The sequence below is a fragment of the Micromonospora sp. WMMC250 genome (genome assembly GCF_027460215.1).
Classification (GTDB): Bacteria; Actinomycetota; Actinomycetes; order Mycobacteriales; family Micromonosporaceae; genus Micromonospora; species Micromonospora taraxaci.
This window is the reverse complement of the sequence record NZ_JAPZBJ010000002.1, coordinates 2,578,280-2,635,950: the sequence shown is the minus strand read 5'-3', so window position 1 is coordinate 2,635,950 and position 57,671 is coordinate 2,578,280. Positions and strand designations below refer to the sequence as shown.

At 71.3% G+C, this 57,671-nt stretch carries 50 protein-coding genes (2 of these 50 running past the window's edge); 30 read left to right on the top strand and 20 right to left on the bottom strand.

Annotated features, from left to right (window positions below; genetic code table 11):
• Together O3438_RS11410 and O3438_RS11405 are read right to left on the bottom strand one after the other, a co-directional pair.
• On the bottom strand, window positions 1–234 hold the start of the coding sequence (locus tag O3438_RS11410) for an RNA polymerase sigma factor (RefSeq protein ID WP_269679945.1). It extends 312 nt beyond the left edge of the window; the window shows 234 of its 546 coding nt (coding positions 1–234); its start codon is at window positions 232–234; the stop codon falls past the left edge of the window.
• An 87-nt stretch (window positions 235–321) separates the two neighbouring features.
• On the bottom strand, window positions 322–942 hold the full coding sequence (locus tag O3438_RS11405; RefSeq protein ID WP_269679944.1) for an L-threonylcarbamoyladenylate synthase: 621 nt from the start codon (window positions 940–942) through the stop codon (window positions 322–324).
• A gap of 147 nt (window positions 943–1,089) precedes the next feature.
• On the opposite strand from O3438_RS11405, the gene dnaE reads away from it, so the two are divergent.
• The gene (dnaE, locus tag O3438_RS11400) at window positions 1,090–4,620 is read left to right on the top strand and encodes a DNA polymerase III subunit alpha (RefSeq protein WP_269679943.1); all 3,531 of its coding nucleotides are present in this window, start codon (window positions 1,090–1,092) and stop codon (window positions 4,618–4,620) included.
• A 56-nt stretch (window positions 4,621–4,676) separates the two neighbouring features.
• Here dnaE and abc-f read toward each other — a convergent pair whose 3' ends face one another.
• From abc-f to O3438_RS11370, 6 genes are all read right to left on the bottom strand, one after another.
• Window positions 4,677–6,314 (bottom strand): ribosomal protection-like ABC-F family protein, encoded by a 1,638-nt coding sequence (abc-f, locus tag O3438_RS11395; RefSeq protein WP_269679942.1) that lies wholly within the window; start codon window positions 6,312–6,314, stop codon window positions 4,677–4,679.
• A 259-nt stretch (window positions 6,315–6,573) separates the two neighbouring features.
• Entirely contained in the window at window positions 6,574–6,978 is a 405-nt protein-coding gene (locus O3438_RS11390; protein ID WP_269679941.1) for a type II toxin-antitoxin system VapC family toxin, read from the bottom strand.
• Window positions 6,975–7,175 carry a hypothetical protein gene (locus O3438_RS11385; protein ID WP_269679940.1) on the bottom strand — a complete coding sequence of 67 codons (201 nt, stop codon included), beginning with the start codon at window positions 7,173–7,175 and terminating at the stop codon, window positions 6,975–6,977. The genes O3438_RS11390 and O3438_RS11385 overlap by 4 nt, the downstream gene beginning before the upstream one ends.
• Window positions 7,176–7,269: 94 nt before the next feature.
• Complete coding sequence (locus tag O3438_RS11380; protein ID WP_269679939.1) at window positions 7,270–7,965, bottom strand: response regulator; 696 nt, start codon at window positions 7,963–7,965, stop codon at window positions 7,270–7,272.
• Complete coding sequence (locus O3438_RS11375; RefSeq protein WP_269679938.1) at window positions 7,962–8,864, bottom strand: sensor histidine kinase; 903 nt, start codon at window positions 8,862–8,864, stop codon at window positions 7,962–7,964. The genes O3438_RS11380 and O3438_RS11375 overlap by 4 nt, the downstream gene beginning before the upstream one ends.
• Complete coding sequence (locus O3438_RS11370; protein ID WP_269679937.1) at window positions 8,858–9,541, bottom strand: hypothetical protein; 684 nt, start codon at window positions 9,539–9,541, stop codon at window positions 8,858–8,860. The genes O3438_RS11375 and O3438_RS11370 overlap by 7 nt, the downstream gene beginning before the upstream one ends.
• Window positions 9,542–9,639: 98 nt before the next feature.
• On the opposite strand from O3438_RS11370, the gene O3438_RS11365 reads away from it, so the two are divergent.
• Window positions 9,640–11,022, top strand: coding sequence for a cation:dicarboxylate symporter family transporter (locus O3438_RS11365; protein ID WP_269679936.1), 1,383 nt, complete (start codon window positions 9,640–9,642; stop codon window positions 11,020–11,022).
• Window positions 11,023–11,149: 127 nt separating this feature from the next.
• On the opposite strand, the gene O3438_RS11360 is transcribed toward O3438_RS11365, so the two are convergent.
• The gene (locus tag O3438_RS11360; RefSeq protein ID WP_269679935.1) at window positions 11,150–12,136 is read right to left on the bottom strand and encodes a helix-turn-helix domain-containing protein; all 987 of its coding nucleotides are present in this window, start codon (window positions 12,134–12,136) and stop codon (window positions 11,150–11,152) included.
• An 800-nt stretch (window positions 12,137–12,936) separates the two neighbouring features.
• Between O3438_RS11360 and O3438_RS11355 the strand changes: the two genes are divergently transcribed.
• The 4 genes from O3438_RS11355 (at window position 12,937) to O3438_RS11340 (ending at window position 20,168) form a co-directional block, all read left to right on the top strand.
• Entirely contained in the window at window positions 12,937–15,231 is a 2,295-nt protein-coding gene (locus tag O3438_RS11355) for a serine/threonine protein kinase (RefSeq protein ID WP_269679934.1), read from the top strand.
• A 145-nt stretch (window positions 15,232–15,376) separates the two neighbouring features.
• A complete protein-coding gene (locus O3438_RS11350; RefSeq protein ID WP_269679933.1) occupies window positions 15,377–16,717 on the top strand; it encodes an FAD-dependent oxidoreductase in 1,341 nt (446 codons plus the stop codon).
• A gap of 108 nt (window positions 16,718–16,825) precedes the next feature.
• A complete protein-coding gene (locus tag O3438_RS11345) occupies window positions 16,826–19,003 on the top strand; it encodes an FUSC family protein (RefSeq protein WP_269679932.1) in 2,178 nt (725 codons plus the stop codon).
• 127 nt (window positions 19,004–19,130) lie between these two features.
• Window positions 19,131–20,168 carry an aminotransferase class V-fold PLP-dependent enzyme gene (locus O3438_RS11340; RefSeq protein WP_269679931.1) on the top strand — a complete coding sequence of 346 codons (1,038 nt, stop codon included), beginning with the start codon at window positions 19,131–19,133 and terminating at the stop codon, window positions 20,166–20,168.
• 84 nt (window positions 20,169–20,252) lie between these two features.
• Here the strand turns inward: O3438_RS11340 and O3438_RS11335 are convergent, their stop codons facing one another.
• Both O3438_RS11335 and O3438_RS11330 read right to left on the bottom strand, forming a co-directional pair.
• Window positions 20,253–20,774: a peptidoglycan-binding domain-containing protein gene (locus O3438_RS11335; protein ID WP_269679930.1), complete on the bottom strand. Its 522-nt coding sequence runs from the start codon at window positions 20,772–20,774 to the stop codon at window positions 20,253–20,255.
• Window positions 20,775–21,025: 251 nt separating this feature from the next.
• A complete protein-coding gene (locus O3438_RS11330) occupies window positions 21,026–22,198 on the bottom strand; it encodes an acyl-CoA dehydrogenase family protein (protein WP_269679929.1) in 1,173 nt (390 codons plus the stop codon).
• 98 nt (window positions 22,199–22,296) lie between these two features.
• Between O3438_RS11330 and O3438_RS11325 the strand changes: the two genes are divergently transcribed.
• The 4 genes from O3438_RS11325 to O3438_RS11310 all read left to right on the top strand — a co-directional run bounded on the left by O3438_RS11325 (window position 22,297) and on the right by O3438_RS11310 (window position 26,209).
• Window positions 22,297–22,971, top strand: coding sequence for a TetR/AcrR family transcriptional regulator C-terminal domain-containing protein (locus tag O3438_RS11325; protein ID WP_269679928.1), 675 nt, complete (start codon window positions 22,297–22,299; stop codon window positions 22,969–22,971).
• An 80-nt stretch (window positions 22,972–23,051) separates the two neighbouring features.
• Window positions 23,052–24,506 carry an aldehyde dehydrogenase family protein gene (locus tag O3438_RS11320; RefSeq protein ID WP_269679927.1) on the top strand — a complete coding sequence of 485 codons (1,455 nt, stop codon included), beginning with the start codon at window positions 23,052–23,054 and terminating at the stop codon, window positions 24,504–24,506.
• Window positions 24,503–25,615, top strand: a complete 1,113-nt coding sequence (locus tag O3438_RS11315) for an alcohol dehydrogenase catalytic domain-containing protein (protein ID WP_269679926.1) — start codon at window positions 24,503–24,505, stop codon at window positions 25,613–25,615. Before O3438_RS11320 ends, O3438_RS11315 begins: the two co-directional genes overlap by 4 nt.
• A 54-nt stretch (window positions 25,616–25,669) precedes the next feature.
• A complete protein-coding gene (locus tag O3438_RS11310) occupies window positions 25,670–26,209 on the top strand; it encodes a GNAT family N-acetyltransferase (RefSeq protein ID WP_269679925.1) in 540 nt (179 codons plus the stop codon).
• A gap of 42 nt (window positions 26,210–26,251) precedes the next feature.
• On the opposite strand, the gene O3438_RS11305 is transcribed toward O3438_RS11310, so the two are convergent.
• Window positions 26,252–26,728, bottom strand: coding sequence for a VOC family protein (locus O3438_RS11305; RefSeq protein WP_269679924.1), 477 nt, complete (start codon window positions 26,726–26,728; stop codon window positions 26,252–26,254).
• Between the two features lie 23 nt (window positions 26,729–26,751).
• Window positions 26,752–27,609, bottom strand: a complete 858-nt coding sequence (locus O3438_RS11300; protein ID WP_269679923.1) for an SPFH domain-containing protein — start codon at window positions 27,607–27,609, stop codon at window positions 26,752–26,754.
• A 148-nt stretch (window positions 27,610–27,757) separates the two neighbouring features.
• Here O3438_RS11300 and O3438_RS11295 point away from each other — a divergent pair, with 148 nt between their 5' ends.
• The 3 genes from O3438_RS11295 to O3438_RS11285 all read left to right on the top strand — a co-directional run bounded on the left by O3438_RS11295 (window position 27,758) and on the right by O3438_RS11285 (window position 30,729).
• A complete protein-coding gene (locus tag O3438_RS11295; protein WP_269679922.1) occupies window positions 27,758–28,459 on the top strand; it encodes a transcriptional regulator in 702 nt (233 codons plus the stop codon).
• An 81-nt stretch (window positions 28,460–28,540) separates the two neighbouring features.
• Window positions 28,541–30,109: an MFS transporter gene (locus O3438_RS11290; protein ID WP_269679921.1), complete on the top strand. Its 1,569-nt coding sequence runs from the start codon at window positions 28,541–28,543 to the stop codon at window positions 30,107–30,109.
• A gap of 11 nt (window positions 30,110–30,120) precedes the next feature.
• A complete protein-coding gene (locus O3438_RS11285; protein ID WP_269679920.1) occupies window positions 30,121–30,729 on the top strand; it encodes a TetR/AcrR family transcriptional regulator in 609 nt (202 codons plus the stop codon).
• A gap of 62 nt (window positions 30,730–30,791) precedes the next feature.
• Here O3438_RS11285 and O3438_RS11280 read toward each other — a convergent pair whose 3' ends face one another.
• Together O3438_RS11280 and O3438_RS11275 are read right to left on the bottom strand one after the other, a co-directional pair.
• Window positions 30,792–32,711, bottom strand: coding sequence for a helix-turn-helix domain-containing protein (locus O3438_RS11280; RefSeq protein ID WP_269679919.1), 1,920 nt, complete (start codon window positions 32,709–32,711; stop codon window positions 30,792–30,794).
• Window positions 32,712–32,725: 14 nt separating this feature from the next.
• Window positions 32,726–33,508 carry a 3-hydroxybutyrate dehydrogenase gene (locus tag O3438_RS11275; RefSeq protein ID WP_269679918.1) on the bottom strand — a complete coding sequence of 261 codons (783 nt, stop codon included), beginning with the start codon at window positions 33,506–33,508 and terminating at the stop codon, window positions 32,726–32,728.
• Between the two features lie 615 nt (window positions 33,509–34,123).
• Between O3438_RS11275 and ruvC the strand changes: the two genes are divergently transcribed.
• From ruvC to O3438_RS11235, 8 genes are all read left to right on the top strand, one after another.
• Window positions 34,124–34,651, top strand: coding sequence for a crossover junction endodeoxyribonuclease RuvC (ruvC, locus tag O3438_RS11270; protein ID WP_269679917.1), 528 nt, complete (start codon window positions 34,124–34,126; stop codon window positions 34,649–34,651).
• On the top strand, window positions 34,648–35,250 hold the full coding sequence (gene ruvA / locus O3438_RS11265) for a Holliday junction branch migration protein RuvA (RefSeq protein ID WP_145783848.1): 603 nt from the start codon (window positions 34,648–34,650) through the stop codon (window positions 35,248–35,250). Before ruvC ends, ruvA begins: the two co-directional genes overlap by 4 nt.
• Window positions 35,251–35,398: 148 nt before the next feature.
• Window positions 35,399–36,466, top strand: coding sequence for a Holliday junction branch migration DNA helicase RuvB (gene ruvB, locus O3438_RS11260; protein WP_269679916.1), 1,068 nt, complete (start codon window positions 35,399–35,401; stop codon window positions 36,464–36,466).
• Between the two features lie 123 nt (window positions 36,467–36,589).
• Window positions 36,590–36,946, top strand: coding sequence for a preprotein translocase subunit YajC (gene yajC / locus O3438_RS11255; RefSeq protein WP_269679915.1), 357 nt, complete (start codon window positions 36,590–36,592; stop codon window positions 36,944–36,946).
• 271 nt (window positions 36,947–37,217) lie between these two features.
• On the top strand, window positions 37,218–39,131 hold the full coding sequence (secD, locus tag O3438_RS11250; protein ID WP_269679914.1) for a protein translocase subunit SecD: 1,914 nt from the start codon (window positions 37,218–37,220) through the stop codon (window positions 39,129–39,131).
• 1 nt (window position 39,132) lies between these two features.
• The gene (secF, locus tag O3438_RS11245; protein ID WP_269679913.1) at window positions 39,133–40,326 is read left to right on the top strand and encodes a protein translocase subunit SecF; all 1,194 of its coding nucleotides are present in this window, start codon (window positions 39,133–39,135) and stop codon (window positions 40,324–40,326) included.
• Between the two features lie 91 nt (window positions 40,327–40,417).
• Window positions 40,418–40,984 (top strand): adenine phosphoribosyltransferase, encoded by a 567-nt coding sequence (locus tag O3438_RS11240; RefSeq protein ID WP_269679912.1) that lies wholly within the window; start codon window positions 40,418–40,420, stop codon window positions 40,982–40,984.
• A gap of 199 nt (window positions 40,985–41,183) precedes the next feature.
• On the top strand, window positions 41,184–43,706 hold the full coding sequence (locus O3438_RS11235) for a RelA/SpoT family protein (RefSeq protein WP_269679911.1): 2,523 nt from the start codon (window positions 41,184–41,186) through the stop codon (window positions 43,704–43,706).
• A 60-nt stretch (window positions 43,707–43,766) separates the two neighbouring features.
• Here the strand turns inward: O3438_RS11235 and O3438_RS11230 are convergent, their stop codons facing one another.
• Both O3438_RS11230 and O3438_RS11225 read right to left on the bottom strand, forming a co-directional pair.
• Entirely contained in the window at window positions 43,767–44,606 is an 840-nt protein-coding gene (locus O3438_RS11230) for a peptidylprolyl isomerase (RefSeq protein WP_269679910.1), read from the bottom strand.
• Between the two features lie 59 nt (window positions 44,607–44,665).
• Window positions 44,666–45,544, bottom strand: coding sequence for a peptidylprolyl isomerase (locus O3438_RS11225; RefSeq protein WP_269679909.1), 879 nt, complete (start codon window positions 45,542–45,544; stop codon window positions 44,666–44,668).
• A gap of 271 nt (window positions 45,545–45,815) precedes the next feature.
• Here O3438_RS11225 and O3438_RS11220 point away from each other — a divergent pair, with 271 nt between their 5' ends.
• From O3438_RS11220 to O3438_RS11210, 3 genes are all read left to right on the top strand, one after another.
• Window positions 45,816–46,535 (top strand): MBL fold metallo-hydrolase, encoded by a 720-nt coding sequence (locus O3438_RS11220; RefSeq protein ID WP_269679908.1) that lies wholly within the window; start codon window positions 45,816–45,818, stop codon window positions 46,533–46,535.
• A gap of 71 nt (window positions 46,536–46,606) precedes the next feature.
• A complete protein-coding gene (gene hisS / locus O3438_RS11215) occupies window positions 46,607–47,935 on the top strand; it encodes a histidine--tRNA ligase (RefSeq protein WP_269679907.1) in 1,329 nt (442 codons plus the stop codon).
• 71 nt (window positions 47,936–48,006) lie between these two features.
• Window positions 48,007–48,948: an acyl-ACP desaturase gene (locus tag O3438_RS11210; protein WP_269679906.1), complete on the top strand. Its 942-nt coding sequence runs from the start codon at window positions 48,007–48,009 to the stop codon at window positions 48,946–48,948.
• A 138-nt stretch (window positions 48,949–49,086) separates the two neighbouring features.
• On the opposite strand, the gene O3438_RS11205 is transcribed toward O3438_RS11210, so the two are convergent.
• The gene (locus O3438_RS11205; protein WP_269679905.1) at window positions 49,087–49,593 is read right to left on the bottom strand and encodes a PaaI family thioesterase; all 507 of its coding nucleotides are present in this window, start codon (window positions 49,591–49,593) and stop codon (window positions 49,087–49,089) included.
• A gap of 54 nt (window positions 49,594–49,647) precedes the next feature.
• On the opposite strand from O3438_RS11205, the gene O3438_RS11200 reads away from it, so the two are divergent.
• Together O3438_RS11200 and O3438_RS11195 are read left to right on the top strand one after the other, a co-directional pair.
• Complete coding sequence (locus O3438_RS11200) at window positions 49,648–50,124, top strand: winged helix-turn-helix transcriptional regulator (RefSeq protein ID WP_269679904.1); 477 nt, start codon at window positions 49,648–49,650, stop codon at window positions 50,122–50,124.
• Window positions 50,125–50,405: 281 nt separating this feature from the next.
• Window positions 50,406–51,452 carry a S1 family peptidase gene (locus O3438_RS11195; protein ID WP_269679903.1) on the top strand — a complete coding sequence of 349 codons (1,047 nt, stop codon included), beginning with the start codon at window positions 50,406–50,408 and terminating at the stop codon, window positions 51,450–51,452.
• Between the two features lie 63 nt (window positions 51,453–51,515).
• Here O3438_RS11195 and O3438_RS11190 read toward each other — a convergent pair whose 3' ends face one another.
• Window positions 51,516–52,232: a DUF998 domain-containing protein gene (locus O3438_RS11190; protein ID WP_269679902.1), complete on the bottom strand. Its 717-nt coding sequence runs from the start codon at window positions 52,230–52,232 to the stop codon at window positions 51,516–51,518.
• 155 nt (window positions 52,233–52,387) lie between these two features.
• Here O3438_RS11190 and aspS point away from each other — a divergent pair, with 155 nt between their 5' ends.
• From aspS to O3438_RS11170, 4 genes are all read left to right on the top strand, one after another.
• Window positions 52,388–54,211, top strand: coding sequence for an aspartate--tRNA ligase (gene aspS, locus O3438_RS11185; protein WP_269679901.1), 1,824 nt, complete (start codon window positions 52,388–52,390; stop codon window positions 54,209–54,211).
• 105 nt (window positions 54,212–54,316) lie between these two features.
• A complete protein-coding gene (locus O3438_RS11180; protein ID WP_269679900.1) occupies window positions 54,317–55,129 on the top strand; it encodes a sugar nucleotide-binding protein in 813 nt (270 codons plus the stop codon).
• A gap of 66 nt (window positions 55,130–55,195) precedes the next feature.
• On the top strand, window positions 55,196–55,804 hold the full coding sequence (locus O3438_RS11175; RefSeq protein WP_269679899.1) for a winged helix-turn-helix domain-containing protein: 609 nt from the start codon (window positions 55,196–55,198) through the stop codon (window positions 55,802–55,804).
• 175 nt (window positions 55,805–55,979) lie between these two features.
• Window positions 55,980–57,263 (top strand): MFS transporter, encoded by a 1,284-nt coding sequence (locus O3438_RS11170; protein WP_269679898.1) that lies wholly within the window; start codon window positions 55,980–55,982, stop codon window positions 57,261–57,263.
• Between the two features lie 18 nt (window positions 57,264–57,281).
• On the opposite strand, the gene O3438_RS11165 is transcribed toward O3438_RS11170, so the two are convergent.
• A protein-coding gene (locus O3438_RS11165) for a GNAT family N-acetyltransferase (RefSeq protein ID WP_269679897.1) crosses the window boundary here: on the bottom strand, window positions 57,282–57,671 show its 3' portion. It continues 351 nt past the right edge of the window; only the last 390 of its 741 coding nucleotides appear in the window; the start codon falls outside the window, past its right edge; the stop codon is at window positions 57,282–57,284.

The window sequence follows — 57,671 nt, the reverse complement described above, 5'->3', positions numbered from 1 at the left end:
GAGCCGGTGCAGCCAGGTGCGGAACGAGGAGCGTCCCTCGAACCGGGTGATGCCGTTGGCCAGGGCCAGCAGGGTGTCCTGGCAGGCCTCTTCGGCGTCCTCCCGATGGGGCAGGAACCGGGCGCACAACCGCAGCGCCTCGGGGCGTACCGCGCGCAGCAGGGCGTCCAGCGCCGCCGGGTCGCCGCGCGCGGCGGACCGGGCCAGGGCGTCGATGTCGTCCGCGTCGGGCATGCCGGGTGTCCAATGCTCGCCGGTGCCGATCCCCGAGCGTACGGCGGGCGGTGCCGCGACGCCCCCGTACGGTCCGGCACCCGACGGCTATTCGAAGCGGGACACGTCGCCGGCGCCCCGGCGCAGGATCTCCGGCTCCGGGCCGGACAGGTCGATCACGGTCGTCGGCTCCATGCCGCAGTCGCCGGCGTCGAGCACCGCGTCGACCTGGTGGTCGAGCCGTTCCTTGATCTCCCAGCCCTGGGTCATCGGCTCGTCGTCGCCGGGCAGGACCAGGGTGCTCGACACCAGCGGCTCGCCCAGCTCGGCCAGCAACGCCTGGGTGACGGTGTGTCGGGGTACGCGTACGCCGACGGTGCGCTTCTTCGGGTGCAGCATCCGGCGCGGCACCTCACGGGTGGCCGGCAGGATGAACGTGTAGCTGCCCGGGGTGGACGCCTTCACCAGGCGGAAGACCGAGTTGCTGATCTGGACGAACTGACCGAGCTGCGCGAAGTCCCGGCAGATGAGCGTGAAGTGGTGCCGGTCGTCGAGGTGACGGATCTGGCGGATCCGGTCCAGCCCGTCCTGGTTGCCCAGCTGGATGCCGAGCGCGTAGCAGGAGTCCGTCGGGTAGGCGACCAGCCCGCCACCGCGGATCAGGTCGGCGACCTGGCCGATGATCCGGGGCTGGGGGTTCTCCGGGTGTACGTCGTAGTACCTCGCCATCCTGCGAGCCTAGGCGCATCCGCGACCGGGCAGGAGACGAGGGCCACGACCGTCGGCGCGGACGGTGGAGCCGCCGAGATCACCTCGGTAGGGTAGGTCCCGGTCGGCTCCGACCACCAAGATCCACACCGCCGGGGGGCGCCACGCATGGCCGATTCGTTCGCGCATCTGCACGTGCACACGGAATACTCGATGCTCGACGGAGCGGCCCGACTGAAGGACCTGTTCGCCGAGGCCAACCGGCTCGGCATGTCCGCCGTGGCGATCACCGACCACGGCAACATGCACGGCGCGAACGACTTCTACAACCAGGCGATGGCCGCCGGGATCACGCCGATCCTGGGTGTCGAGGCGTACGTGGCGCCGGAGTCGCGCTATCACAAGGCGCGGGTCAAGTGGGGTCGGCCGGAGCAGAAGAGCGACGACATCTCCGGTAACGGCGCGATCACCCACAAGACGATGTGGGCGAAGAACGCGCAGGGTCTGAAGAACCTGTTCACCCTCAACTCGCGGGCGTCCATGGAGGGGCACTACGTCAAGTGGCCCCGGATGGACATGGAGCTGATCGCCGAGCACGCCGAGGGGATCATGGCCACCACCGGCTGCCCGTCCGGCGCGGTGCAGACCCGGCTGCGCCTGGGCCAGTTCGACGAGGCGCTCAAGGTCGCCGCGAGCTACCAGGACATCTTCGGCAAGGACAACTACTTCCTGGAGATCATGGATCACGGCCTCTCCATCGAGAGCCGGGTCCGTGAGGGGCTCACCGAGATCGCCCGCAAGCTGGACATCCCGCCGGTCGTCACGAACGACTCGCACTACACCCACGAGGCGCAGGCGACCGCGCACGACGTGCTGCTCTGTGTGCAGACCGGCAGCAACATCGACGATCCGAACCGGTTCCGGTTCGAGGGTGGCGGCTACTTCATCAAGAGCGCCGACCAGATGCGCGCCGTGGACTCGTCGGAGCTGTGGCAGGAGGGCTGCCGCAACACTCTGCTGGTCGCCGAGAAGGTCGACCCGAAGGGCATGTTCGAGTTCCACAACCTGATGCCGCGTTTCCCGGTGCCCGAGGGCGAGACCGAGGAGTCCTGGTTCCGCAAGGAGACCTTCGCCGGCCTGGGCCGCCGTTACCCGAACGGCATTCCGGAGGGGCACGTCGTCCAGGCGGAGTACGAGCTGGGCGTCATCAACCAGATGGGCTTCCCGTCGTACTTCCTCGTGGTCGCCGACTTCATCCAGTGGGCCAAGAGCCAGGGCATCTCGGTGGGTCCGGGTCGTGGTTCGGCCGCCGGCTCGCTCGTCGCGTACGCGCTGGGCATCACCGACCTCGACCCGATCCAGCACGGCCTGATCTTCGAGCGGTTCCTGAACCCCGAGCGGGTCTCCATGCCGGATGTCGACATCGACTTCGACGAGCGTCGGCGCGGTGAGGTGATCAAGTACGTCACCGACAAGTGGGGTGAGGACAAGGTCGCCCAGATCGCCACGTTCGGCACGATCAAGGCGAAGGCCGCGATCAAGGACTCGGCCCGGGTCCTCGGCTACCCGTACGCGGTCGGCGACCGGATCACCAAGGCGATGCCGCCGGCGGTGATGGGCAAGGACATCCCGCTCACCGGCATCTTCGACACCAAGCACCCCCGGTACGCCGAGGCCGGCGAGATCCGTGGCCTGTACGACTCCGACCCGGACGTCCGCAAGGTGATCGACACCGCGAAGGGCATCGAGGGGCTGATCCGGCAGACCGGTGTGCACGCCGCCGGCGTCATCATGTCCGCCGAGCCGATCATCGAGCACATCCCGTTGATGCGCCGCGACGCCGACGGGGCGATCATCACGCAGTTCGACTACCCGACCTGCGAGTCGCTCGGGCTGCTGAAGATGGACTTCCTCGGCCTGCGCAACCTGACGATCATCGACGACGCGGTCAAGAACATCGAGCTGAACCACGGCCTCAAGCTCGACCTGCTGGCGCTGCCGTTGGACGACCCGGCCGCGTACGAGCTGCTGGCCCGGGGCGACACCCTGGGCGTGTTCCAGCTCGACGGTGGGCCGATGCGGTCGCTGCTGCGGTTGATGAAGCCGGACAACTTCGAGGACATCTCCGCCGTCCTGGCGCTGTACCGGCCCGGCCCGATGGGCGTCGACTCGCACACCAACTACGCGCTGCGCAAGAACGGCCTCCAGGAGATCACGCCGATCCACCCGGAGCTGGAGGAGCCGCTGCGGGAGATCCTGGCACCCACCCACGGCCTGATCGTCTACCAGGAGCAGGTGCAGCGCGCCGCGCAGATCCTCGCCGGTTACAGCCTCGGTCAGGCGGACCTGCTGCGCCGGGCCATGGGTAAGAAGAAGAAGGAGATCCTCGACAAGGAGTTCATCCCGTTCCGGGACGGCTGCCGCGAGCGCGGCTACTCCGACGAGGCGATCCAGGCGGTGTGGGACGTCCTGGTGCCGTTCGCCGGGTACGCGTTCAACAAGGCGCACTCCGCCGCGTACGGCCTGGTCTCCTACTGGACGGCGTACCTGAAGGCGCACTACCCGGCGGAGTACATGGCCGGGCTGCTGACGTCCGTCGGTGACGACAAGGACAAGATGGCGCTCTACCTGTCCGAGTGTCGCCGGATGCGCATCCAGGTGCTGCCGCCGGACGTGAACACCTCGGCCGGGCCGTTCACCCCGGTCGGCAAGGACATCCGCTTCGGCCTGGCGGCGGTCCGCAACGTCGGCGCGAACGTGGTCGCCTCGATCATGCGGTGCCGCGAGGAAAAGGGCGAGTACGCCGACTTCTACGACTTCCTGTCCAAGGTGGACGCGGTGGTCTGCAACAAGAAGACCATCGAATCGCTGATCAAGGCGGGTGCGTTCGACTCTCTCGACCACCCCCGCAAGGGCCTGCTCGCGGTCCACGCCGACGCCATCGACGCGTACGCCGACGTCAAGCGCAAGGAGGCGGTCGGCCAGTACGACCTGTTCGGCGCGGGCTTCGGTGACGCCGACACCGGCAGCACGACGGTGATGCCGGTGATCGGTGACAGCGAGTGGGACAAGCGCGACAAGTTGGCCTTCGAGCGGGAGATGCTCGGCCTGTACGTCTCCGACCACCCGCTGTTCGGTCTGGAGCACATCCTCGGCGCCGCGGCCGACACCACCATCGCGTCCCTGGCCGAGGACGGCGCGGTGCCCGACGGGGCGGTGGTCACCCTCGCCGGCATCCTCTCCGGGGTGCAGCGCCGGGTCACCAAGCAGGGCCGGGCCTGGGCCTCGGCCACGCTGGAGGACCTGGCGGGTGGGGTGGAGGCGCTGTTCTTCCCCAACACCTACGAGGTGATCGGGCAGTACATCGCCGAGGACGCCATCGTGGTGGTCAAGGGGCGGGTGGACCGCCGCGACGACACCCCCCGGATCATGGCGATGGACATGTCCATGCCGGACGTCAGCACCAGCGCCACCAACAAGCCCGTCACCCTCACCATCCCGGTGCACCGCTGCACGCCGCCACTGATGGAGAAGCTCAAGGAAACCCTGGTGCTGCACCCCGGCGACACCGAGGTGCACGTCAAACTCCTCAACGGCGGGCGCACCACCACCCTGCGGCTGGGCCCGTTCCGGGTGGCGGCGACGACAGCGCTGATGGGTGACCTGAAGAGCGTCCTCGGGCCCGCCAACGTGAGCTGACCGATTCGCGGTCCGGCCGGCGTCGTCGCCGGCCGGGCCACGAACGGTCGCCGGGCTCAGTCCCGGTCGGGGGCGGCGATCTCCCGCAGCTGGCCGTCGGCCAGTCGCAGCCAGCGCTGCACGCCGATCTCGGCGAGGAACCGTTCGTCGTGGCTGACCACCACGAACGCGCCCTGGTACGCGGTCAGCGCGCTCTCCAGTTGACCGACGCTGACCAGGTCCAGGTTGTTCGTCGGCTCGTCGAGCAGCAGCAGTTGCGGCGCCGGCTCGGCACACAGCACACAGGCGAGGGTCGCGCGCAACCGCTCACCGCCGGAGAGCACCCCGACCGGCAGGTTGACCCGGGCGCCCCGGAACAGGAACCGGGCCAGCAGGTTCATCCGCCTGGCGTCCGGCAGGCTCGGCGCGTACGCGGCGAAGTTCTCCGCCACCGTCCGGTCGAGGTCCAGCAGGTCCAGCCGCTGCGACAGGTACGCGATCCGCCCGTCGGCCCGCCGGATCTCGCCACCGGCCGGTTCGAGGTCGCCGTTGACGAGGCGCAGCAGTGTCGACTTGCCCACGCCGTTCGCCCCGGTGAGCGCGATCCGTTCCGGACCTCGGATCACCAGGTCGGCCCCGTCGCCGCCGAACAGGTCCCGGTCGTCGAATCGGGCCCGCATCCCCGTACCGGTGAAGACCGTCCGTCCAGCCGGGACTGTCGTATCCGGCAGGTCCACGACGATCCGGTCCTCCTCGCGGACCGCCCGGCCGGCCTCGTCCAGTCGGGCCTTGGCCTGTCCGAGCCGGCTGGAGTGCGTTTCCTGGGCCTTGCCCGCGGACTCCTGCGCGCTGCGCTTGAGCCCGCCCGCGACGATCCGGGCCAGCCCGGCGTTCTTCAGGTTCTTCGAGGCGTTGCTGGCCCGCCGGTCGGCCCGCTCCCGGGCCTGCTGCATCTCCCGCTTCTCCCGCTTCACCTCCTGCTCGGCGTTGCGTAGGTTGCTCTCGGCCACCTCCCGCGCCGCCTGCACCGCCTCGGTGTACGCGGTGAAGTTGCCCCCGAACCAGCGGATCTCGCCGCGCTCCAGCTCGGCGATCCGGTCCATCCGATCCAGCAGCTCCCGGTCGTGGCTGACCAGCAGCAGGCACCCGGACCAGTCGGTGAGCACGTCGTAGAGCTTGTGCCGGGCTTCCAGGTCGAGGTTGTTGGTCGGCTCGTCGAGCAGCAGCACGTCCGGGCGTCGGAGCAGTTGCGCCGCCAGCCCGAGGGAGACCACCTGACCGCCGCTGAGCGTGTGCAGCGGCCGGTCGAGTTCCAGGTCACCGAGGCCGAGCCGGTCCAGTTCGGCGCGGGTGCGCTCCTCGATGTCCCAGTCGTCGCCGATGGTGGCGAAGTGCTCCTCGCCGGCGTCGCCGGCCTCGATGGCGTGCAGTGCCGCGATCCGCTCGGCGACGCCGAGCACCTGCGCCACGGCCAGGTCGCCGGCCAGGGGGAGGGTCTGCGGGAGGTAGCCGAGCAGGCCGTCGACGGTGACGCTGCCGCCGCTGGGCCGCAGCTCTCCGGCGATCAGCCGCAGCAGGGTGCTCTTGCCGGCGCCGTTGGGCGCGACCAGCCCGGTGCGACCGCCGGGCACGGTGAAGGACAGCTCCGAGAAGACCGGGGTGTCGTCCGGCCAGGAGAAGGACAGGTTCGAGCAGACGATGAACGCATCAGACATGCGAGTGACCTCATGGGGTGGGCTGGGCGCGTTCGAGCACGCCCGACGACAAACGGGACCGGTGGAACGACGTCATGGCCACCGCGGCTGCGCGAAACGCGCCGAACCGATGGCCGCACACATCCGGTCTCACCCGGAGATGTCGTCGTCACCCGCCATGTCTGGTCTCCCTGGTCGTACCGCTGACCCAACGGGCCCAGTCTAACAACGGATCTTCACCCCGCCACAGGGTTCCCGGCCTGCCCCGGCATAGAGGAGGCTAGGAGACGTCGAAGAGGCGCAGCCCGTCGTACTCGGCGAAGTCGGCGAAATCCTTGCCATTGAACGTCGCGAGCGGTAGCCGGTCGACAAGGCAGCACGCTGCGATCCACGAGTCGTTGGTCGGCCGGGGCCGCCCACGGTGCTGAGCTCGCGCCTGAAGATGCCCCCAGGTCACCGCCACGGCCTCGTCGAAGGGCAGCAGGACGATCCCCGACCGCCAGTGCGCGAGATCAGCCAACTTGCGCGGCCCCCAACTGCGCAGTGCCGTCCACTTGGTCAGTTCGCCGAGCGTCACGAAGGTCACGCAGAGGGTCTTACCGGTCAAACGGGCTCGGAGAGGGTCCGACAGCCGCCCGCGAAGGATTGCCGACGCCACGTCGGTGTCGAGAACGACGAGGCTCACGCGGCGCCGGCCCGCCGGGAGGCGTACAGGTCGGCGAGGAATTCGTCCAACTCGTCGTCTGACTCGAACAGATAGGGGCGCGCCAGGTCGTCCACGGAGGCGACAGGTCGAACGCCCTGGCGGCGAGCCAACTCCTCGGCTGGGACATGCTCGGCCGTTGGCCACTCGGGCATGCGCTCCGCATTACTCGACGCCACGGCTCACCTCCTGGTTGTCGTCTGGTCGATTGTCCCACTCTCTCCGTCGACTGAGCGCCTCTCGCGGCGGTGTCGGGTCGACGTTTCGTCCTGCTCACCGGGACCGGTACTCGACCTCGGGGCGGCCGGGGGTGCCGTAGCGGGGGGTTCGGACTGCCCTGTCGATGGTCACCAGGTATTCCAGGTAGCGGCGGGCGGTCACCCGGGAGATGCCGGTCGCCGCGCTCACCTCGGTCGCCGACAGCCCCACCTGGGCGCCGGTCCCGTCGCTGAGGGCGGCGCGTACCCGATTGAGGGTCTGCGCGTCGAGACCCTTGGGCAGGCTGTGCCCGGCGGTGCCGCGCAGGGTGGCGAACATCCGGTCCACGTCGTGCTGGGCGGCCACCTCACCGTCGGCGAGCGCCTGGGCGCGGTAGTCCGCGTACCGCTCCAGCTTGTCGCGGAACGCGGCGAACGTGAACGGTTTGAGCAGGTAGTGCGTCACGCCGAGGGACACCGCGGTCCGCACCACAGCCAGGTCCCGCGCGGAGGTCACCGCGAGCACGTCGACGCTGCTGCCGGCCGCGCGCAGCGCCCGGCAGACGTCCAGGCCGTGCAGGTCGGGCAGGCGAAAATCCAGGAGTACGAGGTCCACGTCGCCGCCGTCGTTGGCCCGCAGCGCCGCCATCGCCGCCCGCGCGGTGTGCGCCACACCGACGACCACGAAACCGGGAACCCGTTCGGTGTACGCGCTGTGCGCCTCTGCCAGCAGCGGCTCGTCCTCGACGATCAGCACCCGGATGTCGCTCATGACCGCCCGTCCGGCAGTCGGACGGTGAACAGGCTGCCGCCGTCGTCCGAGCGGGTCACCTCGGCGCTACCGCCGTGTCGGCGGACCACCTGCCCGACCAGGGCCAGACCAAGGCCCCGCCCGGTGCTCTTGGTGGACCAGCCCCGCCGGAACGCGTCCGCCACCCGTTCCGGGGCCAGCCCGGGCCCGCTGTCGGCGACCCGGATGACCAGCTCGTCGTCGGCAGCGCCGACGAACACCCGTACGCGTCGAGGCGCGGGTGTGCCGGCCACCGCCTCCAGGGCGTTGTCGACCAGGTTGCCGACCACGGTGAGCAGGTCGCCGGTCGGCAGTGGGCTGTCGTCGAGTCGGCAGTCCGGCTCGACGACCAGGTCCACCCCGCGCTCGCCGGCCTGCGCGGACTTGCCCAGCAGCAGCGCGGCCAGCGCCGGTTCGGTCACCGCGCCGACCACCCGGTCGGTCAGTTGCTGGGCGAGGGCCAGGTCCCGGGTGCCGAGCCGGACGGCCTCGTCGGCGCGACCCAACTCCACCAGGGTCAGCACCGTGTGCAGCCGGTTGGCCGACTCGTGGGTCTGCGCCTGCAACGCCTCGGTCAACGCGCGCACCGAGTCCAGCTCACTGGCCAGGGTGCGCAGCTCGGTCTGGTCCCGCAGGGTCAACACGGTGCCGAGCACGGCGCCCTCGAAGCGGGTGGTCAGCTGGTTGGCGACGAGAACCCGGTCACCGGCGAGGATCGGCTCGTCGCGGGCGTCGCGCCCGGAGTCGAGCAACTCGGCCACCGCCGGCGGCAGGTCGATCCCGGCGACCGGCTGGTCGGTCACCGGCGCGTCCGCGTCGAGGCCCAGCAGGCGGCGCCCCTCGTCGTTGACCAGCGCCACCCGCCGGTCGGTGGTCAGCACCACGAGACCCTCGCGACGGAGTGCAGGACCGCGTCGTAGTACTCGTACATGCGGGTCATCTGCGCCGGGCCCAGACCGTGGGTCTGGCGGCGAAGCCGGCGACTGAGCAGCCACGAGCCGGTCGCGGCGAGAGCCAGGGCGGGCGCGGCCACACCGAACAGCACCGGCAACTGGCGCAGCAGCTTACGGTCGATCGCCCGGGTGGTGATGCCCACCGAGACCAGGCCGACGATGCGCCGTTGCTCGTCGTACACCGGGACCACCGCGCGCACCGACTCGCCCAGCGTGCCGACGTTCGTGGTGGTGAACGGGCGGCCCGCCAGTGCGGGCTCGATGTCGCCGACGAACGGTTTGCCGATCTGGTCCCGGGTCGGGTGCGAGAAACGGGTGCGGTCGGGGGCCATCACCACCACGAAGTTGGTGCCCGTCGCCTTGCGGGTGGATTCGGCGTACGGCTGTAGGACGCGCGCCGGGTCGGCGGTCGTGAGGGCCGCGCGGACGTCGGGGGAGCCGGCCACGGTCTGCGCCACCGCCAGCACCTCCTCCTGGGCGGCCTGGCGGGAGTCGCTGCGGGCCAGCCAGACGGCGCCCGCCGCGCCGGCCAGCACGAGCAGCGTCACCACCACCGCCTGGAGGGCGAAGAGCTGCCCCGCGATGCTCCACTGGCGTCGGGCCACCCTTCCACACCTCCTTCGTGCGCCGCCGCTGTCGCGGTCGCGGTGAACAGAATGACCGCAAGGCTGTCAACGGGTGAGAGGCACTTCACATTGTTGACATGGACACCGAATCCACCACCTCGGCGGCACCCCCCGTCCGCCGGGACCGTACCCGTTACCTCTACCTGGCCGTCATCGTGGCCGTGCTCGCCGGCATCGTCGTCGGCCTGGTCGCCCCCGATTTCGGCAAGGAACTCAAGCCGATCGGCACCGGCTTCGTCAACCTGATCAAGATGATGATCAGCCCGGTCATCTTCTGCACCATCGTGCTCGGCGTCGGCTCCGTGCGGCAGGCCGCGAAGGTCGGCACGGTGGGCGGTCTCGCCCTCGGCTACTTCCTGACCATGTCGACGGTCGCGCTCGCCATCGGCCTGGTGGTCGGCAACCTCATCCACCCCGGCTCCGGTCTCGACCTCGGCCAGGACCTCGCGGGCGCGGGCAAGGCCGCCGCCGGCGACGAGGCCGGCGGGACGGCGGACTTCCTGCTCGGGATCATCCCGACCACGCTGCTTTCCGCCCTCACCGAGGGCGAGGTGCTCCAGACGCTGCTGGTGGCCCTGCTGGTCGGCTTCGCCGTGCAGGCCATGGGTCGGCGCGGTGGGCCGGTGCTCGGCGCGATCGCCGTCATCCAGCGGGTCGTGTTCAAGGTGCTCGCCATGATCATGTGGCTGGCGCCGGTCGGCGCGTTCGGGGCGATGGCCGCCGTGGTCGGGGCGACCGGAGTGGACGCCCTCAAGAGCCTCGCCCAGATCATGCTCGGCTTCTACGCGACCTGCCTGATCTTCGTGCTGGTGGTCCTGGGCGCGCTGCTCTGGTTCGTGGCCCGGATCTCGATCTTCTCGCTGCTGCGTTACCTGGGCCGGGAGTTCCTGCTGATCCTGTCGACCTCGTCGTCGGAGTCGGCGTTGCCGCGGCTGATCGCGAAGATGGAGCACTTCGGGGTCAGCAAGCCGGTCGTCGGCATCACCGTGCCGACCGGTTACTCCTTCAACCTGGACGGCACGGCGATCTACCTGACGATGGCGTCGCTGTTCATCGCCGACGCGCTGGGCAAGCCGCTCTCGATCGGCGAGCAGGTCTCGCTGCTCCTGTTCATGATCATTGCCTCGAAGGGTGCCGCCGGGGTCACCGGCGCCGGGCTGGCGACGCTGGCCGGCGGTCTTCAGTCGCACCGGCCGGACCTCGTCGACGGGGTCGGCCTGATCGTCGGCATCGACCGGTTCATGTCCGAGGCGCGGGCGTTGACGAACTTCGCGGGCAACGCCGTGGCGACAGTGCTGGTGGGGACGTGGACCGGGGAGTTCGACCGGGACCGGGCAGCCGAGGTGCTGCGCGGTGACGACCCGTTCGACGAGGCCACGATGCTCGACGACCACGACGACTCGGACGAGGACGAGACGTCGGCACGACGGTCCACCCAGGAGGCCGGCGTTCCGGCCTGACGTCGGCCCGATGGGTCAGGGGTCGCGCCGGCCATGGGCGGGCGCGACCCTGTCCGCGCCGAATGCTCGTCGCCAGGATCCATGCACCGTCAGGGTTGTCGGTGCTCGGATCCTGGGGGCGGTACACCTAGGGGCGGGCGCGTGAGTCGTTGCGGAACGCCTGCGGGGACATCCCGAACGTGGCCGTGAAGACCCTGCTGAAGTGGGCCTGGGAGCGGAAACCCCAGCGGGCGGCGATGCTGTGGATGGGCCGCCCCCTCAGCAGGGGATCGCGGAGGTCGCGGGCGCACCGATCCAGGCGCTGCCTGCGGATGATCTCGGCGACCGTCTGGTCCTCGGTCTCGAACGCTCGGTGCAGGCTGCGGAGCGAGATGTGGTGAGCGGCGGCGACGGTGCTCGGCGACAGGTCCGGGTCGGCGAGGTGCTCGTCGATGAACGCCTTGACCATCATGCGCAGGTTGTGGCCGCGTACCTCGGTCGGCAGGGTGTCGGTGAGGTCCAACTGCTGGGCGACCATCGCGGAGACGAGGTCCCGCACGACGGTGCCCAGGAGCGGGACGTCGCGCTCGTGGTACTGCTCGGGATGGGTCATCACCTGGTGGACGAACTGGTCGAGCAGGACGCCGATGCCCTCGGTGGCGGAGATGCTCGTGCCGAGCAGCTGCGAGATCCGGTTGGGATGCACCGGCAGGAGACCGTGCGGGACGAGGATCGTCCGGGTGGTCAGGATGCCCTCGTGGTGCGATCGTCCCTGGTGTGTCGACTGATGGGGTCGGGACGTGTCGACGACGGCGAAGTTGCCCGGCGTGAAATGGTTCGCCCGCCGTTCCTGCTCCAACCCGCCCTGCCCGGACAACGGGAGTGCGAACTGGTACATCTCCGGGTCGCTGCGGCGGATGAAGGTGCCGGTCCGCTGCATGTCCAGGGAGGGGTACCGCCAGGTCGACAGCACGACCTCGCCCAGGCTGATGACCTCTGCCCGGGCCCGGAAGTCCGCCGCGTGGGCACTGTGGATGCGCATCGGCACCGACTCGCGTGCCACCAGGTCGTGCCAGTACCCGAACCGCTCAGCCGGGGGGACCACGGCGGTGTCCGCCGAGCCTACGGTGAGCACGGGCTGCCTCGATCCTCTTCGACGGTCGACGGGCCACTGTGGCGTTGCCGACTGAGCCTACAAGATCAACCGGTGCGGGCCCAGGTCCGACGGGATCAGTCGAGACGAGCCCGGTCCAGCCCCAGCTCCTGCGGTGTTCGCGACCGCCAGGCGTTCGGGCACCCCATGGCCCGGAAGGAAATGGCCTGCCCCCTGGTCTGGTGCGGCACGCGGTGTCCGCATTATTTCCGGGCCTGCTGGGCCATCACGGCGAGGTCGCCGGCGCGGCGACTGGCAGGTCGTCGGCCCGGCCCGGGAGGTGGCCGACGAATTGCTCGACATATTCTGAGTCGCCTCGCGGTCGGGAAGTGATGCGCAATTATTGCCAACCGCCATGTCCGGGACTTGGTTCACTCCGACAGAGTTCTTCCCGCATGCTGCCACTCGCCGGGACGGCTGGCGGATAGAAAGGCCTCGACGATCGAGGGTGCTAAGAAGACGTCTACGGCGAGCGCCGGACCCAGGGCGATGTCGTCGCGTCTCAGATGGCGACCACCGACGAGGGCCACCCGGCCGTCCGGCAGCCCGACGAGGGGCGCGCGGCTCTCCCCAGCGAGTTCGAATTCATTCGATATCAATAACGGCCGGTCGACATACGTGTTGGTAACATCGCGGTGGGCGACAGTTGCCGTGGTTCTGAAGCAATTGCTCCGGAAGGGTCCATTGGTTGCCTGTCGACGTCGCCTGTGACATATCCAACTGTCGCTTTTCCGGCCGCCGCCGAAATTGGGCACGTAACCATTCCCGGGTACCTTCCTGTCGTGCCCGACGCTCCTCGACAGTTGATTGCCGACCGTTATCGGCTGGTCCGCCCGCTCGGCCAGGGTGGAATGGGTCGCGTGTGGCAGGCCCGCGACGAGATGCTGCAACGGGACGTGGCCATCAAGGAACTGGTGGCGCCGCCGGGCCTGCGCGACGACGAACGCCGGGAGCTGCGTGAGCGGTCCATGCGCGAGGCACGGGCCGTCGCCCGTCTGGGCCACGTCAACGTGGTGCGCGTCTTCGACGTGCTGCACTCGGACGACGACCCCTGGATCGTGATGGAGCTCGTCCCGTCCCGGTCCCTGCACCAGGTGCTCGAAGCCGAGGGGCCGATGCCGGCGGATCGCGCCGCGCGGATCGGGCTGGGGATTCTGAGCGCGTTACGGGCCGCGCACCGGGCCGGCGTGCTGCACCGCGACGTCAAACCCGCCAACGTGCTGCTCGGCGACGACGGTCGGGTGGTGCTGACCGACTTCGGGCTGGCCACCCTTCCCGGGGACCCTCGGATGACCCAGACCGGGATGGTGCTCGGCTCGCCGGCGTTCCTCGCGCCGGAACGGGCCACCGATGGTGACGTCGGGCCGGCCGCCGACCTGTGGTCGCTCGGCGCCACCCTCTACGCGGCGGTCGAAGGGCGTACGCCGTACCACCGCTCGTCGCCGATAGCCACGCTGGCAGCCCTGGCCACCGAAGCGCCACCGCCGGCCCAGCGGGCCGGTCGGCTGACCCTGCTCCTGGAAGGACTGCTGCGTCGGGAGCCGGATCAGCGGATCACCGCGGATCAGGCGGAACGGCTGCTGCGCCAGGTGACCGAGCCGGACGGGGCAACCGCCCGGGTGGGCGCCACCGGCACCGGACCGGCCGCCTCGGTGCACGCCACCGGCGGCGGACCCCGTCCCAGGATCGTGCCCGAGTTCGTCAATGCCGCGCCCGTCGCACCCGCGCCAGCCGCCGATGCGGCCCCACCAGCGCCACCGGCTCAGGCCGGCCCGCCCGCCGCACCGGTCGCACTCGCGCCGCCACCGGCCGCGCCGGGCTCAGCCGCGCCGCCACCGGCCGCGCCGGGCTCAGCCGCGCCGGGCTCAGCCGCGCCGCCGGCCGTCGCCGGTCCGACGCTGTGGAAGCCGGTCGGTAGGCGTCGGATCCGGCTGATCGGGTCGGTGACAGCCGTCGCGGTGCTGCTCGCCCTGCTGGTCAGCGCGTCCCTGCTGAACCGCGGGCCGTCCGGCGGTACGGGGGACGGCGACGTGGCCGCGCCGACCGGGGACCCGTCCGCGATCGCCGAGACGCCGGTGTCCCGGGTACTGCCACCGCCGCCGGCGGGTTGGCGCTACTACCGCGACGATCCCCGTTTCCTCGTGCCGGTGCCCGACGGCTGGCAGGCGCGGCGCGACGGTGAGCGGGCCGAGTTCCGCGAGCCGGACGGCAGCCGGATCCTCGTCGTCGGCGAACTCCGGTCCGTTCCCACGGACCTGATCGCCGAGCTGCGGGCGCGGGAGGCAGCGCAACGCCCGCGGTACGCGGACTACCGCCGGGTCCGGCTCGCCGCACTGCCCTACCAGGTGCGGGCCGCCGAGTGGGAGTGGACGTACACCGACGAGGCCGGGACGCCCACGCAGATGGTCAGCCGGGCGTTCGTCGGTCACAACGGGCACGCGTACTCGATCGACTGGACCACGTCCGCCGCCGAATGGTCCGCGAGCGCGGCCGTCTTCGCGCTGATCACCGATGGTTTCCAGGGCTTGCCGGTCACCGCCGGCCCACCGTCCGGATCCGCAGGCCCGCCACCCCCGGCGAGCGCGGGGCCGCCGTCGCCGGGGGCGGGCAGCGGTACGACGACAGCTCCGGGGACCTCGGCACAGCAGCCGTCGGCTCCACCGCCGGCCTCGCCCACCCCGGCCGGCACGCCCGCTGGGAAGCAGATCTCCAGCTTCGCCAGCGACCGGTGCATCGACATCCCCGACGGCAACGCCACAGCTGGTGTCCGGTTGCAGATCTGGGACTGTCGTCGTACCGCGAAGCAGCTCTGGACCTTTCCCGCGGACGGCACGGTCCGTTCGATGGGCAAGTGCCTGGACGTCGCCGGCCACTCCACAGCGGACGGGGCCGCCGTTGTGCTGGCCGACTGCTCCGGCGCGTCGTCGCAGAGGTTCACCCTCAACAAGGCCTACGACCTGGTGAACACCAGGGCGGACAGGTGCGTCGACGTGCTCGACGAGAATTCGGACAACGGCGCCCGGTTGCAGATCTGGCAGTGCACCGGCAACGCCAACCAGAAGTGGCGGGCCACCTGAGCGCTGACGGCTGACGCTCCGATGGTTACGGTCGTGGATGCCGTGGTTCCCCGACCGTCCGAGGAGTGATCGCATGTCCCCGTCTCCGTCCCGGCTGTTCTCGCAGATAGCGACCGCCGAACGACCGGCTGAGACACGTGTGGTCATGCGACGTGCTGTGGTGTTCGGCGGCAGCATGGCCGGGCTGATGGCGGCGCGCGTGTTGAGCGACCACGCCGAGGAGGTCCTGATCGTCGAACGGGACCCGTCCGATGTCGATACCGGGCCCCGCCCGGGTGTGCCCCAGGGCAGTCAGGTGCACGCGTTGCTGCCCGCCGGCCAGGTCCAGTTGGAACGCTGGTTCCCCGGCATCGCCGACGAGGCGCTCGCGCTCGGCGCTCCTCCGCCGCCGACCGACCCGGGGACCGCGAAGGTCTTCGTCAACGGCATGCTCGGACTGCCCCCGGCGGCGACCGGCACCGGGCCGGCGCTGATCACCACGCGTCCGTTCCTGGAGGCGTTGGTCCGGCGGCGGACGCTCGCCGTGGACAACATCCGCATGGTGTACGGCCGGGCGGAGGGTCTGCTCTTCGACGAGCGGCGGGTCACCGGCGCGCGGTACGTGCCCGAGGGCGGCGGCGAGGCGGTCGTCGAACCAGCGGACCTGGTGGTCGACGCCATGGGTCGGTCCAGCCGGCTCAGCGACTGGCTGGCCGAGAACGGGTGGCCCCGCCCGCCGATGCAACGCATGCCGATCAAGCTGAACTACGCGACAGCGCTCTACCGGCGTGACGAGAAGGTCAGCGACGCCTGGGTCGCGGTCTTCCACACCATGGCCGGCAAGGGGCGTACCGCCCGGATCGGCGGGATCAACTCGGTCGAGGGAGACCGCTGGATCATGCTGGTGGCCGGCTACGACGACGACCGGCCCAGCCGCGACGTCGCCGACTTCACCGCGCGCTGCCGGGAGCACTACCCGCAGATGTTCGGCGACATCGCCGAGCACGGGGAGATGCTGGGCGGGGTGGTCACGTACCACCAGGCGGACAGCCGACGCCGCGACTTCCACAAGCTCGACCGCCTACCCGCCGGGTTGGTCGCGGCCGGCGACGCCGTCGCGTCCTTCAACCCGGTGTACGGCCAGGGCATGACCTCCGCGACGCTGCACGCGTCCTGCCTGTCGGCGTACCTGCGGTCCGGTCCGAAGCCGCACGACGAGCCGGCGCGGGCGTACTTCGACCAGGTCCGGGTGGTCGTCGACGCCGCCTGGCAGATCTCCACCACCGCCGACATCGAGCTCCCGCACGTCGACGGGCCGTACCCGCCGGGGTACCGGGTCACCAAGTGGTTCGGTGACCTGCTGTTCCGGACGTCGCTGACCGATCCGGTGCTCAACGCCCGACTGGGCCGGGTCACCACCATGCTCGACCACCCGGCGACCCTGGGCCGCCCCGGCACCCTGCTCCGCGCGCTCCGGCTCAGCCTGCTCCGGGGCGTTCGACGCTGACCCGTCGGCTCCCGGTGCTGATTCGCCCCGAAACCCGCCGTTCCCGACAGGCTCCGGGAAGAATGGGTTGCCGGGGAGGGATGTCGCGACGAGCCCGGGGGAGCAGGCGTGCCGGCAACCAGCCTCCTCGGCCGCCTGCGGCACCGTGACCCCGGGTACGCCGTCCTGCGACGTGCCGCCCGGCTGACGCTCGTGGCGTCCGTCGTCTTCTACGGCTCCCGTTACGGTGCCGGCAGTTCGGTGCTCGCCACCTACGGGCTGTTCGGCACGATCGCCGCCGGGGCCTTCGCGCAGTTGCCCGGTCCCGCGCCGCAACGGGCGCGGATCCTGGTCATCTCGCTGCCGGCGGTCTGGGCGCTGATCGCGGCGGGGTCCCTGTTGGCCTGGAGCACATGGGCGGCGGCCGGCGGAATGCTGGTCATCGGGTTCGTCGTGGCGTTCGGCGGGGTCGGCAACCCGCGCCTGGTGGGCTGGGCCAGCGCGTTCCAGCTCTTCTACATCCTGGCGTCCTTCCCGCCGTACCAGCCAGACACCCTGCCGCAACGTCTCGGCGGCGTCACGCTCGCCATCGTGCTGCTCGCCGCGGCCGAGGTGCTCCTCTGGCCCGACCCGGTGCCGGTCTCCTACCGGCAGCGACTCGCCGAGGCGGCCGACGGCGTCGCGGCGTTCCTCGACACCACCGCCCGCGCGCTGACCGAGCCGCACCCGGACCACGCCGACCGGGACGCGCGACGCCAACGGGCGTACGACGTCGTCGGCCCGCTTGATCTGGCCCGTAACCCTCCGGCGTGGGCGCCCACCGCGGCGGGCGCTCAGGACCGTGCGTTGCGGATCTGCGCGGCGGCGTTGCGGGAGGTGCTGGCCAAGGCGGACCGGTTGGCGGCGGACGTCCCACCGGAGCCGATCCCGGACCTGGCGGCGGCGCGACTGCTGCGCGTCGGCGCGGACACGACCCGGGCGGCCAGTCGTAGCCTGACCGCGGGCGGAGGACCAGTGGACCTCGATGGTCTGGACGCCGTGGTCGGGCGGGCCGAGGCGGCGGTGGGCGAGGGCGACGGTCAGCCGCCGGACGTGCCCCGGCTGTGCCGGGACGCGACGGCGTTGGCCCTCGCCGACCAGGTACGGGTCTTCGCCGTCGGCACCCGACTGGCCACCGGGTCACGACTCGACGGCGTGGATGCCCCGCCAGGTCTGTTCGACTACGCGGGGCACAACGAGTGGACGCTGTACTGGTGGCAGTTCCGCTCCCACCTGGCGCCCCGCTCGGCCCACCTGCACAGCTCGCTGAGGCTGGCCGTCGCCTTGACCGTCGCCCGGGTGGCCGCCGGGTTGCTCCAGCTCACGCACGGCTTCTGGGTGCTGTTGGCGACGCTCACGGTCCTGCGCACCTCGGCCGCGGACACCCGCTCCGCGCTGCGGCCGTCGGTGCTGGGCACGATCGCCGGCGCTCTCGTCAGCGGCGCCGTGATGCTCGTCGTCGACCTGCCGATCGTCTACGCCGTCGTCCTGCCGGTCACCCTGATCCTGGCCTTCGGCGTCGGACGCCTGCTCGGTCCGGTCTGGCAGCAGGCGCTGTTCACGGTGCTGCTGACCGTCGTCTTCGCCCAGCTCGACCCGCAAGGGTGGCGGCTCGCCGAGGCGCGGCTCGTCGACGTGCTACTCGGCGCGGTGATCGGCGTGCTCGCCGGTGTGGCCATGTGGCCCCGTGGGGCGAGCCACGACCTGCGGCACAACGCCGTCCGTTACCTCGCGGCCAGCGCGGACGCGGTCGAGCAGACCGTCGAGGCGGTGCTCGGCGAGGCTCCGTCACCGCAGCGTGCCATCGACCGGGTACGTCGTCGGATGGTTCTGGTCGACTCGTCGTACTGCCAGTACCACTCCGAGCGACACGACCCGCACCGGCGGCAGGTCAACTGGTACGCCGTCCTGAGCGCCGGGCACTACGTGGTGCCCGGCGTCGGGTCACTGCTGCGGCGTAACCCGCCCGGCTGTCTCGCCGGCTGGCCCGCGGCTGCGGCGTTGCTGCGCGACGCCGTCGCACACCTGCGGTCGGCGTACGACGAGGTGGCCGAGGAGGTGACCCATGGCCGGTCGTCGGGCCCGAGCCCCGCACCGACCACCTGTGTCGACGAGCTGGAACGGGTCCGGCCACTGCTCGGCGAGGTCGACCCGCAGGCGGTCCGGCACCTGGTCGAGGTCGACAGGTGGCTCGCCGCACTCGCCGACACCCTCGCCCTCGCCCGGGTCCGACGGGAGACTCCGGGCGAGCCGGCCGGGAAGCCCTGACCTGCCGACTCACCGCGGCAGGCCGCCGACGACTCACTGCGGCAGGCCGCCGACGACTCACTGCGGCAGGCCGCCGATCGCCGATTGGCCGTGCCCGTCGTTCACCGGTCCGCCTACCGTCGAGGTCATGGAGATCGAGCAGGCGCAGCAGTTGTGGAAGCCGGAGCCCGGTTGGTTGAACACCGCCTCCTACGGGCTGCCGCCCGAGCCGGCGTGGACGGCGTTGCAGGAGGCGCTCGCCCAGTGGCGGGTCGGCAGCAGCTCCTGGGAGGGCTGGGGTGACTCGGTGCAGCGCTCCCGTACCGCGTTCGCCGGCCTGATCGGCGTGCCGGAGGGCGACGTGGCGGTCGGCGCCTCCGTCTCGCAGATGCTCGCGCCAGTCGCGGCGGCGTTGCCCGCCGGCACGACAGTGGTGGTCCCCGACGTCGAGTTCACCTCCAACCTGTTCCCCTGGCTCGTCCAGGAGGAGCGTGGCATCTCGGTCCGCGTGGTGCCGTTGGAGTCGCTCGTCGACGCCATCGACGCGGACACCGACCTGGTCGCGTTCAGCCTGGTGCAGTCGGCCGACGGCGCGGTCGCCGCGTACGACGACATCGTGGCCGCCGCCCGCGCGCACGACGCGTTGGTGGTGGTGGACGCGACCCAGGCGTGCGGCTGGCTGCCCTTCGACGGGAGTCGGGCCGACGTGGTGACGGTGGGCGGCTACAAGTGGCTGATGAACCCGCGTGGGACCGCGTTCACCTACCTGGCTCCGGCGCTGCGCGAACGACTGCGCCCCGACGCGGCCGGCTGGTACGCGGGCCGCGACCCGCATGCCTCCTACTACGGCCCGCCGTTGCGGCTGGCCGACGACGCCCGCCGGTTCGACATCTCACCGGCCTGGTTCAGTTGGGTGGGGGCGGCACCCGCCCTGGAGTTGGTCGCCGAGATCGGCGTGCCGGCGATCCAGGCGCACGACGTGGCGTTGGCCAACCGGTTCCGGACCGGGCTCGGCCAGCCGCCGGGGGAGAGCGCCATCGTCAGCGTGGACGTGCCGGACGCGGAGCGGCGTCTGGCGGAGGCCGGCATCCGGGCGGCGGTGCGCGCCGGGCGGGTCCGGGCCTCGTTCCACATCTACTCCACCGAGGCCGACGTGGACGCGGCCCTGGCGGCGTTGACCGGCTGATCCCGGGTGCGGGGACGGCCGACTCCACGGTCGGCCGTCCCCCGGTCCGGTCAGGAACAGCGGTGCGTCAGGCGCAGCGGTGCGTCAGGCGCAGCGGTCGAAGGTCGCGGCGGCGTAGGAGAGCGGCTGCCACTCCAGGTCGATGCCGATGCTCATGTCCCACCGACCGTCGGCGAGACGACCGAAGTGGACGATCTCGCTGCCGGCGCCGTCGTAGTAGTACCACCCCTCGCCCTCGTACACGCCGAGCCGGGTGGCCGCCTTGGCCAGGGTCTTCGGACCGACGACGCCGTCGGCGACGAGACCTCGCGCGGTCTGCCACTTCTTCGTGGCGGCCGTCGTCACCGGCCCGAACTGGCAGTCGACGCCGGAGTAGGCGAGGTAACCGTCCGCCCACAGGATCATCTGCCACATGGCGACCACGTTGCTGTACGAGCGGGTCGTCGCGGAGATGGGACCCTCGTCGTTCCAGTCGTCGGTCCAGGTGCCGGACCCGGCGACGTAGCCCTGGCTGACACTCGCGGACGCCGGCGCGGCCGCGGTGACGACGGCGCCGAACGTGGCGACGGCCATCGCCAGCGCGGCGGCCCTGATGAGTCGGTGCATGAGCGTTCCCCCTCTGATCCCTTGGTGGGTGTTCATTGGGGTAGATGGCAGACCGACCAACGTGGTTCACGAGCAGCCGACTGCTCCGGCTACTCCGCGTCGAAACCCTGCGAAGATCCGCGCAACATCAGGGATTCAGGTGTCTCCCGCGTGTCGGAGACAGCAACATCCCGCAAGTTGCGCGGATCTTGGCGTGGGCGTGGGCGTGGGCGTGGGCGTGGGCGTGGGCGTGGGCGTGGGCGGTGAGGCCCCTAGGCCAGGTGACCGCCGATCTTCGTGTAGCCGCGCAGCAGGTCCCGGGAGATGATCAGCCGCTGCATCTCGTCGGTGCCCTCGAAGATCCGGTAGAGCCGGACCTGCCGGTACCAGCGCTCGATGGGCAGCTCACGCGTGTAGCCCATGCCGCCGTGGATCTGGAGCACCCGGTCGACCACCCGGTTGACCATGCCGGCGCCGTAGAGCTTGCCCATGGACGACGCGTGCCGGGGGTCGAGGCCCTGGTCGACCGTCCACGCGGAACGCAGCACCAGCCAGCGGGCCGCCTCCAGCTCGGTCTCCGAGTCGGCGATCATCCACTGGATGGCCTGGTTGGCGCCGATCTTGGTGCCGAAGGTCTCCCGGGTGTTGGCGTAGTCGATCGCCATCTGTAGCACCCGCTCGGCGATGCCGATGGCGTGCGACGGGATGGTGTAGCGGCCCTTGCCGATCCACTCCATGCCCAGCGTGAAGCCCTGCCCGATCTCGCCGAGGATGTTGCGGTGCGGCACGCGTACGCCGTCGAAGATGAGCGACGCCGGCCCGCCCTCGCCCATGGTCTGGATGAACTCCGACCGCCAACCCATCGACCGGTCCACCAGGAACGCGGTCGCGCCGCCGTTGCGGGCGCCCTTCTCCCGGTCGGTCACCGCGACCACGATGGCGAAGTCGGCGTCGTGTCCACCGGTGATGAAGGTCTTCTCGCCGTCGAGGACCCAGTCGTCGCCGTCCCGGCGGGCGGACAGCCGGATGTTGGCGGCGTCCGAGCCGGCGCCGGGCTCGGTGATCGCGAAACAGGATCGCCGCTCGCCCTCGATGGTCGGGATGAGGAACTCCTGCTTCTGCTCCTCGGTGGCGTGGAACAGGATGTTGTCCGCCTCGCCGCCGAAGCGGAACGGCACGAACGTGTGGCCCAGCTCCGTCCAGATCAACGACTGGAGCACCGCAGGCAGGTTCATTCCGCCGTACTCTTCCGGGGTGGCCAGGCCCCAGAAGCCGAACTTGCGCGCCTTGAGTTGCAGCTCACGCACCTCGGAGTGGTCGAGGCCCGGCTGGTGTGCCCGCTCCCGGCGGAGCACCTCCGCCTCCAACGGCATCACCTCGCGGCGGATGAACGATCGGACGGTGTCCCGTACCGCCCGCTCCTCGTCGGTGAGCGAAAAGTCCACGGTGGTCCTCCTGGCGTCGGCGCAGCCGGTCACCCCTTAAACTAGCGGTGCAAGTTTTGCCGCGTCCAGACCTGACGGCCGAGACCTCGAGGAGCGCAGTGCCCCGACCCCGCCAGCCCCGGCTCACCCGGCAGCTGATCGTCGAGACCGCCACCGCGCTCATCGACGCCGAGGGCCTGCCCGGGTTCTCCACCCGCCGGCTCGCCGCCGAGCTGGGCGTTCGCGGGCCCTCGCTCTACAACCACTTCGCCACGAAGGACGAGATCCTCGACGCGGTCGCAGACACGGTGACCGGCGCCGTCGACACCGGAGGTTTCACCGGCCGGGACTGGGTCGCCGCGCTGCGCGACTGGGCCTGGTCGTACCGGCGGGCGCTCACCGCCCACCCGAACATCGTGCCCTACCTGGCGCAGGGGCCGGGTCGGCGACCGGCCGCCCTCGCGATGGCCGACGCGGTCTACGGCGGCCTCGTCCGCGCCGGCTGGCCCCCCGCCCGGGCCACCCACATCGGCGCCGCGTTGCGGTACTTCGTGGCCGGGTCGGCCCTCGGCTCGTTCGCCCGCGGCTTCGTCGAGGACCCGGAGCTGTACGCCGCGCACTACCCGCACCTGCGCGACGCGCACCGGCTCGCCGAGCACCAGCAGAGCGTGGACGAGGGCGCCTTCGCCCTCGGCCTGGACGCCCTGCTGCACGGGCTGGCCGCCGAGTACGCCCGGACCGTGGATCCCGTCCGTACCGCCGGCGCGGTGGAGTCCACAGGGCCCAACGGGTAGCGTCCAAACTCCCAGCGCTAGTTTCATCGCCCGCCGCGACCCCGTCGCCATCGCCGGTCGCCCACCCCCGAAGGGACGACATGGACCTCGCCGCCCCGCCGTCGCCGCTGCCCGACGCCCTGCGCCTCCGGCGCCACCTGCACCTCGGCGGCGACTGGACGTCCCCCGCCGACGTCGAGCTGATCGACGTGGAGAACCCGAGCACCGGTGAGCTGGTCGGTCAGGTGCCGGCCGGCACCCCGGCCGACGTGGACGCGGCCGTGGCCGCGGCCCGCGGCGCGTTCCCCGGTTGGTCGGCGACCGCCCCCGCCGAGCGCTCCGCGCACCTGGACCGGCTGCACGCCGCGCTCGCCTCGCGTGCCGACGACCTCGCCCGCACCATCGCCGTGGAGCTGGGCGCACCGCTCAAGCTCGCCACCCGGGTGCAGGTCGGGCTGCCGCTGACCGTCCTGCGCGACCACGTCGCGCTCGCCGCCCGCGCGCCGGTCGAGGAGAGCATCGGCAACTCCCTCGTCGTCCGCGAGCCGATCGGCGTGGTCGGCGCGATCACCCCGTGGAACTACCCCCTGCACCAGGTGATGGCGAAACTGGCCCCCGCCCTGGCTGCCGGCTGCACCGTGGTGCTGAAGCCCAGCGAGTTGACCCCGCTGACCGCGTACCTGCTCTTCGACGCGGTCACCGAGGCCGGGCTGCCGCCGGGGGTGCTCAACCTGGTGACCGGCACCGGGCCGGTGGTCGGTGAGGCGCTGGCCGGGCATCCCGACGTCGACCTGGTGTCGTTCACCGGATCCACCGCCACCGGCGCCCGGATCATGCGCCTCGCCGCCGACCGGATCGCCCGGGTCGCGCTGGAGTTGGGCGGCAAGTCCGCCAACGTGATCCTCCCCGACGCCGACCTGGGCACCGCGGTCAAGGTGGGCGTCGGCAACGCCCTGCTCAACTCCGGCCAGACCTGCACCGCGTGGACGCGGATGTTGGTGCACCGCGACCGGTACGACGAGGCGCTCGACCTGGTCGCCACGGCGGTCGCGGGCTACCGGCTCGGCGACCCGTTCGACCCGGCCACCCGCCTCGGCCCGCTGGTCTCCGCCGCCCAGGCGGACCGGGTGCGTGGCCATATCGATCGGGCCCTGGCCGACGGCGCACGGCTGGTCGTCGGTGGCCCGGACGCCCCGGTGCCGCCCCAGGGGCACTTCGTCGCGCCGACCGTCTTCGCCGACGTGCATCCCGACAGCGCGCTCGCCCAGGAGGAGGTCTTCGGCCCGGTGCTCGCCGTCATCCCGTTCAGCGACACCGACGAGGCGGTCGCCATCGCCAACAACTCCAAATACGGGCTGGCCGGTGCGGTCTGGTCCGCCGACACCGACGCGGCGCTCGCGGTGGCCCGTCGGCTGCGCACCGGCGCGGTGGACGTCAACGGTGCGCCGTTCAACCCGCTCGCCCCGTTCGGTGGCTACAAGCAGTCCGGGCTCGGCCGGGAGTTGGGCGTGCACGGGCTCGCCGAGTTCTGCGAGCTGAAGGCGATCCAGCGATGAGCGGCCCGGAGACGACCCCCGCCGCGCCGGTCACCGTTCGCGCGCTGGTCGCGCGGGGGTCCGGCGCCGAGCTGCGGATCGAGAGGGTACGCCTGCCCGCTCCCGGCCCCGGCGAGGTCCGGGTGAGGATCACCGCCGCCGGGGTCTGCCACTCCGACCTGTCGATGGCCAACGGCACCCTCGCCGCGAGGTTCCCGCTGGTGCTCGGGCATGAGGCGACCGGCGTGGTGGCCGCGACCGGGCCGGGCGTGGAGCTGGCCGTCGGCACCCCGGTGGTCCTCAACTGGGCGCCGGCCTGCCGGGCCTGCTGGTGGTGCCGACGTGGCGAACCGTGGCTCTGCGCCGCCACCACCGCTCCGACCGTGCCCCGCGGCGAGACCGACGACGGCGTACCGCTGCACCTGACCCTCGGCCTCGGCGCGCTCGCCGAGGCGGTGGTGGTGCCCGAACGCGCCGTCATCCCGATCCCGGCCGGGCTGCCACCCGAGCAGGCCGCCCTGCTCGGCTGTGCGGTGCTCACGGGCGTCGGCGCGGTCGGCAACACGGCGCGGGTGGCAACCGGTGAGAGCGTGGCAGTGGTCGGGCTCGGCGGGGTCGGCCTCGCCGTCCTGGCCGCCGCCCGCCGGGCCGGTGCCACGACGATCCTCGCCGTCGACGTCGCCGAGGCCAAGCGCGATCTCGCGCTCGCCGCCGGGGCGACCGACTTCCTGCTCTCCGACGACCGGCTCTCCAAGGAGATCCGCGCACGCACCGAAGGCCGGGGCGTCGACCACGCGTTCGAGTGCGTCGGCCGGGCCGCCACCATCCGCGCCGCCTGGCGGCTCACCCGGCGCGGGGGAGCGGTGACGGTGGTCGGCATGGGCGCCAAGGACGACATGGTCAGCCTCGGCGCGCTGGACATCTTCCACTCCGCCCGTACCCTGCGCTCCTCGGTCTACGGCTCGTCCGACCCGGACCGGGAGGTGCCGGTGCTGGCCGCCGCCCTCGCCGACGGCGCACTCAATCTGGGCGTGTTGGTCAGCGGCACGATCGGGCTGGACGAGGCACCCATGGCGTTCGATCGGCTGGCGCGCGGCGAGGGGGCTCGCTGGGTGGTCACACTGGACTGAGCGTCCGTCCGGAACGGGGTCGTGGGCCTGCGTGGTGGCTGTTAGCGTTGCGGCATGTTCGCCACCGGGCGGGTCCGACTGCGCCCGCCCACTCCCGACGACGCGCCGAACATGTTCCGTCTGTACGTGGATCCCGAGTTGCATCTGCTCACCGACGGCGAGCCGTTCCTGCCGCCGCACGTCGGCCAGATCCGGGCCCGGCTGGAGAAGAAGGTCACCGACCCGCCCGACGGCCAGGCCAATGTGTCGCTGGTGGCGGAGACCGTTGCCGACGGCACGTTCCTCGGTGGCAGCGTGCTGTGGGGGATCAGCGCGTTCAACCAGTTCGCCCACCTCGGCATCTCCCTGCTTCCCGAGGCACGTGGCCAGGGTTACGGCACCGAGGTGATCCGGCTGCTCTGCCGGTACGGCTTCCGCAACCGCAACCTGCGCCGTTTGGAGCTGGAGACGCTGGCCACCAACACGGCCATGCGGCGCACCGCGGAGGCGTGCGGCTTCACGCACGAAGGCACCCTGCGGGAGCGCGAGTACGACGGCGACGGCTTCTCGGACATGGTGATCTACGGGCTGCTCCGGCGCGACTGGACGCCGTAGCCGGAGGCCCGGCTGCGGCGTCCGGTCGCGATGCCCGGGGTGTTATCCGGTCTGCTCGGCCAGTGCGATGGCGATGCCGGCGGGGCCGCGCAGGTAGCAGAGCCGGTAGCTGTTCTCGTACTGCACCAGCTCGCCGATGAGTTCGGCTCCGTGCGGGCGCAGACGGTCGAGGATGTCGTCCATGTCGTCGACGGCGAACATGATGCGATGGGCGCCCAGCGTGTTCGTCGGCGCGCCCGGGTCACCCTCTCGGCTGGGCGGCGTCTGGTATTTGGTCAGCTCGACCCGTCCGTTGCCGTCCGGGGTGCGCATCATCGCGATGTCCGAGCGCACTCCCTCCAGGCCGACGAGGCGATCCACCGCGCTGCCCTCGACTGTCGCCTCGCCTTCCAGCTCAAGTCCGAGTTCGACGAAGAACGCCACGGCGGCGGCGAGGTCGTCGACGACGATGGCGACGTTGTCCATCCGCTGGATCGTCCCTCGCCGAGGCTGCGGGCCTCGCACGCTGGCGTCGGTCATGATGCTCTCCTCTCGGGCGGTCGTCACTTGCCGGTGACGATGCCCGGGTTGATGCAGAGGCCCGGGTTGGCGCCGTTCTTCTCCGCGATCTCCAGACAGCGGGTCACCTTGTCGACCTTGGCATTGGTCTCGGTGATCTGCTTGGAGATCTCGGCGTTCTTGCGATCCTGCTCCAGGTTGCGGGTCTGGGCCAGCTTGTCCTGGAACGCCTTGATGTTGCCCTCGGTCTTGTCGTCGTGGTTTACCCGGGTGATGGTGACCGAGAGGATGTCCACGTCGGTGGCGAGGCGGGTCTCCGCGCTGGTCTTGATGTTCGCCGCGAAGGGCTTCAGGTCGACGTTGAGGTCCCCGGTCTGGGCGTCGATCTTCTCGAGCGGGTTGTACGCGGCGAACGCGTCGTTGACCGCGCTGTCGAGCTGCACACCCACCCGCTGGCCCCGGAAGCTTTCGAAGTCCCCCTTGTAGTCCATGAACTGCTTCGGCGCGTTCTCCGGCTTGACCTGCCACTCGACGAGCACCTCGACGCACGCGTCGGCGAGCGTGCCGGTGCGGACCCGTACGCAGTTGTCGCCGCCGATGTGGTCGTACTTCTGCCGGCCGGCGTCCCACTCGCCGACCTTCTGCCACGGCGCCACCCACTTCAGCCCCGAGCCGGTCACCTCGCCGGTGGGCTTGCCGAAGCTGGTGACGATGCCGACCGAGCGGATGGGCACCGAGTGGGCGCTGGCGGTGACGCCGACCAGCAGGGTGAGGGCGAGGAAGACGAGCGCCGCGAGGGCGGCCATCCGCTTCAACGGCCGCGCGGGCGCGACCAGGGCCAGGACGGCGCTGACCGCCAGGGCGACGGCGAAGACGATCGCCATGGTGAAGCCGACGGGCATGGGGTGGGACCTTCCGCTGGGCTGTGTGGATCATCAACCTAGGAGACCGGGTCAAGCCGGTGACGTGCGGGAGTGAGGTTCGCGCACGCCCGCCCGCGGTCAAATCCGCGACGGCGCATCCACGGCGCGTTGTTTCAGCGAATCCCGGGTGGAAACCATCTACCCGGGGGTACGTCTGGTGCTGACCGATCCGATGCCGGCCGAGGCTGTGGAGATCGCGCACAAGCAGGTCCTGTCGGCAGCCGAGGACCTGGACGGTCACGGCGTCGCCACGCTGGCGCTGGAACTGGCGGAGGCGTGGGGAGTGTCGGCGTTCTGGGAGCAGGTCTGCCGCCCGTTGCTGGCTCGGCTGCCGGGGCGGACCGCCGCGGAGGTCGTCGTCGAGCACGCCCTCAGCGAGGGTGTCCGGGTCGCGTTCGACGTGTACCGGCGCGAGCCGGGCCGCCCACTGCCCGCCGGCGGGTTGCTGCTGGCCGGCGTCGAGAGGGAGGCCCACAACCTCGGCCTGCAGGCGCTGGCGGCCGCGCTGCGGGAACAGGGGCGGGGCTGTCTGAATCTCGGCCCGACGTTGCCCTGGCCGGCGCTGGCCGGCGCGGTTCACCGCGCGCGCCCGCACACCGTGGTGCTCTGGTCGCAGACGCCGGTCACGGGCCGCGCGTACCGGCTGGTGCGCTTCGCCCGGGACTTCCCCCACCTGCGGGTGTACGGCGCCGGGCCGGGCTGGATCGAGCCGCTGACCCGGCCGGCGGCGCACCTCGGCTCGCTGCCGGACGCGGTCGCTGCCTGTCTGGACGTGCCTCCGGGGGGTGATGCCCACCACATACGATACGGATCGGTGCCGTATCGTTAATGGGGGTCGTAGGCTGACCCACGTTACGAGTCTGACCCGTATCGTATTGCGCCGCGGGTGAAGCGTGGGGGGAAACCAGGCATGGAGCTGCACAACAACACGGGCCACCCGAGGAGGTGGGCGATCCTGGGGGTGCTGGTGATCAGCCTCCTCGTGGTCGTCCTCGACAACACGATCCTCAACGTGGCCCTGCGCACCCTGGCCGACCCGGTGCACGGCCTCGGCGCCAGCCAGGGTCAGCTGGAGTGGGCCATCAACTCCTACACGCTGGTCTTCGCCGGGCTGCTGTTCACCTTCGGAGTTCTCGGCGACCGTGCCGGGCGCAAGCGTTTCCTGATGGTCGGTCTGGCGCTGTTCGGCCTGGCGTCGCTGCTCTCCGCGTACGCCCAGAGCCCTGGCCAGCTCATCGCGGCCCGCGCCCTCATGGGCGTCGGCGGCGCGGCCATCATGCCGGTGACCCTGTCGATCATCTCCAACGTCTTCGACCCGCGTGAGCGTGGCCGGGCCATCGGTGTCTGGGCCGGTGCCGTCGGTCTCGCCGTGGCCATCGGCCCGATCCTCGGCGGCGCGCTGCTGGAGCACTTCTGGTGGGGCTCGGTCTTCCTGATCAACGTGCCGGTCGTCGTCGCCGGCGTGGTCCTGGTGGCCCTGCTGGTCCCCGAGTCGCGGGACCCACGCCCGGGCCGCGTCGACGTGCTCGGCGTCCTGCTCTCCGTGGTCGGTCTGGTCGCCCTGTCCTACGGCATCATCGACGGCGGCGAGCACGGCTTCGACCGCCCGATGGCCTGGGGCTCGATCCTCGTCGGCATCGCTGTGCTGGCCTGGTTCGTCCAGCACGAGCGGCGCAGCGACCACCCGTCGCTGGACGTCCGACTGTTCAAGGTGCCCCGCTTCGCCGCCCCGGTCGCCATCGTCGGCCTGGTGTTCTTCGCCGCGATGGGCTCGATGTTCTTCGGCTCGTTCTACCTTCAGCTGGTGCGGGGCTACAGCCCGCTGGAGACCGGTCTGCTCTTCCTGCCCTTCGCCGGCGCCCAGCTGATCTTCGCGCCCCGCAGCGCCGCGATGGTCCGCCGCTACGGCGGCAAGGCCGTCGCCACGGTGGGGCTGGCGCTGACCGTGATCTCGCTCGCCGCGTTCGTCTTCATCGGCGCCTCCACCCCGATCTGGGTCGTGCTGCTCGTCTTCCTCATCCAGGGCGCTGGGATGGCAAACATCATGCCGCCGGCCACCGAGTCGATCATGTCGGCGCTGCCGCGCGAGAAGGCCGGTGTCGGCTCCGCCGTCAGCAACACCATCCGTCAGGTGGCCGGTGCGCTCGGTGTCGCGGTCCTCGGCTCCGTGCTCTCCGCGGTCTACCGCAGCGACATCGGTGACGCGCTGACCGGGCTGCCCACCGGTGCCCGCGACGCGGCCAACGAGTCGATCTCCGGGGCGTACGCGGCGGCAGGCCAGCTCGGCCCGGCGGCGCCAGCGCTGATCTCGGCCGCCAACGACGCCTTCGTCACCGCCATGCACTGGGCGGCCGGGCTCTCCGGGATCATCGCCGCCCTCGGAATCATCGTGGTGCTGCGCTGGATGCCCGGTCGGGAGGACACCAGCCTCGCCCCGGCGGCCCCGGTCGCCGAGCCCGAGTTGGCCGGCACGGCATAGGTCCGGGGAGAATGTCGGACATGACGTCCACTGCCGATGCTCCGCGGTCGCCCGGGCGACCGCGGAGCATCCGCGCCGACGAGGCGATCATCGAAGCCACCCTCGACCTGCTCGCCGAGGGCAGCACCATCGAGGCGCTCTCGATCGAGGCCATCGCCGCCCGTGCCGGGGTCGGCAAGGCCACCATCTACCGCCGCTGGGCCGGCAAGGACGCCCTGCTGCTCGACGCGCTGCGGCGACTCAAGGGCGTCCTGGCGAAGCCGGCCGGTCACTCCGTCCGCGACGACCTGGTGCTGCTGGTCGGCGCAATCGGCAAGAACGTCGACCCACGAGCGGCGAAGATCATGCCCTGCCTGGTGCCCGCGGTGAACCGCAGCGCGGACCAGTTCCAGCTCTACCAGAACATCATCTCGCCCCGCCGGCAGCTGATGCGCGAGGTGCTGCGACGCGGCATCGACGAGGGTGTGCTCCGCGCCGACATCGACGTGGAGGTGACGATGGCGCTGCTCACCGGGCCCATGCTGATCCAGCGGGTGTTGCAGTGGAACCCGGACCTGGACGAGCAGACCCTGCCCGAACGGGTCGTCGACGCCGTCCTGGAGGGCATCCGCGCCCGCTGACCCGGCGTACCGGGCCGGGCGTGGCTCTGCACGCCGGGCCCGGGGTCGGGCTGGTGGGGCGGTCAGCCGGCCGGTGCGCGCAGCCGGTGCAGGCGCAGCGCCAGCTGCACCTCCAACGCCCGGTCAGGCCGTTGCCAGTCGGCGCCGAGCAACTGCCCCACCCGCTCCAGCCGCTGGGTCACCGTGTTGACGTGCACGTGCAGTTGCTCGGCGGCCCGGGCCAGGCTGCCACCCACCCCGAAGTACGCCTCCAGCGTCTTCACCAGGGCCGTCCCGCGCCGGGCGTCGTAGTCGACCACCGGCCCGACGGTGGCGCTGAGGAACTCGGTCACGTCCTTCTCGCCCCGGTCACCCACCGTTCCCAGCAGCAACCCGACGAACCCCAGCTCCACGGTGCTCGCACCCTGACCGGAGCGGCCCAGAGCGCCCAGCGCGGTGAGGCACCGGTCCGCCTCCTGGAACGTGGCGGCCAGCTTCCCCGGCCCGTTCGACGGGCCACTCGCCCCGGCGGTCACCGGACGGCCGGTCACCCGGGACAGGTCCCGCGCCACCGCGCGAGCGCTGCCACCCGCGTCCTGCCCCGGCAGCATCAGCACCACCCGGCCGTCGCGTGCCGCCGCCAGTCCGCCGCGCGCCGAGGCGTACGTGGTGGCCCAGGACAGCACCCGCTGCCGAGCCGAGCCGGTCGCGGCGATCGCGGCGTCGCCCACCGCCACCAGCACGTGCGGCGCGTCCAGGTCCACCCCGAGCCGGCGGGCCCGGCTACGCAACGCGTCGGTGTCCCGCAGCGGGCGGGCGATCAGGTCGTCCAGCAGCTCGCCACGGACCCGACCCTCCGCCTCCGCGACCGTCCGACGGAACAACAGCAACAGCGCGGTCACCAGCGCGGCGCGCTCCAGGATCCGCTGATCGGCGTCGACCAGCTCGTCGTCCGGACGCAGCACCAGGGCGCCCAGGTTCTCCGTGCCCGCCACCACCGCCGCGTACCAGAGTGGGCTGCGGCGCACGCTGCGCCCCTCGGTACGCGACGCCGCGACCGCCTCGACGATGTCCGCACGGTCCGGCTCGTCGATCTCGCCCACCCGGGCCAGCAGACGGCCCTCGGCGTCCAGTGCCAGCAGCGCGCCGCCCAGCACCTCGGTCACCGCGGCCGCCACGTCCTCCACACCACCGCCGCGCAGCACCAGCGCCGTCATCCGGTCGTGTGCCGCCGCCGCCCGCTCCACCGAGCTGCTGTGCGCCCGGATGGTGGTGTTCGCCGCCGACAACTCGGCCAACGCCGAGCGGGTCTCGGTCAGCAGCCGGGCGGTGTCGATCGCCACCGCGGCGTGCGCGGCGAGGGAGACCAGCAGCGCCACCTCCTCCCGGACGAACGGCCGGGCCGACCGGTTCGCCGCGTAGAGCACGCCGATCGAGGTGGAGCCGAGCCGTAGCGGCACCCCGAGGATCGCCACGAGGCCCTCCTCCCCGACCCCGGCGTCGATCTCGCCGGTGTGGTGGAAGCGCGCGTCCTCGCCGTAGTTCGCGGTGACGTACGGAGCCCCGGACTGGGCCACCAGGCCACCGAGGCCGGCGCCCATCGGCAACCGAAGCCGCTGGAACCGGGCCGAGACGGACCCGTCGGTCACCCGCATGTAGGTGTCGCCGCGCTCGTCGTCGTTCAACGTCATGTAGGCCACGTCCGCGCCGAGCAGATTGCGGGCCCGGTGCACGATCGCCCGCAGCACGTCGTCGAGGTCACGTAGCCCGGCCAGGTCGCTGACCGTGTCGTACAGGCCGGACAGCTCCGTCTCGCGGCGGCGGCGGCGCTCCAACAACGCGCGGACCCGCAACGCCACCGACCTGGCCTGCTCCAGCTCGGCCAGCCGGTCGGGCGGCAACCCGGCGGCGCGGGCAGCCACCAACGGCCCCTCGAACTCGACCGCCGCGGCCTCCCGCGCGAGCAGCTCCAGGAACTCCACCGGCGATGACATGGTCGACATTGTGCTCGGGCCCACTAGTTGGCCGTCCAGCCCCCGTCGAGGGCGATCGACGCGCCGGTGATGAACGCCGCCGGCGGCGAGCAGAGGTACGCCAGCAGCTCGGCCACCTCCTCCGGCTCGATCAGTCGCTTGATCGCGGCCCGGGCCAGCATGATCTTCTCGATCACCTCGGTCTCGTCGATGCCGTGGCTGACCGCCTGGTCGGCGATCTGGCTCTCCACGAGTGCCGTGCGCACGTACGCCGGGTTGATGCAGTTGGCCGTCACTCCGTGCGCGGCGCCCTCCAACGCGACCACCTTCGACAGCCCTTCCAGGGCGTGCTTGGCCGAGACGTACGCGGCCTTGTACGGCGAGGCACGCAACCCGTGCACCGACGAGATGTTGACGACGCGCCCCCAACCACGGGCGTACATGTGGGGCAGAGCCCGGCGGATCAGCAGGAACGGCGCCTCCACCATCACCCGCTGGATGTACTCGAAGCGCTCGACCGGAAAGTCCTGAAGCGGCGCGACGTGCTGAAGCCCGGCGTTGTTCACGACGATGTCGACGTCCACGTCGAGGCGGTCCACCGCCGCCGCGTCGGACAGGTCCACACCCTCGGCCCGGCCGCCGGCCTCGGCGGCCACCGCCTTCGCCGCATCCAGGTTGCGGTCCACCACGAGCACCTTCGCGCCGGCCGCGCCCAGTCGCAGGGCGCACGCCCGCCCGATGCCACTGCCACCCCCGGTTACCAGGGCGGTCCGGCCAGCGAGGTCAACCTGTACGACGTGGGGGACCGCCACGGGTTCTGCCGTCATGGCGCAAGAAGTTACGAGCTGCGCCCTCCCCGGCACATGGGTCGGCGACACATACTCCAGGGCGAAGCTGTGTGGTCCGCCCGCGCTCGCCGCTCGTCCGTCGCGCCGCGCCCTCGCCGCCGGCGCTCGCTGCCCGCGCTCGCCGCTCGTCCGTCGCGCCGCGCCCGTGCCAGCCGCGCCCACACCGCGCCGTCTGCGCCGTGCCGCATGCCCTGCCCGCCGTGCACCCCAGCAAGATCGCGCAACATCCAGGATGTAGTGGTGTCCCGGCGTTCCGTGGCCACTACATCCTGGATCGAGCGCAACCTTGACCGCTGTGGACCGTCTGACCCGCTCCCGGACCGTTCGGCGCGGTCCTCTTCGTCAAGATCCGCGCAATAACGGTGATGTTGCTGCCACTTGCACGTCGGAAGCAGCAACATCCCCGATGTTGTGACGATCTTGGCGTGGGGCGTGGGGCGTGGGGCGTGGGGCGTGGGGCGTGGGGCGTGGGGCGTGGGGCGTGGGGCGTGGGGCGGGTCAAGGCGCGGAGGGCGTGTCCCGTGGGGCTGGCGGGAAGGGCGACGGTTAGGGTGTCGAACACACGTACTGCTGACGGCTGGGGGAGGAGGCGGCGTGCGCGTGCTCGGTGTCGACCCGGGGTTGACCCGGTGTGGTGTGGGCGTGGTCGAGGGTGTGCCGGGACGGCCGTGCACTCTGGTCGCGTACTACGTGGTCTACACCGACCCGGCCGACGAGCTGCCGCTGCGCCTGCTGCACCTGGACCGGTCGTTGACCCAGCTGGTCGCGGAGCACAAGCCGGAGAGCGTCGCCGTGGAGCGGGTGTTCAGCCAGCACAACGTACGGACGGTGATGGGCACCGCGCAGGCCAGCGGCATCGCCGTGTTGGCCGGGGCGCGTGCCGGGTTGCCCGTGCAGACGTACACCCCGAGTGAGGTGAAGGCGGCCGTGACCGGGTCCGGTCAGGCCGACAAGGCGCAGATGACAGCGATGGTGACCCGGTTGCTGCGGCTGGCCGAGCCACCAAAGCCGGCCGATGCCGCCGACGCGCTGGCGTTGGCGATCTGTCACATCTGGCGCGGAGGGACCCGATCGAAGTTGGCGGCGGCGGCCGATCGGGCACGACGAGGAGGAACGCGATGATCGCCAGCGTGCGCGGCACGGTGACCGCGACGGGTCCAGACCAGGCGGTGATCGAGGTCGGCGGTGTCGGTCTGGCCGTGCACTGTGCCCCGGGGACGCTCGCGGACCTGCGGGTCGGCCAGGTCGCCCGGCTCGCCACCAGCCTCATCGTGCGGGAAGACTCGCTGACCCTCTACGGCTTCGCCGACGACGACGCCAAGTCGCTGTTCGAGCTGCTCCAGACCGCGAGCGGGGTGGGCCCGCGCCTGGCCCAGGCGGTGCTGGCCGTGCACACCCCGGACGCGGTACGCAAGGCGATCGCCAACGCCGACACGGCGGCGCTGACCCGGGTGCCCGGCATCGGTAAGAAGGGTGCCGAGCGTCTGGTGCTGGAGCTGCGCGACCGGATCGGTCCGGTGCCGATCGGCGCCGACGGTGCGGCCGGTGTGACCGGCGGGGCCTGGCCGGACCAGGTCCGGCAGGCACTCGTCGGGCTGGGCTGGACGGCCGGTCAGGCCGACCAGGCGGTGGCCGCCGTGGCGGAGACGATCGACGGTCCGACGCCGCCGGTGCCGGTCCTGCTCAAGCAGGCCATCCGCCTGCTGGGCCGTACCCGATGAGTCACCAGCGACGACGGAGGGCCGCAGCGGTGAGCGCGAGGAGTGAGCCGGTTTTGCGAGCCCCGCAGTCGCGATCGAAGAGCGGCGCGGTGAGCGCGAGGAGTGAGCCGGTTTTGCGAGCCCCGCAGTCGCGATCGAAGGCCGCCCGGTGAGCGAGACCGACGGGCTCGTCTCGGCGTACGTCAGCGACGCCGACCGGGACGCGGAGGCGACGGTCCGGCCGAAGCGGTTGGCCGAGTTCATCGCCCAGGACCGGGTACGCGACCAGCTCGACCTGTTGTTGCAGGGCGCGATGCGGCGGGGTTCGCCGCCGGACCACATCCTGCTCTCCGGCCCGCCGGGGCTGGGTAAGACGAGTCTGGCCAACATCGTCGCCGCCGAGTTGGGTGCGGGCATCCGGGTGACCAGCGGCCCCGCCATCGAGCGGTCCGGTGATCTGGCGGCCATCCTGACCAGCCTCGCCGAGGGTGACGTGCTCTTCATCGACGAGATCCACCGCATCGCGCGGCCGGCCGAGGAATTGCTCTACAGCGCGATGGAGGACTTCCGGGTCGACGTGGTGGTCGGCAAGGGTCCGGGGGCGACGGCGATCCCGTTGGACGTCGAGCCGTTCACCCTGGTCGGCGCGACGACCCGTTCGGGTCTGTTGACCGGGCCGATGCGGGACCGGTTCGGTTTCGTCGCGCACCTCGACTTCTACGCTCCGGCGGATCTGGAGACGTTGCTGCACCGTTCGGCGCGGATCCTCGGTGTGCCGATCACCGCCGAGGGTGCCGCCGAGGTCGCCGGACGGTCCCGGGGCACGCCCCGGATCGCCAACCGGTTGTTGCGCCGGGTGCGGGACTACGCGGAGGTGCGGGCCGACGGGGTGGTCAATCTGGCGACCGCCCGTGCCGCGTTGACGGTGTACGACGTGGACGCGCTCGGTCTGGACCGGTTGGACCGCGCGGTGTTGACCGCGTTGGTCGACTCGTTCCGGGGAGGTCCGGTGGGCCTGTCCACACTTGCGGTGGCGGTGGGGGAGCAGCCGGACACTGTCGAGGAGGTCTGCGAGCCGTTCCTGGTTCGGGCCGGTCTGTTGGCCCGTACGCCACGGGGGCGGGTGGCCACGGAGGCGGCTTGGCGTCACCTGGGGCGAACTCCGCCGAATGGTACATTTGGTGCAGATAGTCCGCCGGTGCCCGATCTGTTCTCCTTGGATACCGATCAGCCGTGATGTGAACGTGATCTGTGCCGCATTCGGTGTTCTCAGGTGCAGGGTTTAGACTTCGCCGCGGTCTGTACAGGACGTGAGAATCCGCCTCCGCTCCGGCACCCCCGGGTGTCCGGAAGGCGGCCAATGGGAAGGTCAGTAACCGTGCATTACGCAGCAGCGGGTGGCGGGGCCGGCGGTTTCACGCCGATCCTGATGATCGCCCTGCTCTTCGGTGTCATGTATTTCATGATGATCCGGCCCCAGCAGAAGCGCCGCAAAGAGGCGGAGGCGATGCAGTCCAACCTCGGCCCCGGCGACGAGGTCGTGACCATCGGTGGGCTCTACGGCACGGTCACCGGCATCGAGGACGACACTGTCCTGATCGAGGTCGCGCCTGGCGTGCAGACCCGCTACGCCCGTCCGGCCATCGCCCGGGTCGTCACCCGCGCGGAGCTGCCGAGCGAGCCGGTCACCGAGGACGCGGACACCGCGAAGGACTGACCGTCTCCACCCGGGGTGGTGGGTTCGGCGTACGGCTGGATCACGGTCTCCCGGGTCGCCGCGCCCGACGGGGCAGCGGACGAGACGTGAAAACTGGATAGTTGGGTCGACGCCGGGCGTCGGCACGTTCCCGTGACCGTCGGCGATTCGCGCCGCCCGGTCCTCGTGCCGGCCTCTCGTCGACTCAAGGCAGACCCGTCGGGCGGATCACCGGCCCGACACCGCCGTCGCTGCGCAGAGCGGCGCGACCGTACAGGGAGACAGGACAGCCGTGGCACCACCTCAGGGACAGATGCGCCCCGGGCGGCAGCTCGCCGTGCTCGGGTTCATCTTCGTGGTCCTCTATCTTTTGGTGTTCTTCGCCGGCGCCAACGGCAGCTTCAAGGACCGGCTCGAGCCAAAGCTCGGCCTGGACCTTATCGGCGGCACCCGGATGACGCTGGAGGCGACCAACTCCGTCGACGGCAAGCCGCCGACGGCGGAGAACCTCGAGGAGGCCCGGCAGATCATCGAGAACCGGGTCAACGGGCTCGGCGTCGCCGAGGCCGAGGTGGTCACCGAGGGCAACCGGAACATCGTCATCTCCCTGCCCGGTGAGAACCGGAACCTCGACGAGGTGGGCAGCGCGGCCGAGCTGCGCTTCCGCAAGGTGCTGAAGGCGGCGGACGGCAGTGGGACGATCACCGCGCCGCCGGCCGCCACGCCGACCCCGTCGGGCAGCGCCGTCCCGACCCCGTCCGGCGGCGCGACGCCGACCCCGTCGGGCAGCGGTGCGCCGAAGGCGACGTCGTCGCCCAGTGGCGGTCAGGGTGGCATGGCCCCCGCGTCGCCCAGCGCCACCCCGACGCCCTCCGCCTCGGCGAGCGCCGCGACGCCGACCCCGAGCGCCAGCGCCAGCGCCGAGCCGGTGCCGGCCAGCATCGAGGAGCAGCGCAAGGCCGTCGAGCAGAAGGTCGGCGCCGCCGCCTGGCAGGCCGCCAACGGGCTGCAGGCCCCGGCCGACCTGACCGCCGACCCGACCCTCGGCGACAAGCTCAAGCCGTTCGGCACGCTGTCGCCCCAGGAGGTGGCGGTGCTGCCGGCGCAGATGCAGTTCAACGTGCCGACGATCGGCTGCCCGACGCAGCTCGACAAGCGCCCGCCGGCGTCGATCTCCGACCCGAAGCAGCAGGTCGTCGCCTGTGAGGGTGGCGCGTCGAAGTACCTGCTCGACCAGGCCAAGGTGCTCGGCACCGACGTGGACGACGCCGACGCGGTGCTCGACCAGACCAACTCCTGGGTCGTCAGCCTGGACTTCACCGGCGACGGTCAGAGCAAGTGGACCGCGCTGACCCGCGAGTCGTTCAACAACGAGGGCCAGGCCTGCGACGCGACCGCGCTCGGTCAGGACGGCAAGTGCCGGGTCGCCGTCGTGCTGGACAACGAGATCGTCTCCTCGCCGGAGATCCAGGGTGTGCTGACCGGCAACTCGCAGATCACCGGCAACTTCAACCAGAAGGACGCCAGCGCGCTCGCCGGCCAGCTCCGCTACGGCGCGCTGCCGGTGACCTTCGAGCAGCAGGAAGCGCAGAACGTCACCGCCACCCTGGGTGCCAGCCACCTGCGTGCCGGTCTGCTCGCGGCCGGCATCGGCATGCTGCTGGTCATCATCTACTCGTTCTTCTACTACCGGCTGCTCGGCTCGGTGATCTTCCTGAGCCTCATCCTCTCCGCGCTGCTGGTCTTCGGCGCGCTGGTGGTGCTCGGCCGGCAGATCGGCTTCACGCTCACCCTCGCCGGCATCGCCGGCATGATCGTCTCACTGGGTGTGGCGGCGGACTCGTTCGTCATCTACTTCGAACGATTGAAAGACGAGATCCGCGAGGGGCGTAGTCCGCGTAGTGCGGTGCCCCGCGCCTGGATTCGGGCCCGCCGGACGATCATCTCGGCCAACGCGATCACCCTGCTCTCCGCCGTGGTGCTCTACGTGGTGTCGGTCGGCACGGTCAAGGGCTTCGCCTTCGCGCTCGGTCTGGCCACCGTGCTGGACCTGGTCGTGGTGTTCCTCTTCCGCCACCCGATCATGACGATGTTCGCCCGGACCCGGGCGTTCCTGTCCCCGCGGGTCAGTGGTCTGGGTCGGGCGCTCCCGGCTCGCAACCAGCCGACTCAGCAGCCCCGCAACCCGCGCGCCAAGGAGGCCTGAGATGGCTCAAAACGGTCTGGCGAGCCGCCTCTACAACGGCGAGGCCGGTCTCAACATCGTCGGCCGACGCAAGCTCTGGTTCGGTGTAGCCGGGGTCCTGGTCCTGATCGCGATCCTCAGCTTCTCGATTCGCGGCTTCAGCCTGGGCATCGAGTTCGCCGGCGGTAACTCGTTCCAGGTGCCGGCCAGCGTCGGCACCCTGGACGACGCCGAGCGCGAGGTCAACTCGGCGCTCGCCGCGGAGAACACCGGCATCGAGGTGGTCACCGCGCAGAAGGTCGGCGGCACCGGTGGCGACACGTACGAGCTGCGCACCGGGCAGCTCAGCGCCGAGCAGGCCACCGCGGTCAAGGCCCAGATCGCCGAGGACCTCGGCATCAACGAGGACCAGATCAGCAACAACCAGGTCAGCGAGGCGTGGGGCAGCCAGGTCACCGAGCGCGCCGTGCTCGGTCTGGTCATCTTCATCGCGCTGGTGATGGTCTACCTGATCCTGCGCTTCGAGTGGCGGATGGCCGTCGCCGCGGTCTCCTCGCTGATCATGAACCTGATCCTCACCGCCGGTATCTACTCGCTGGTCGGCTTCGAGGTCACCCCGTCGACGATCATCGGCTTCCTCACCATCCTGGGCTTCGCGCTCTACGACGTGGTGGTGGTCTTCGACAAGGTCCAGGAGAACACCCGGGGCATCACCGCCAACAACAACCAGACGTACGGCGAGGCGGCCAACCTGGCCGTCAACCAGAGCCTGATGCGGTCGTTGAACACCTCGGTGGTCGCGCTGCTGCCCGTCGGTGGTCTGCTCTTCATCGGTGCCGGCCTGCTCGGCGCCGGCACGCTGAAGGACCTCGGTCTGGTGCTGTTCGTCGGTATGGCGGTGGCGTTCCTGACCTCCATCCTGGTGGCCACGCCGCTGCTGGCGCTGCTGAAGAACTATGACCCGCGGATCCAGGCGCACAACAAGCGCGTCCTGACCCGCCGGGGCGCGATTGCCCGGGGCGAGGTCACCGGCAAGGGTGCGGCGAGCCCCGCCCAGGCCGACGTGACCGACGAGCCGCTCGACCCGGACGCCGCGGCGCTGGCCGGTGCCGCCCCGAAGGTGGGCGCACGGCCGGCGGGCAAGCGGCCGACCGGCGCCCGGGGCGGTCGCCCGGGTGGCGGCGGCAACCGGCCGGGTGGCGCCAAGCGGCGCTGACCTGACCGAAACACCCGAACGGGAACACCCGAACGGCGTCCGGCATGCTGTTGCCGGACGCCGTTCGTCGTCGAAGGGAAACGAGACAGCCGTGACGGAGACCCACAGCACCGAGGCGCGCGGGGACAGCGGTCCGGAGACCGCCCGACTGGTCGCCAGCCGGGTGCTGGACGTGCCCGACTTCCCGAAGCCCGGCGTCCTGTTCAAGGACCTGATGCCGCTGTTCGCCGACGGGAAGGTCTTCCGCGAGGTGGTCGACGGGATCATCGCGTACCACGGGCGGGACGCCTTCGACGTGGTGGTCGGCATCGAGGCGCGCGGCTTCGTCGTCGCCGCGGCCGTCGCGTACGCCGCCGGGGTGGGAGTGGTGCCGGTGCGGAAGGCGGGCAAGCTTCCCCGCCCGGCGCACTCGGTCTCCTACGCCCTGGAGTACGGCGAGGCCACCCTGGAGGTGCACGAGGACGCCTTCACAGCCGGGCACCGGGTGCTGGTGGTGGACGACGTGCTGGCCACCGGCGGCACCGCCGAGGCGACGCTGGATCTGGTCGAGAGGGCCGGCGGGACCGTCACCGGCTTCACGGTGCTGCTGGAGCTCGGGTTCCTGGGTGGGCGGGACCGGTTGGCGCAGCGTCCCGTTCACGCCCTGCTGACCGTTTAGGCCCTCTGGGCGGGCCCGCGATCGTTTGGTGGCGGATCGGTCGAGGTGAAGCCGGTGCCGACCGTCCGGCGGAGCGGCAGGGGGCCGCCAGTGCGGGTAGCATTGCCCTTTGCCGAAGCCGGCGGCGCACGTCCGGCGAGGCGAGACCAGGCCGACCGATGTTCGGTCGGTGTGTTTCCGGCGAGCGGTGAGGAGGCCGGTGTCCCACGATGTCGTCCCTCCGGCGGAGGGCACGGTGCACCCGACAGGCGACGCTGACGGCTCGGTGACCGACCGGACAGGCGACGTGCCGGCCCGGGTGACGGGCACCGGCAACGGCTCCAGCAGGGCTGCGAGCGAGAGCGCGGCCTCCCCGATCAGTGCCCCGCCGACTGCCGAGGCGTCACCCGGCGCCGACGGGGTGGTGGTGCCGTTCCCGACAGACGCGGGCGTCGACCCGTCGTTCAGCGGTGGCTTCGCGCTGTCCAACGCGCCCACCGGCCGGCGGGTCCGGGCCCGGTTGGCCCGGTTCAACGCGCCCTGGCAGACCTCCCAGGTCAGCGAGGTGCTGGAGCCGCTGATCGCGAGCCACCGGGACAACCACCCCAAGGCCGACGCCCGGCTGCTCCAGCGCGCCTTCGACACGGCCGCGCGGTGGCACTCCGGGCAGTACCGCAAGTCGGGTGACCCGTACATCACCCACCCGCTCGCCGTGGCGACGATTCTCGGCAACCTGGGGATGGACACCACCACGTTGGTGGCCGCGCTGCTGCACGACACCATCGAGGACACCGAGTACACGCTCGACCAGATGCGGGCCGACTTCGGCGGCGAGGTCGCCCTGCTGGTCGACGGCGTCACGAAGCTCGACAAGGTCAAGCTGGGTGACGCGGCCAAGGCCGAGACGATCCGCAAGATGGTCGTGGCGATGGCCAAGGACCCGCGGGTGCTGGTGATCAAGCTGGCCGACCGGTTGCACAACATGCGCACCCTGACCTTCCTGCCCCGCCCCAAGCAGGAGCAGAAGGCCAAGGAGACGCTGGAGATCCTGGCGCCGCTGGCGCACCGGCTCGGTATGAACACGATCAAGTGGGAGCTGGAGGATCTCTCCTTCGGCACGTTGTTCCCGAAGCGCTACGAGGAGATCAACCGGCTGATCGGGGAGCACCAGCCGCAGCGTGAGGCGCTGCTGCGGCAGGTGACGCAGAAGGTGCAGACCGACCTGAAGGCCGCCAAGATCAAGGCGGAGACCACCGGTCGGCCGAAGCACCTCTACTCGATCTACCAGAAGATGATCGTGCGGGGTCGGGACTTCAACGACATCTACGACCTGGTGGGTGTGCGGATCCTGGTCGACACGGTTCGCGACTGCTACGCGGCGCTGGGGGTTATCCACGCCAACTGGCAGCCGGTGCCGGGGCGGTTCAAGGACTACATCGCCATGCCCAAGTTCAACATGTACCAGTCGCTGCACACGACTGTCATCGGGCCCACCGGCAAGCCGGTGGAGATGCAGATCCGCACGTACGCGATGCACCGCACCGCGGAGTTCGGCATCGCCGCGCACTGGAAGTACAAGGAGCACAAGGGCACCCAGATCGTCGGCCCGCCGGCGCACATCGACGAGATGACCTGGCTGCGGCAGCTGCTCGACTGGCAGCGGGAGGCGGCCGACCCGAGCGAGTTCCTGGACGCGCTGCGCTTCGACCTGTCCAGCCAGGAGGTGTACGTCTTCACCCCCAAGGGTGACGTCATCCCGCTGCCGACCGGTTCGACGCCGGTGGACTTCGCGTACGCGGTGCACACCGAGGTGGGGCACAAGTGCATCGGCGCGCGGGTCAACGGCAAGCTGGTGCCGCTGGAGTCGACGCTGTCCAACGGCGACGTGATCGAGATCTTCACGTCGAAGTCCGAGACGGCCGGCCCGACGCAGGACTGGCTGGGCTTCGTCAAGAGCCCCCGGGCACGGACGAAGATCCGCCAGTACTTCAACAAGGAGCGGCGCGAGGAGGCGATCGAGGCCGGCAAGGACGCGATCGTCAAGGCGATGCGCAAGCAGGGCATGCCCCTGCAGCGGATGCTCACCTCCGACGCGCTCATGTCGATCGCACGGGACCTGCACCTGGCCGACGTGGCGTCGCTCTACGCGGCGGTCGGCGACAGTCAGGTCTCGGCACAGTCGGTGGTGCAGAAGCTGATGGCCGCGTACGGCGGCGAGGAGGGCGCGGCGGAGGACATCGCCGAGACCGCCGTCGCCACCCGGCCACCGCGCAGCCGGCAGAGCAGCAGTGATCCGGGAGTGGTGGTCCGGGGCGTCAGCGACGTCTGGATCAAGCTGGCCCGCTGCTGCACACCGGTCCCACCGGACTCGGTGTTCGGCTTCGTCACCCGCTCCGGCGGGGTGAGCGTGCACCGCGACGACTGTGCCAACGCGGAAGACCTGCGGGCGCAGAGCGAGCGGGTGGTCGAGGTCAGTTGGAAGCTCACCTCCGCCTCGACGTTCCTGGTCGCCATCCAGGTGGAGGCACTGGACCGGCACAAGCTGCTGGCCGACGTCACCCGGGTGCTCTCCGACGAGCGGGTCAACATCCTCTCCGCCACCGTCACCACCACCCGTGACCGGGTGGCGGTAAGCCGGTTCAGCTTCGAGATGGCCGACCCGAAGCACCTGGGCCACCTGCTGGCCACGGTCCGCAAGGTCGACGGCGTCTTCGACGCGTACCGGGTGACCTCCGGCGCCTGACCCGTACACACGAAAACGCCCGCCGGCTCAGCCGGCGGGCGCTTCGTCGTTGCTCGGGCGTCAGCCCTGCGGGTTGCTCATGGCGAGGTCCTTGATGACGACCTCCTTCTTCGGGTGGCCACCACCGGCCTGCTGGGCGAACGCCCCGTCGTCACCGGCCTTGGCCACGTCCTTCACGATGTCCAGACCACCGGTGATGGTGCCGAGCACCGTGTACGCCGGGTCCAGCGGCGAGTCGCCGTAGACGATGAAGAACTGGCTGCCGGTGCTGCCCGGCTGGCCGGAGTTGGCCATCGCGATGACACCCTCCGGGTACGGCGGGCGCTTGTCGGTGGGCAGGTTCTCCTCGGCCATGCGGTAGCTCGGGCCGCCCTGGCCGTCGGTGTCCCGCCAGCCGTTGCCGGTGGCGCTGGGGTCACCGCACTGCAACACCTTGATGCCCTCGGTCACCAGGCGGTGGCACTTGGTGTTGTCGAAGAAGTTCTTCTCCGCGAGGTAGGTGAAGCTGCCGGCGGTGCACGGCACCAGCGAACGGTCGACCTTGGCGGTGATCGGGCCGAGGTTGGTGTCGATCGTCATGGTCTGCACGCCGGTGCCGGACTGCTCGTTGCTGGGCAGCCCGACGTCCTTGATCTGCGGGGGCCGCTGATCGGTGGGCAGCGCGTTGAACGCGCACTCGGACGCCCCGGGCGCCGCGGCGGTGGTGTCGGGCTTGTCGTCGTCGCCGCCCAGGCTCACCGCCAACCAGACGGTGCCGGCGACCACGAGCACCAGCGCGACACCCGCGCTGACGATCGCCTGCGTCTGCCGGCGCTTGCGGGCCTTGGCCGAGCGCTCGGCCATCTCCTTCTCGAGCCGGGCGCGTGCCGCCGCGCGCTGCCGCTCTCTGGTGGACGTCACGCCTGGATCCTCCTGGCTGTCTGCTGCTGAGTGCCGACTGGGTGGGTGGTGGCGGCCGGTCAGCCGGCGCTCGGGCTGCTGACCGGAGCGCCGGTGGCCGACGGCGCCGCACCGGTGACCGGCTCACCGACCGTGAGGCTCTGGATCGTCACGTCGGTGTTGGGCTTGACCTTGGCTCCGGTCCCATTGTCCACGGTCGGGAGGGCGCCGATCTTCTCCACCACGTCGAGCCCGCCGGTCACCCGGCCGATCACCGGGAACTTCGGGTCGGTGGTGGTGAAGTCCTTGAAGAAGAGCAGGAACTGGCTGCCGTTGCTGCCCGGCGGGTTGGAGATCATCGCGACGGTGCCCTTGGGGTACGTCGGCGGTTGGCCGGGGGCCGGGCTGGCTGACGGGGACGCCGACGGCACGGTCGGCAGTTCCTCGTCGTAGAACGAGTAGGTGGGCCCACCGAGGCCGGTGCCGCTGGGGTCGCCGCAGCGCAGCGCGCCGTCCGCGGTGATCTCGTGGCACTTGGTGTTGTCGTAGAACGACCGGCTCGCCAGGTGGGCGATGCTCGCCGTCGCGCACGGGGAGTTGGTCAGGTTCAGCTCGGCGGTGATCGGCGCACCCTGGTTGGTGGTCACCGTCATCGTCCGGGTGCCGTCGGTGGGCAGGTCCTTGGTCGCCGGCGTGCCGACGTCCTTGAGGTTGGTGTTGGCGGTCGCGTCCTGCGGCGTCCAGATGCAGGTCTCCGCCGCGTCCGTGTTCTGCTTCGGGTCGGAGTCGAACGCCCCGAGCGCCCAGGCCGAGCCGGCCACCACCAACACGAGGATCAGAGCGGCCCCGACTCCGGCCTGGATCTGCCGGCGGCGCCGCAGGTTGGCGGCCCGGCGAGCCATCTGCCGGTCGAGCTTGGCCCGCGCCAGTTTGCGCTGCCGGTCCCTGCTGGAAGCCACCCGTGCTCCCCTTTCCTTCACCTGGTCGTCGCCGGCGGCCGGGCGTCCCGGCCCGTCCGGGCGTCACGTGTGTCGCGCCACACGCCCGCCAGAGTGTACGGCTAGCGACTGGGAATGTGGTGTACGAGGTTCCACCCCGTTCCGAGCAGCGCTTATCGGGAGTTGTCACTGTGCCCTGCGGGGTGCCTGAGGCGGACGCGGCGAAGTCGGTGGGCACGCCGGTTAGGCTGCTGGGCAGGACGACGACTGCTCGACGGAGAGGACAGCGCCTGTGCTCGTGGCCGGCTTTCCCGCGGACGCCTTCGGCACCAACTGCTACGTGGTCGCCACCGCGCCGGGGGAGCAGTGCGTGGTGGTCGACCCCGGCATCGGGGTGCTCGACCAGCTCGACGCGCTGCTCGCCGAGCACCGCCTGCATCCGGCCGCCGTGCTGCTCACCCACGGCCACCTCGATCACACCTTCTCGGTCGCGCCCGTCTGCGGTGCGCGCGGCATCACCGCCTACGTGCACCCCGGTGACCGGGAGATGCTGGCCGACCCGTCCAAGGGCCTCTCCAGCGACCTGACGTCGCTGTTCGGGGGCCGGTTGACCTACACCGAGCCGGAGGACGTGGCGGAGCTGACCGACGGCGCCACAGTCACCCTCGCCGGTCTGGAGATCGCTGTCGACCACGCGCCGGGCCATACCGGCGGGTCGGTGCTGTTCCGGCTGCCGGGCGCCGGGTCGGGCTGGGAGGCCGACGAGCTGTGTCTCTCCGGTGACGTCCTCTTCGCCGGGTCGATCGGTCGCACCGACCTGCCGGGCGGCAGCATGCCGGCCATGCTCACCAGCCTGCGCGACAAGATCCTTCCGTTGGCCGACGACACTGTCGTGCTGCCCGGCCACGGGCCCGCCACCACCATCGGTCGCGAGCGCGTCAGCAACCCGTACCTCGTCGAGGTGGCGCAGGTCGGCGGCGGCCGACCGGCGGCGCCCACCCGGGGCCTCTAGACCTTCTCCGCGCCGCGCGCGGACCCACGACACCACCGCGCCGCGGGCGCGGAACCGCAAGGAGTACGCCGATGAGCAAGCCCACGCCCATCTCCGGTTTCCCGGAGTGGACCCCCGGTCAGCGGATGGTCGAGCAGTTCGTGCTGGACCGGATCCGGGCCACCTTCGAGCTGTACGGCTTCGCGCCGCTGGAGACCCGTGCGGTGGAGCCGCTGGACCAGTTGCTGCGCAAGGGCGAGACCTCGAAGGAGGTCTACGTGATCCGGCGGCTGCACGCCGACGCGGAGGGCGCGGGCGGCGACGACCAGTTGGGCCTGCACTTCGACCTGACCGTGCCGTTCGCCCGGTACGTGCTGGAGAACGCCGGCAAGTTGGCCTTCCCGTTCCGCCGCTACCAGATCCAGAAGGTGTGGCGGGGTGAGCGGCCGCAGGAGGGCCGTTACCGGGAGTTCGTCCAGGCCGACATCGACATCGTCGACCGGGACACCCTGGCCCCGCACCACGAGGCGGAGATGCCCCTGGTCATCGGGGACGCCCTGCGCTCGTTGCCGATTCCGCCGGTGACCATCCAGGTCAACAACCGCAAGATCTGCGAGGGGTTCTACCGGGGCATCGGGCTGACCGACCCGGAGGCGGCGCTGCGCGCTGTCGACAAGCTCGACAAGATCGGCCCCGCGAAGGTGGCCGACCTGCTGGCCCAGACCGCCGGTGCGAGCGAGGCGCAGGCCAAGGCATGTCTGGCGCTGGCCGAGATCTCCGCGCCGGACGCCTCGTTCGCGGACGCCGTCCGCGCGCTCGGGGTGAGCGACCCGCTGCTCGACGAGGGCGTCGACGAGTTGGTCCGGGTGGTGGAGACCGCCGCCGAGCACTCGCCCGGCCTCTGCGTGGCGGACCTGCGCATCGCCCGCGGTCTGGACTACTACACGGGCACTGTCTACGAGACCCAGCTGCGCGGCTACGAGCGGTTCGGCTCGATCTGCTCCGGCGGCCGGTACGACAACCTGGCCAGCGCGGGCGCGGTCTCGTACCCCGGTGTGGGGATCTCGATCGGTGTGACCCGGCTGCTCGGGTTGCTCTTCGGCGCGGGGGCGTTGTCGGTCTCCCGGGAGGTGCCGACCGCCGTGCTCGTCGCGGTCAGCAACGAGGAGCGGCGGACGGCCAGCAACCGGGTGGCCGAGGCCCTGCGCCGCAGTGGCGTGCCCACTGAGGTGTCGCCGAGTGCGGCGAAGTTCGGTAAGCAGATCCGTTACGCCGAGCGGCGGGGGATTCCGTACGTCTGGTTCCCGGGCGTCGACGGAGCACCGGACGAGGTGAAGGACATCCGCTCGGGTGAGCAGGTCACGGCAGTCGCTCAGGAGTGGATGCCGCCGGCGGAGGACCTGAAGCCGACGGTCGGTTGAGAGCCCCCACTGGCGCTATCGGCCGCAGGGACCTACGGTAGCGTAAGTTACGCCACCGTAGGGAGCTTCTCGTGACCGTCAGCACCACACTGAGTCAGACCGCACTGCTCGTCGAGTTGGAGCCGGTGGTTGCCCGCAACCTGGACCGGCACCTCACTCTGGCCAAGGAGTGGTTCCCGCACGAGTACGTGCCGTGGAGCGAGGGGCGCACCTTCGACGGGCCGCTCGGCGGCGAGGCGTGGTCGCCGACCGACTCGACGATCCCGGACGTGGCCCGTACCGCGCTGATCGTGAACCTGCTGACCGAGGACAACCTGCCCTCGTACCACCACGAGATCGCCACCCTGTTCGGCCGCGACGGCGCGTGGGGCACCTGGGTGCACCGGTGGACCGCGGAGGAGGGCCGGCACGGCGTCGCTATCCGCGACTACCTGACCGTCACCCGCGCCGTCGACCCGGTGGCGTTGGAGCGGGCCCGGATGACGCACATGTCGGAGGGCTACACCAACGCCCACGGCGACGAGGTGCTGCACTCGCTCGCGTACGTCTCGTTCCAGGAGTTGGCCACCCGGATCTCGCACCGCAACACCGGCAAGGCCACCGGCGACCCGGCCTGCGAGGCGCTGTTGGCCCGGGTGGCCGCCGACGAGAACCTGCACATGGTCTTCTACCGCAATCTGCTCGCCGCCGCGTTCGAGCTGGCCCCGAGCCAGGCCATGCGGGCGGTCGCCGACGTGGTGGCCGACTTCCAGATGCCGGGTAACGGCATCGAGGGTTTCGCCCGTAAGTCCGTGGCGATCGCCCTGGCCGGCATCTACGACCTGCGCCAGCACCGCGACGAGGTGTTGCAGCCGGTGCTGCGGCAGTGGGACGTCTTCAACGTGTCGGGCCTCGACGCCGACGGCGCGGCCGCCCAGGAGCAGCTTGCCACCCACCTGGCGGACCTCGACCGCGCCGCGAGCCGCTTCGAGGAGAAGCGCGACGCCCGAGCCGCCCGCCTAGCCACCCGCTAACCCCCAGGCCCCCCAGGCACCCCACTCCCCTTCTGCCCCCGTTGATCATGAAGTTATTGCCACTCGCACCGGCGTGTCAGGGCAATAACTTCATGATCGACGCAGAGAGCGCGGGGGGAGGGGGGAGAGGGAGCGGGGTCAGGGTTGGGGGAGGAGGAGGCAGGTGCTGGTGGCGTGGGCTATCAGGCGGTCGTTCGCGTCGGTGATGCGGGCTTCGGCCAGGGCCGTGCGACGGCCGCGTTGCAGCACCGTGCCCTCGCAGCGCAGGGTGCCGCTGTCGACCGTGACCGCGCGGAGGAACTTCACGTTGAGGTCCAGCGACGTGTAGCCGACGCCGGCCGGCAGGGTGGTGTGCACGGCACACCCGGCGGCGGTGTCCAGCACTGTCGAGAGCACGCCACCGTGGACGGTGCCGAGGGGGTTGTAGTGGAACTCCTGCGGGGTCAGCTCGACGCTGACCCGCCCCTCGTCGGCCTGCATCCGGGTCATGTCGAGAAGGTGCATCACCGGCGGCGCGGCCAGTTCGCCGGCGATCATCGCGCGGAGCATGTCGATGCCGCTGCGTCGACCGACCTGGGCGGCGTTGGCCGCCGGGTCCGCCCAGCTGAAGGTGCGGCTGCGCCCCGGTTCCTGCGTCTGCGTCATGGACGCAGCCTGGCAGCGGTTGCTGAGTCTGTCAACGAGACCTAGCCTGAGCGGATGCGACCCGCGGCACTGGACTGGTCGGTGGACAACTGCACCATCGCCCGCGCGATGGAGATCCTCGGCGAGCGGTGGACCCTTGTGGTGCTCCGGGAGGTGTTCACCGGCGTACGCCGCTTCGACGACATGCGGGTGCGCACCGGCATCCCGCGTCAGGTGCTGACCAACCGGCTGGCCACTCTCGTCGAGCAGGGCGTGCTGAGCCGTGAGCCGTACCGGGAGCCGGGCAGTCGCGTGCGCCACGAGTACCGGCTGACGGAGAAGGGCCTGGACCTCTGGCCGGTGCTGGTCGCCGTGCTCGGATGGGGCGACCGGCACCTCGCCGACCCGGAGGGGCCGCCGCTCACCGTCGCGCACCGTGACTGCGGTGCCCCGGTACGCGTCGAGTTGCGGTGCGCCGACGGGCACGACGTGGCGCGGATGCGCGACGTCGTATCGCGCCCGGGCCCCGGGGCCCGCCGCCGTACTCCCTGAGGCGACTCGACGCCTTCTGCGGAACGTCTGCCGGACATCGATGATCGTGCGCACGAAAATCGACATCGGTGTGACGGTGGTTGTTCACCAGCGAGTCAGTGGTGTTGCGTCGTGATGGCCGACCAAGATCGGCAAATTCGGGCGAATTCAAGCCTTGTCAATGATCTTAAGTATGTGAATACTTCAGTTCACCCAGCCGGTTTTCGCAGATCGGCCGGGTTGCCCTCGGGTCAACCGTCCCCCACGACGAGACCCGCTCCCCCGCCCAGGAGGTTTGTTACATGCGACCCACGAGGTCCTCGTTCCGCGTCGCGGCCACAGTCGCCGTGTCCGGATCCCTGGTCGTCGGCGCGCTCATCGGCGCACCCGCCCAGGCCGCTCCCGCCGCCTCGCCGGACGCCGCCGCCGCGCTCTCCGCGGAACTCGGCGACCGCTCGGCCGGCTCGTACATCGACGCCAGCGGCAAGTCCGTCGTCACGGTGACCGACGCCGCCGCCGCCAGCAAGGCGAGCAAGGCCGGCGCCGTCGTCCGCTACGTCACCCGCGGTGCCGCCGAGCTCAACCGGGCCACCGCCGACCTGGAGCGCTCCGCCAAGATCCCGGGCACCGCCTGGTGGAGTGACCCGGTCACCAACCAGGTCGTCGTCTCCGTGGACAGCACCGTCACCGGGGCGAAGCTGGAGCGGGTCAAGGCCGCCGCCGCGCGGGCCAACGGCGCGGTCCGGGTCGAAGCCGAGGCCGGCGTGCTGAGCACCCGGATCTCCGGCGGTCAGGCCATCTACGCCGGCGGGGGCGGGCGCTGCTCGCTCGGCTTCAACGTGCGCAGTGGCAGCACCTACTCGTTCCTGACGGCCGGGCACTGCACCAACATCTCGGCCAGCTGGTACTCGAACTCCGCCCAGACCGCGCTGCTCGGCAGCCGTACCGGCACCAGCTTCCCGGGTAACGACTACGGCATCGTGCGGCACAACAACTCGGCCAACGCGGCCGGCAACGTCTCGCTCTACAACGGCAGCTTCCGCGACATCACCGGAGCCGGCAACGCGTCCGTCGGCCAGGCGGTGCAGCGCTCCGGCAGCACCACCGGCCTGCGTAGCGGCTCGGTGACGGCGACCAACGCCACGGTGAACTACGCCGAGGGTTCGGTCTCCGGTCTGATCCGCACCAACGTCTGCGCCGAGCCGGGCGACAGCGGCGGCTCCCTGTTCGCCAACACCACCGCCCTGGGCCTCACCTCCGGTGGTAGTGGCAACTGCCGCACCGGCGGCACGACCTTCTTCCAGCCGGTCACCGAGGCGCTCAGCCGCTACGGCGTCAGCGTCTTCTGATCGCACCACCGACCGCGGGCCGCCGGAGGTTTCCGGCGGCCCGCGCCGTCTGTGCGGGGCGGCTCAGGCGAGCCGGTCCGGCCCGTCCGCCGGCCGCAGGGGGTCCGGGGGTACGACACCGGCGACCGGAGCCGTGCCGACAGGTGTCACGCCACCGGCGACCCAGGCCAGGTGCGCCCGCCGGGCGGAGAGGATCGCCAACAGGGGCCACAGGGAGACCGCCACCGCCGTCACCCGCTCCGCGAGCCCGGTGCGGGACCCGCTGGTCACCTCGAACGCGAACCAGCCGAAGAGCGCGAGAAGCACCACGGTGGCGCTCAGTCCCACGGCCCGGCGGAACGCCCACGGCGGTTCGGGTCGGTTCGGGTGCTCGGTGTCGTGCCCGCGCGGCAACCACAGCGCCGAGCCGGCCGGCCAGAGGGCCAGGGCCAGGACCGCCACTGTCGCCACGATGCCGTGGCTGAGCGAACCACCCACCGTGGGCCGGGGAAACGCGACCAGCGCGATGGTCGCCACCCCGCCGACGGCGAGCAGGAAACGACTGGGTAGCCCCGCCGCGTGCAGCACGGCGGCGACGGCCAGGTAGCAGCAGCCGAGCAGTACCAGGCAGGTGATCATGATCCAGGCGTCGGCGGCGTCGTGCCCGGCCAACTCGCTGATGGTGTCCCGGACGGGGTCGTAGCCGGCGGGTTGCCGCGCCTCCGCGACCGTCCAGCCGGTCACCAGCAACAGGGGTGCGGCGGCCGCCGTGGCGACGGCCCAGTTCGGTACGGCGCGCATTTCGCCACGTTAACCGGCGGGGCCGTCGGCCGAGCCGGGTTCGCCGGTCCGCCCCACCTGCGAATCGCGCCGGCCTGGCGGGTGCCCGGGAGGTGGGACGGCCACCCCTGACAGAATGCGGGTGAGGACTGTTCCACGATGAGGAGTTGCCAGCCGTGATCCGTACCCACAATGCCGGAAGCCTGCGCGCCGCGGACGCCGGCTCGACGGTGACGCTCGCCGGGTGGGTGGCCCGCCGGCGCGACCACGGCGGGGTCATCTTCGTCGACCTGCGCGACGGTTCCGGCGTCGTCCAGGTGGTGTTCCGCGAGGAGGACGCGCACGCGCTGCGCAACGAGTTCTGCGTGAAGGTCGTCGGCGAGGTGACCCGCCGGCCGGACGGCAACGAGAACCCGGAGCTGCCCACCGGCGAGGTCGAGGTGACCGCCGCCGAGTTGGAGGTGCTCTCCGAGGCGGCCCCCCTGCCGCTGCCGGTGGACGACCAGATCGAGGCCGGCGACGACATCCGGCTCCGGTACCGCTACCTGGACCTGCGCCGCAGCGGCCCGGCGAACGCGATGCGGCTGCGCTCGCGCGCCAGCCACCTCGCCCGGGGCGTCCTGCACGAGCGGGACTTTCTGGAGATCGAGACGCCGACGCTGACCCGCTCGACCCCCGAGGGCGCCCGCGACTTCCTGGTCCCGGTGCGTCTTCAGCCGGGCAGCTGGTACGCGCTGCCGCAGTCGCCGCAGCTGTTCAAGCAGCTGCTGATGGTCGGCGGCATGGAGCGGTACTACCAGATCGCCCGCTGCTACCGCGACGAGGACTTCCGGGCCGACCGGCAGCCCGAGTTCACCCAGCTCGACATCGAGATGTCGTTCGTCACCGAGGACGACGTGATCGACCTCGGCGAGGCGATCGTGTCCGCGCTCTGGAAGGACCTGGCCGGGCACGAGATCAGCCAGCCGATCCCGCGGATCACCTGGCACGACGCGATGGCCCGGTACGGCTCCGACAAGCCGGACCTGCGCTACGGCGTCGAGCTGACCGAGCTGACCGAGTATCTGCGCGGCACCGAGTTCCGGGTCTTCGCCGGGGCGATCGACGCGGGCGGCTACGTCGGCGCGGTCGTGATGCCGGGCGGCGCGGCGCAGAGCCGCAAGGAGCTGGACGGCTGGCAGGACTGGGCGAAGGCGCGTGGCGCCCGGGGCCTGGCGTACGTGGTGCTGGACGCCGAGACCGGCGAGGCGCGCGGGCCGGTGGCGAAGAACCTCTCGGCCGAGCACCTGGGCGGGCTCGCGGACGCGGTCGGCGCGAAGCCGGGCGACGCGGTCTTCTTCGCCGCCAGCGCCACCACCCGGGAGGCGCAGGAGCTGCTGGGCGCGGCCCGGGTCGAGATCGCGAAGCGGTCCGGCCTGATCGACGAGAGCGCCTGGGCGTTCTGCTGGGTGGTCGACGCGCCGATGTTCGAGCCGGCCTCCGACCAGGAGAACGGCCGGGCGGGCGGCTGGACGGCCGTGCACCACCCGTTCACCTCGCCGAACGCCGAGTGGGTCGACCGGTTCGAGGAGGCTCCGGACCGCGCCCTGGCGTACGCGTACGACATCGTCTGCAACGGCAACGAGATCGGCGGCGGGTCGATCCGTATCCACCGGGGTGACGTGCAGAAGCGGGTCTTCGACCTGCTCGGCATCACGCCCGAGGAGGCGCAGGACAAGTTCGGGTTCCTGTTGGAGGCGTTCAAGTACGGCGCCCCGCCGCACGGCGGCATCGCCTTCGGCTGGGACCGGGTGTGCATGCTGCTCGCCGGGGCCGACTCCATCCGTGAGGTCATCGCCTTCCCGAAGACCCGTGGTGGGTTCGACCCGCTGACCAGCGCTCCGACCCCGATCACCGCCCAGCAGCGCACCGAGGCCGGCATCGACGCGAAGCCCAAGCCGCCCGCCACCGCCCACACCGGCACCGCCGGCGGAGCAGCCCCGGTAGCCGACCCGGTCTGACTCGCCCTGCCCCGGCCCTTTGCTTGGTCGATCAAGAGGTTTGCGTCATCATCGCCCGGCGAGATGACGCAAACCTCTTGATCGTTGGCGGGGGAGTGGGTTCGGGTGCGAGTGCTTGTTGTCGGGGGCAGTGGCCTTCTGGGGCGTGCGGTCTGTTCGCGGGCCGTCGACGCCGGTCTGTCGGTCGTGGGGACGTTCCACTCCGGTCTGATCGGGGTGCCGGGGGTTGACGCACGGCGGCTGGACGTGACCGACCGGTCCGCCGTGCGCGCGCTGGTCGCCGAGGTGCGGCCGGACGCCGTGGTCGGGACCCCCTACCGGTACGGGGACTGGGTGGTCACCGCCGACGGGGCCGCGCACGTGGCGCTCGCCGCCGCCGAGGCCGGTGCCCGGCTGGTGCACGTGTCCAGCGACGCCCTGCACGCCGGCCGACCCTCGCCGTACGCCGACGACGAACCACCGACGCCGGTGCACGCGTACGGCGCCGCGAAGGCCGCGGCCGAGACCGCCGTGCGGGCGATCGACCCCGGCGCGGCACTGGTGCGTACCTCGCTGATCCTGGGGGAGGGCAGCAAACAGATCCAGCTCTGCCGGGACGCGCTCGCCGGCCGTGCGGTCCTGTTCTCCGATGAGCTGCGGTGCCCGATCGACGTCACCGACCTGGCCGACGCTGTGCTGGAACTGGTCGCCTCGTCGTACGCCGGGCTGCTCAACGTGGCCGGCCCGGACGCGGTGAGCCGGGCCGAGCTGGGTCTGCTGGTAGCCGAGCGGTACGGCCTGGACCCGGCCGGGCTGAAGACCACTACTGGGGCCGCCCTCGGACTGTCCCGACCCCTCGACGTACGCCTGGACTCCGCCCGAGCCACCGGCCTGCTGCGGACGCGTCTGCGCGGGGTGCGCGAACTTCTGGCAGCGTGAAATCTGATGCACACTTTCTCTGCACAGGAGTTGTGCATAGAAAGTGTGCAGAGATAGTGTGCACTCATGGCGAACGACGAAGCGACAGCGCGGCCGGCGCCGCGTGAGGTGCGGATCGACAAACGGCAGGTCCGGGTGCTGGCCCATCCGCTGCGGATGCGGCTGGTCGGGGCCCTGCGCGTGAAGGGCCCCGCCACCGCCACCACCCTGGCGGAACTGCTCGACACGAACACCGGCGCGACCAGTTACCACCTGCGCCAGCTCGCCGATGTCGGGCTGGTCGTCGAGGATCCCGACCGGGGCAGCGGCCGGCAGCGCTGGTGGCAGGCGGCACACGACGTCACCAACTGGGACGCGACCGACTTCGACGACGACCCCGACGCCCGGGCCGCGATCGAGTGGATCCAGGGGGACCAGGTGCGGCTGCTCGCCGAGACCGCCGACCGTTGGTTCGCCACCCAGCATGAGTGGTCGCCGGCCTGGCGGGACGCCTTCGGCATGAGCGACATCTTCATGACCATCCCCGCGGCCCGGCTTGAGGAGCTTCAGGCGGAGGTGTGGAAGGTGTTGGAGCGGTATCACCGCGAGGCCGACAACGCCGACCCCGTAGACCCGGAGGCCCGCCCGGTGCAGGTCTTCCTGGCCAGTTACCCGCTGAGCGAGGGCCTTCGGTGAGCGCGAGGAGTGAGCCGGGGTTGCGAGCCCCGCAGTCGCGAACGGGTGGTGGCTCGGTGAGCGCGAGGAGTGAGCCGGGGTTGCGAGCCCCGCAGTCGCGAACGGGTGGTGGCTCGGTGAGCGCGAGGAGTGAGCCGGGGTTGCGAGCCCCGCAGTCGCGAATTGAGGAGGCGCCGTGAGCACGCTGACCGTACGCCAGGTTCGGGGTCGTTACCTCACGCTCTACGGCCTGCGGTGGCTGCCCACGGGTCTGATGATCCCGGTGATGATCCTGCTGATGCACGAGCGCGGCCTGTCGTTGCCGCAGATCGGCCTGGTCAGCACCGCGCAGGGGTTGCTGGTGCTGGCGCTGGAGTTGCCCACGGGCGGGCTCGCCGACGCGCTCGGTCGCCGGCCGGTGCTGCTCGCGGCCGGGGTGCTCAACCTGGCGTCGCTGGCGTTGTTCGCGGTGGCCGACTCGTTCGTGCTGTTCTTCATCGTCTGGGCCCTGCAGGGCGTCTACCGGGCGTTGGACAGCGGCCCGCTGGAGTCCTGGTACGTCGATGCCACGTTGGCCGCCGACCCGGACGCGGAGTACGAGCGCGGTCTGGGGTACGCCGGCACCGTCATCGGCGGGGCCATCGCCGGGGGCGCGCTGGTCAGCGGCGGTCTGATCGCGCTGGGTCCGATCGGGCCGGTCAGCGCGCTGACGGTGCCCGTGCTCGCCGCCATTCTGGCGCAGGTGATCGCTCTGGTCGCGTTGGTGGTGCTGCTGGTCGAGGAGCGGCCGGCCACCGGGCTCGCGGCGCTGCGGTCCTCGGTGGTGCAGGCGCCCCGGATGATCGGCGAGGCGGTCGGGCTGCTGCGTCGCTCCCGGGTGCTGCTGGCCCTGGTGGCGGTGGAGCTGTTCTGGGGCTTCGGCATGGTCACCTTCGAGTCGTTGCTGCCGGTCCGGCTCGCCGAGGTGATCGGTGATCCGGAACGTGCCGCCGCGCTGCTCGGACCGGCGAACTCGGCCGCCTGGCTCGCCTCGGCGGCGGGCGCGGCGCTGACTCCGCTGCTGTTGCGCTGGCTGGGCGCCGCTCCGGGGGCCGCTCTGCTGCGCATCCTCCAGGGCGTGACGGTGGTCGGGATGGGTCTGTTCGCCGGGCCGGTCGGGGTGCTCGTGGCGTACCTGGCCTGCTACGCCGTGCACGGCGCGTCCAATCCGCTGCACAGTGGTCTGCTGCACCGGCAGGTCGACGGCCCGTACCGGACCAGCGTGCTGTCGCTGAACTCGATGATGGCGCAGCCGGCCGGTGCGCTCGGCGGGGTGGTCCTGACCGCTGTCGCCGCCGCGGCCAGCGTCAGCACCGCGATGGTGGTCGGCGCTGTGGTGTTGGCCGTCGCCGCGCCGCTCTACCTGCCCGCCTGGCTGGCCGGCCGTCGGGCCGCCCCGGCCGTGGAACCGACAGTGGAACCCGTGCCCGCCGACAGATGACGAGACGTCGCCGGCACCTCAGGCGAGGCGGATCGAGCTGAGCGGGAGGGTGAAGGTGTAGCCGAGTCGACGGTAGAGCCGGGCCGCTCCGACGTTGTGCGTGTAGACGCCGAGCCCGACGGTGTCATGGCGTGCCAGCAGCGCCCGGGTCATGCCCGCGGTCAGGGACGCGCCCAGGCCGCGTCCTCGCTGGTCGGGGGCGACGGTCAGGCCGGCGACGAAGCCGATGTCGCCCTGGCTGCGGTCGGCGCCGCACGCCACCAGGCGGTCGCCGGCGCGGATGCCGTACCAGTCGACCACCCTCGGGTCGCCGGGGCGGGAGGTGCTGCTGGGAAACGCCTCGTCGACCAGTGCCGTGAGTGCGGGAAGGTCGGCGTCGGTGAGGCGTACCACCGGCTGCTCGTTCGG

Bases quoted from the DNA above. Each gene is read 5' to 3' on its own strand.
- O3438_RS11275 (WP_269679918.1), bottom strand. From the start codon at position 33,508: ATGACGGCAGAACCCGTGGCGGTCCCCCACGTCGTACAGGTTGACCTC.
- secF (WP_269679913.1), top strand. From the start codon at position 39,133: ATGGCTCAAAACGGTCTGGCGAGCCGCCTCTACAACGGCGAGGCCGGT.
- O3438_RS11340 (WP_269679931.1), top strand. From the start codon at position 19,131: ATGGAGATCGAGCAGGCGCAGCAGTTGTGGAAGCCGGAGCCCGGTTGG.
- ruvA (WP_145783848.1), top strand. From the start codon at position 34,648: ATGATCGCCAGCGTGCGCGGCACGGTGACCGCGACGGGTCCAGACCAG.
- O3438_RS11350 (WP_269679933.1), top strand. From the start codon at position 15,377: ATGCGACGTGCTGTGGTGTTCGGCGGCAGCATGGCCGGGCTGATGGCG.
- O3438_RS11190 (WP_269679902.1), bottom strand. From the start codon at position 52,232: ATGCGCGCCGTACCGAACTGGGCCGTCGCCACGGCGGCCGCCGCACCC.
- O3438_RS11365 (WP_269679936.1), top strand. From the start codon at position 9,640: ATGGACACCGAATCCACCACCTCGGCGGCACCCCCCGTCCGCCGGGAC.
- O3438_RS11200 (WP_269679904.1), top strand. From the start codon at position 49,648: ATGCGACCCGCGGCACTGGACTGGTCGGTGGACAACTGCACCATCGCC.
- O3438_RS11280 (WP_269679919.1), bottom strand. From the start codon at position 32,711: ATGTCGACCATGTCATCGCCGGTGGAGTTCCTGGAGCTGCTCGCGCGG.
- O3438_RS11315 (WP_269679926.1), top strand. From the start codon at position 24,503: ATGAGCGGCCCGGAGACGACCCCCGCCGCGCCGGTCACCGTTCGCGCG.
- O3438_RS11380 (WP_269679939.1), bottom strand. From the start codon at position 7,965: ATGAGCGACATCCGGGTGCTGATCGTCGAGGACGAGCCGCTGCTGGCA.
- yajC (WP_269679915.1), top strand. From the start codon at position 36,590: ATGGGAAGGTCAGTAACCGTGCATTACGCAGCAGCGGGTGGCGGGGCC.
- O3438_RS11195 (WP_269679903.1), top strand. From the start codon at position 50,406: ATGCGACCCACGAGGTCCTCGTTCCGCGTCGCGGCCACAGTCGCCGTG.
- O3438_RS11175 (WP_269679899.1), top strand. From the start codon at position 55,196: ATGGCGAACGACGAAGCGACAGCGCGGCCGGCGCCGCGTGAGGTGCGG.
- O3438_RS11320 (WP_269679927.1), top strand. From the start codon at position 23,052: ATGGACCTCGCCGCCCCGCCGTCGCCGCTGCCCGACGCCCTGCGCCTC.
- O3438_RS11310 (WP_269679925.1), top strand. From the start codon at position 25,670: ATGTTCGCCACCGGGCGGGTCCGACTGCGCCCGCCCACTCCCGACGAC.
- abc-f (WP_269679942.1), bottom strand. From the start codon at position 6,314: ATGTCTGATGCGTTCATCGTCTGCTCGAACCTGTCCTTCTCCTGGCCG.
- O3438_RS11290 (WP_269679921.1), top strand. From the start codon at position 28,541: ATGGAGCTGCACAACAACACGGGCCACCCGAGGAGGTGGGCGATCCTG.
- O3438_RS11335 (WP_269679930.1), bottom strand. From the start codon at position 20,774: ATGCACCGACTCATCAGGGCCGCCGCGCTGGCGATGGCCGTCGCCACG.
- O3438_RS11285 (WP_269679920.1), top strand. From the start codon at position 30,121: ATGTCGGACATGACGTCCACTGCCGATGCTCCGCGGTCGCCCGGGCGA.
- O3438_RS11405 (WP_269679944.1), bottom strand. From the start codon at position 942: ATGGCGAGGTACTACGACGTACACCCGGAGAACCCCCAGCCCCGGATC.
- O3438_RS11205 (WP_269679905.1), bottom strand. From the start codon at position 49,593: ATGACGCAGACGCAGGAACCGGGGCGCAGCCGCACCTTCAGCTGGGCG.
- hisS (WP_269679907.1), top strand. From the start codon at position 46,607: ATGAGCAAGCCCACGCCCATCTCCGGTTTCCCGGAGTGGACCCCCGGT.
- dnaE (WP_269679943.1), top strand. From the start codon at position 1,090: ATGGCCGATTCGTTCGCGCATCTGCACGTGCACACGGAATACTCGATG.
- O3438_RS11300 (WP_269679923.1), bottom strand. From the start codon at position 27,609: ATGCCCGTCGGCTTCACCATGGCGATCGTCTTCGCCGTCGCCCTGGCG.
- O3438_RS11305 (WP_269679924.1), bottom strand. From the start codon at position 26,728: ATGACCGACGCCAGCGTGCGAGGCCCGCAGCCTCGGCGAGGGACGATC.